The 56240-nt window shown below is 48.5% G+C and carries 61 protein-coding genes and 3 pseudogenes (2 of these 64 only partly in view); 12 read left to right on the forward strand and 52 right to left on the reverse strand.

Annotated features, from left to right (window positions below; all coding sequences use genetic code 11):
• The 3 genes in view from ACOZB4_RS11615 to ACOZB4_RS11625 are tightly spaced (at most 32 nt apart) and all read left to right on the forward strand, a layout consistent with a single transcriptional unit that may run on beyond the window.
• Positions 1-63 carry the 3' portion of a spore germination protein gene (locus ACOZB4_RS11615; protein ID WP_379414927.1) on the forward strand. The gene continues 1470 nt to the left of window position 1, outside the view, so only the last 63 of its 1533 coding nucleotides appear in the window; the start codon falls outside the window, past its left edge; it ends in the stop codon at positions 61-63.
• A 32-nt stretch (positions 64-95) separates the two neighbouring features.
• The gene (locus ACOZB4_RS11620) at positions 96-1187 is read left to right on the forward strand and encodes a spore germination protein (RefSeq protein ID WP_379414924.1); all 1092 of its coding nucleotides are present in this window, start codon (positions 96-98) and stop codon (positions 1185-1187) included.
• A complete protein-coding gene (locus tag ACOZB4_RS11625) occupies positions 1184-2383 on the forward strand; it encodes a Ger(x)C family spore germination protein (RefSeq protein ID WP_379414922.1) in 1200 nt (399 codons plus the stop codon). Before ACOZB4_RS11620 ends, ACOZB4_RS11625 begins: the two co-directional genes overlap by 4 nt.
• Here ACOZB4_RS11625 and ACOZB4_RS11630 read toward each other — a convergent pair.
• The 3 genes from ACOZB4_RS11630 to ACOZB4_RS11640 form a co-directional block, all read right to left on the reverse strand.
• Positions 2362-2790: a GNAT family N-acetyltransferase gene (locus tag ACOZB4_RS11630; RefSeq protein ID WP_379414919.1), complete on the reverse strand. Its 429-nt coding sequence runs from the start codon at positions 2788-2790 to the stop codon at positions 2362-2364. The genes ACOZB4_RS11625 and ACOZB4_RS11630 overlap by 22 nt on opposite strands.
• Positions 2791-2803: 13 nt before the next feature.
• The gene (locus tag ACOZB4_RS11635) at positions 2804-3178 is read right to left on the reverse strand and encodes a sensory rhodopsin transducer (protein WP_379414916.1); all 375 of its coding nucleotides are present in this window, start codon (positions 3176-3178) and stop codon (positions 2804-2806) included.
• A gap of 100 nt (positions 3179-3278) precedes the next feature.
• Positions 3279-3476: a hypothetical protein gene (locus tag ACOZB4_RS11640; protein ID WP_379414914.1), complete on the reverse strand. Its 198-nt coding sequence runs from the start codon at positions 3474-3476 to the stop codon at positions 3279-3281.
• A gap of 68 nt (positions 3477-3544) precedes the next feature.
• Between ACOZB4_RS11640 and ACOZB4_RS11645 the strand changes: the two are divergent.
• Positions 3545-3752, forward strand: a pseudogene (locus ACOZB4_RS11645) (glycoside hydrolase family 88 protein); the annotation flags it as partial.
• A gap of 104 nt (positions 3753-3856) precedes the next feature.
• Here the strand turns inward: ACOZB4_RS11645 and ACOZB4_RS11650 are convergent.
• Together ACOZB4_RS11650 and ACOZB4_RS11655 are read right to left on the reverse strand one after the other, a co-directional pair.
• Positions 3857-5926 carry a peptidoglycan D,D-transpeptidase FtsI family protein gene (locus ACOZB4_RS11650; RefSeq protein ID WP_379414911.1) on the reverse strand — a complete coding sequence of 690 codons (2070 nt, stop codon included), beginning with the start codon at positions 5924-5926 and terminating at the stop codon, positions 3857-3859.
• A 27-nt stretch (positions 5927-5953) separates the two neighbouring features.
• Positions 5954-6571, reverse strand: coding sequence for an NUDIX hydrolase (locus ACOZB4_RS11655; protein WP_379414909.1), 618 nt, complete (start codon positions 6569-6571; stop codon positions 5954-5956).
• 144 nt (positions 6572-6715) lie between these two features.
• On the opposite strand from ACOZB4_RS11655, the gene ACOZB4_RS11660 reads away from it, so the two are divergent.
• The gene (locus ACOZB4_RS11660; protein WP_379414907.1) at positions 6716-7204 is read left to right on the forward strand and encodes a hypothetical protein; all 489 of its coding nucleotides are present in this window, start codon (positions 6716-6718) and stop codon (positions 7202-7204) included.
• Positions 7205-7369: 165 nt separating this feature from the next.
• Here the strand turns inward: ACOZB4_RS11660 and ACOZB4_RS11665 are convergent, their stop codons facing one another.
• The 7 genes from ACOZB4_RS11665 to ACOZB4_RS11695 all read right to left on the reverse strand — a co-directional run bounded on the left by ACOZB4_RS11665 (position 7370) and on the right by ACOZB4_RS11695 (position 15663).
• Positions 7370-7708: a potassium channel family protein gene (locus ACOZB4_RS11665; protein WP_379414905.1), complete on the reverse strand. Its 339-nt coding sequence runs from the start codon at positions 7706-7708 to the stop codon at positions 7370-7372.
• A 104-nt stretch (positions 7709-7812) separates the two neighbouring features.
• Positions 7813-11148 (reverse strand): SNF2 helicase associated domain-containing protein, encoded by a 3336-nt coding sequence (locus ACOZB4_RS11670; RefSeq protein ID WP_379414903.1) that lies wholly within the window; start codon positions 11146-11148, stop codon positions 7813-7815.
• A 210-nt stretch (positions 11149-11358) separates the two neighbouring features.
• The gene (locus ACOZB4_RS11675) at positions 11359-11664 is read right to left on the reverse strand and encodes a hypothetical protein (RefSeq protein ID WP_339266395.1); all 306 of its coding nucleotides are present in this window, start codon (positions 11662-11664) and stop codon (positions 11359-11361) included.
• A 21-nt stretch (positions 11665-11685) separates the two neighbouring features.
• A complete protein-coding gene (locus ACOZB4_RS11680; protein ID WP_076325112.1) occupies positions 11686-12195 on the reverse strand; it encodes a GNAT family N-acetyltransferase in 510 nt (169 codons plus the stop codon).
• A 108-nt stretch (positions 12196-12303) separates the two neighbouring features.
• Positions 12304-13194, reverse strand: coding sequence for a TIGR01777 family oxidoreductase (locus tag ACOZB4_RS11685; RefSeq protein WP_379414897.1), 891 nt, complete (start codon positions 13192-13194; stop codon positions 12304-12306).
• A gap of 269 nt (positions 13195-13463) precedes the next feature.
• A complete protein-coding gene (locus tag ACOZB4_RS11690) occupies positions 13464-14393 on the reverse strand; it encodes an aminoglycoside phosphotransferase family protein (protein ID WP_379414895.1) in 930 nt (309 codons plus the stop codon).
• A gap of 382 nt (positions 14394-14775) precedes the next feature.
• The gene (locus tag ACOZB4_RS11695) at positions 14776-15663 is read right to left on the reverse strand and encodes a PhzF family phenazine biosynthesis isomerase (RefSeq protein WP_379414893.1); all 888 of its coding nucleotides are present in this window, start codon (positions 15661-15663) and stop codon (positions 14776-14778) included.
• Between the two features lie 214 nt (positions 15664-15877).
• On the opposite strand from ACOZB4_RS11695, the gene ACOZB4_RS11700 reads away from it, so the two are divergent.
• Positions 15878-16966, forward strand: a complete 1089-nt coding sequence (locus tag ACOZB4_RS11700; RefSeq protein WP_422759540.1) for a glycosyltransferase — start codon at positions 15878-15880, stop codon at positions 16964-16966.
• A complete protein-coding gene (locus ACOZB4_RS11705) occupies positions 16963-17280 on the forward strand; it encodes a hypothetical protein (RefSeq protein WP_379414889.1) in 318 nt (105 codons plus the stop codon). The genes ACOZB4_RS11700 and ACOZB4_RS11705 overlap by 4 nt, the downstream gene beginning before the upstream one ends.
• On the opposite strand, the gene ACOZB4_RS11710 is transcribed toward ACOZB4_RS11705, so the two are convergent.
• From ACOZB4_RS11710 to fba, 14 genes are all read right to left on the reverse strand, one after another.
• Entirely contained in the window at positions 17273-19408 is a 2136-nt protein-coding gene (locus ACOZB4_RS11710) for an Ig-like domain-containing protein (RefSeq protein WP_379414886.1), read from the reverse strand. The genes ACOZB4_RS11705 and ACOZB4_RS11710 overlap by 8 nt on opposite strands.
• Before the next feature lie 209 nt (positions 19409-19617).
• Positions 19618-20202 (reverse strand): CDP-diacylglycerol--glycerol-3-phosphate 3-phosphatidyltransferase, encoded by a 585-nt coding sequence (gene pgsA, locus ACOZB4_RS11715; protein ID WP_379414884.1) that lies wholly within the window; start codon positions 20200-20202, stop codon positions 19618-19620.
• Between the two features lie 46 nt (positions 20203-20248).
• Entirely contained in the window at positions 20249-20674 is a 426-nt protein-coding gene (gene fosB, locus ACOZB4_RS11720; RefSeq protein WP_379414882.1) for a metallothiol transferase FosB, read from the reverse strand.
• Positions 20671-21369, reverse strand: a complete 699-nt coding sequence (locus ACOZB4_RS11725; protein ID WP_379414879.1) for an HAD family hydrolase — start codon at positions 21367-21369, stop codon at positions 20671-20673. The genes fosB and ACOZB4_RS11725 overlap by 4 nt, the downstream gene beginning before the upstream one ends.
• Positions 21370-21387: 18 nt before the next feature.
• Positions 21388-21867, reverse strand: coding sequence for an 8-oxo-dGTP diphosphatase (locus tag ACOZB4_RS11730; RefSeq protein WP_215163160.1), 480 nt, complete (start codon positions 21865-21867; stop codon positions 21388-21390).
• 305 nt (positions 21868-22172) lie between these two features.
• Complete coding sequence (locus ACOZB4_RS11735) at positions 22173-23717, reverse strand: choice-of-anchor Q domain-containing protein (protein ID WP_379414877.1); 1545 nt, start codon at positions 23715-23717, stop codon at positions 22173-22175.
• Between the two features lie 52 nt (positions 23718-23769).
• Entirely contained in the window at positions 23770-24723 is a 954-nt protein-coding gene (locus ACOZB4_RS11740; protein WP_379414875.1) for a carbohydrate kinase family protein, read from the reverse strand.
• Positions 24720-26021 (reverse strand): alpha-galactosidase, encoded by a 1302-nt coding sequence (gene melA / locus ACOZB4_RS11745; RefSeq protein ID WP_379414872.1) that lies wholly within the window; start codon positions 26019-26021, stop codon positions 24720-24722. The genes ACOZB4_RS11740 and melA overlap by 4 nt, the downstream gene beginning before the upstream one ends.
• A 24-nt stretch (positions 26022-26045) precedes the next feature.
• Positions 26046-26870: a carbohydrate ABC transporter permease gene (locus tag ACOZB4_RS11750; RefSeq protein WP_379414870.1), complete on the reverse strand. Its 825-nt coding sequence runs from the start codon at positions 26868-26870 to the stop codon at positions 26046-26048.
• Positions 26871-26888: 18 nt separating this feature from the next.
• Positions 26889-27824: a carbohydrate ABC transporter permease gene (locus ACOZB4_RS11755; RefSeq protein WP_379414867.1), complete on the reverse strand. Its 936-nt coding sequence runs from the start codon at positions 27822-27824 to the stop codon at positions 26889-26891.
• 15 nt (positions 27825-27839) lie between these two features.
• Complete coding sequence (locus tag ACOZB4_RS11760; protein WP_379414865.1) at positions 27840-29138, reverse strand: ABC transporter substrate-binding protein; 1299 nt, start codon at positions 29136-29138, stop codon at positions 27840-27842.
• A 68-nt stretch (positions 29139-29206) separates the two neighbouring features.
• Positions 29207-30007: a DeoR/GlpR family DNA-binding transcription regulator gene (locus tag ACOZB4_RS11765; protein ID WP_379414863.1), complete on the reverse strand. Its 801-nt coding sequence runs from the start codon at positions 30005-30007 to the stop codon at positions 29207-29209.
• 125 nt (positions 30008-30132) lie between these two features.
• Positions 30133-31062, reverse strand: coding sequence for a 1-phosphofructokinase family hexose kinase (locus tag ACOZB4_RS11770; protein ID WP_379414861.1), 930 nt, complete (start codon positions 31060-31062; stop codon positions 30133-30135).
• Entirely contained in the window at positions 31059-31925 is an 867-nt protein-coding gene (gene fba, locus ACOZB4_RS11775) for a class II fructose-1,6-bisphosphate aldolase (protein WP_379414859.1), read from the reverse strand. The genes ACOZB4_RS11770 and fba overlap by 4 nt, the downstream gene beginning before the upstream one ends.
• A 316-nt stretch (positions 31926-32241) precedes the next feature.
• Between fba and ACOZB4_RS11780 the strand changes: the two genes are divergently transcribed.
• Positions 32242-33288, forward strand: coding sequence for an SIS domain-containing protein (locus ACOZB4_RS11780; protein ID WP_379414857.1), 1047 nt, complete (start codon positions 32242-32244; stop codon positions 33286-33288).
• 429 nt (positions 33289-33717) lie between these two features.
• Here the strand turns inward: ACOZB4_RS11780 and ACOZB4_RS11785 are convergent, their stop codons facing one another.
• Entirely contained in the window at positions 33718-34452 is a 735-nt protein-coding gene (locus tag ACOZB4_RS11785) for an RNA polymerase sigma factor (protein ID WP_379414854.1), read from the reverse strand.
• A 161-nt stretch (positions 34453-34613) separates the two neighbouring features.
• Here ACOZB4_RS11785 and clpP point away from each other — a divergent pair, with 161 nt between their 5' ends.
• Together clpP and ACOZB4_RS11795 are read left to right on the forward strand one after the other, a co-directional pair.
• Positions 34614-35210 (forward strand): ATP-dependent Clp endopeptidase proteolytic subunit ClpP, encoded by a 597-nt coding sequence (gene clpP, locus ACOZB4_RS11790; RefSeq protein WP_015736473.1) that lies wholly within the window; start codon positions 34614-34616, stop codon positions 35208-35210.
• Between the two features lie 70 nt (positions 35211-35280).
• A complete protein-coding gene (locus ACOZB4_RS11795; RefSeq protein WP_076325135.1) occupies positions 35281-35493 on the forward strand; it encodes a hypothetical protein in 213 nt (70 codons plus the stop codon).
• A gap of 28 nt (positions 35494-35521) precedes the next feature.
• Here ACOZB4_RS11795 and ACOZB4_RS11800 read toward each other — a convergent pair whose 3' ends face one another.
• The 11 genes from ACOZB4_RS11800 to ACOZB4_RS11850 form a co-directional block, all read right to left on the reverse strand.
• Positions 35522-36439 (reverse strand): phosphotransferase family protein, encoded by a 918-nt coding sequence (locus ACOZB4_RS11800; RefSeq protein WP_379414850.1) that lies wholly within the window; start codon positions 36437-36439, stop codon positions 35522-35524.
• 30 nt (positions 36440-36469) lie between these two features.
• On the reverse strand, positions 36470-36757 hold the full coding sequence (locus tag ACOZB4_RS11805; RefSeq protein ID WP_379414848.1) for an antibiotic biosynthesis monooxygenase family protein: 288 nt from the start codon (positions 36755-36757) through the stop codon (positions 36470-36472).
• A 39-nt stretch (positions 36758-36796) separates the two neighbouring features.
• Entirely contained in the window at positions 36797-37150 is a 354-nt protein-coding gene (locus tag ACOZB4_RS11810) for a DUF952 domain-containing protein (RefSeq protein WP_379414845.1), read from the reverse strand.
• 558 nt (positions 37151-37708) lie between these two features.
• Positions 37709-38407, reverse strand: coding sequence for a cyanophycinase (locus ACOZB4_RS11815; RefSeq protein WP_379414843.1), 699 nt, complete (start codon positions 38405-38407; stop codon positions 37709-37711).
• A gap of 13 nt (positions 38408-38420) precedes the next feature.
• Complete coding sequence (locus ACOZB4_RS11820; protein WP_076325139.1) at positions 38421-38633, reverse strand: hypothetical protein; 213 nt, start codon at positions 38631-38633, stop codon at positions 38421-38423.
• Between the two features lie 83 nt (positions 38634-38716).
• A complete protein-coding gene (locus tag ACOZB4_RS11825) occupies positions 38717-39349 on the reverse strand; it encodes a histidine phosphatase family protein (RefSeq protein WP_379414840.1) in 633 nt (210 codons plus the stop codon).
• A 49-nt stretch (positions 39350-39398) separates the two neighbouring features.
• Positions 39399-39944, reverse strand: a complete 546-nt coding sequence (locus tag ACOZB4_RS11830; protein WP_379414838.1) for an NUDIX hydrolase — start codon at positions 39942-39944, stop codon at positions 39399-39401.
• A 40-nt stretch (positions 39945-39984) separates the two neighbouring features.
• A complete protein-coding gene (locus tag ACOZB4_RS11835) occupies positions 39985-40866 on the reverse strand; it encodes a GNAT family N-acetyltransferase (protein ID WP_379414836.1) in 882 nt (293 codons plus the stop codon).
• A gap of 140 nt (positions 40867-41006) precedes the next feature.
• Entirely contained in the window at positions 41007-42701 is a 1695-nt protein-coding gene (locus tag ACOZB4_RS11840) for a M3 family oligoendopeptidase (RefSeq protein ID WP_379414975.1), read from the reverse strand.
• Between the two features lie 140 nt (positions 42702-42841).
• Positions 42842-43156, reverse strand: a complete 315-nt coding sequence (locus ACOZB4_RS11845; RefSeq protein WP_379414834.1) for a DMT family transporter — start codon at positions 43154-43156, stop codon at positions 42842-42844.
• On the reverse strand, positions 43156-43503 hold the full coding sequence (locus tag ACOZB4_RS11850; protein ID WP_076325147.1) for a DMT family transporter: 348 nt from the start codon (positions 43501-43503) through the stop codon (positions 43156-43158). Before ACOZB4_RS11850 ends, ACOZB4_RS11845 begins: the two co-directional genes overlap by 1 nt.
• 145 nt (positions 43504-43648) lie before the next feature.
• Here ACOZB4_RS11850 and ACOZB4_RS11855 point away from each other — a divergent pair, with 145 nt between their 5' ends.
• Positions 43649-44515 carry a LysR family transcriptional regulator gene (locus ACOZB4_RS11855; protein WP_379414829.1) on the forward strand — a complete coding sequence of 289 codons (867 nt, stop codon included), beginning with the start codon at positions 43649-43651 and terminating at the stop codon, positions 44513-44515.
• Between the two features lie 17 nt (positions 44516-44532).
• Here the strand turns inward: ACOZB4_RS11855 and ACOZB4_RS11860 are convergent, their stop codons facing one another.
• The 12 genes and pseudogenes from ACOZB4_RS11860 to ACOZB4_RS11915 form a co-directional block, all read right to left on the reverse strand.
• Positions 44533-45414: a Cof-type HAD-IIB family hydrolase gene (locus tag ACOZB4_RS11860; protein ID WP_379414973.1), complete on the reverse strand. Its 882-nt coding sequence runs from the start codon at positions 45412-45414 to the stop codon at positions 44533-44535.
• 193 nt (positions 45415-45607) lie between these two features.
• Complete coding sequence (locus tag ACOZB4_RS11865; protein ID WP_379414971.1) at positions 45608-46273, reverse strand: HAD family hydrolase; 666 nt, start codon at positions 46271-46273, stop codon at positions 45608-45610.
• Positions 46274-46646: 373 nt separating this feature from the next.
• Positions 46647-47050, reverse strand: a pseudogene (locus ACOZB4_RS11870) (RDD family protein).
• Positions 47051-47086: 36 nt separating this feature from the next.
• A complete protein-coding gene (locus ACOZB4_RS11875; RefSeq protein WP_379414825.1) occupies positions 47087-47374 on the reverse strand; it encodes a hypothetical protein in 288 nt (95 codons plus the stop codon).
• A 342-nt stretch (positions 47375-47716) separates the two neighbouring features.
• Positions 47717-48130, reverse strand: a complete 414-nt coding sequence (locus ACOZB4_RS11880) for a VanZ family protein (protein WP_379414823.1) — start codon at positions 48128-48130, stop codon at positions 47717-47719.
• Positions 48131-48153: 23 nt separating this feature from the next.
• Positions 48154-48630, reverse strand: a complete 477-nt coding sequence (locus tag ACOZB4_RS11885) for an NUDIX domain-containing protein (protein WP_339290978.1) — start codon at positions 48628-48630, stop codon at positions 48154-48156.
• A gap of 189 nt (positions 48631-48819) precedes the next feature.
• On the reverse strand, positions 48820-49740 hold the full coding sequence (locus tag ACOZB4_RS11890; protein WP_379414820.1) for a Gfo/Idh/MocA family protein: 921 nt from the start codon (positions 49738-49740) through the stop codon (positions 48820-48822).
• A 250-nt stretch (positions 49741-49990) separates the two neighbouring features.
• Positions 49991-50086: pseudogene (locus ACOZB4_RS11895) on the reverse strand (histidine phosphatase family protein); the annotation flags it as partial.
• Between the two features lie 42 nt (positions 50087-50128).
• Positions 50129-50467 (reverse strand): YrdB family protein, encoded by a 339-nt coding sequence (locus ACOZB4_RS11900; RefSeq protein ID WP_379414817.1) that lies wholly within the window; start codon positions 50465-50467, stop codon positions 50129-50131.
• A 49-nt stretch (positions 50468-50516) separates the two neighbouring features.
• A complete protein-coding gene (locus ACOZB4_RS11905; protein WP_076325159.1) occupies positions 50517-50960 on the reverse strand; it encodes a DinB family protein in 444 nt (147 codons plus the stop codon).
• A 38-nt stretch (positions 50961-50998) separates the two neighbouring features.
• Positions 50999-52036: a winged helix DNA-binding domain-containing protein gene (locus ACOZB4_RS11910; protein ID WP_422759541.1), complete on the reverse strand. Its 1038-nt coding sequence runs from the start codon at positions 52034-52036 to the stop codon at positions 50999-51001.
• Positions 52037-52136: 100 nt separating this feature from the next.
• Entirely contained in the window at positions 52137-52925 is a 789-nt protein-coding gene (locus ACOZB4_RS11915; RefSeq protein ID WP_076325161.1) for an ABC transporter ATP-binding protein, read from the reverse strand.
• A 325-nt stretch (positions 52926-53250) separates the two neighbouring features.
• On the opposite strand from ACOZB4_RS11915, the gene ACOZB4_RS11920 reads away from it, so the two are divergent.
• A complete protein-coding gene (locus ACOZB4_RS11920; protein ID WP_379414811.1) occupies positions 53251-54000 on the forward strand; it encodes an MBL fold metallo-hydrolase in 750 nt (249 codons plus the stop codon).
• 30 nt (positions 54001-54030) lie between these two features.
• Here ACOZB4_RS11920 and ACOZB4_RS11925 read toward each other — a convergent pair whose 3' ends face one another.
• Positions 54031-54987: a hypothetical protein gene (locus ACOZB4_RS11925; protein ID WP_379414968.1), complete on the reverse strand. Its 957-nt coding sequence runs from the start codon at positions 54985-54987 to the stop codon at positions 54031-54033.
• A 100-nt stretch (positions 54988-55087) separates the two neighbouring features.
• A protein-coding gene (locus ACOZB4_RS11930) for a DUF5107 domain-containing protein (protein ID WP_379414808.1) crosses the window boundary here: on the reverse strand, positions 55088-56240 show its 3' portion. 2186 nt of this gene lie beyond the right edge of the window; 1153 of the gene's 3339 nt are visible here — the last part of the coding sequence; its start codon lies beyond the right edge, outside the window; the stop codon is at positions 55088-55090.

Genomic DNA, 56240 nt, shown 5'->3' on the forward strand with positions numbered 1-56240 from the left:
ATGCCACTTCTGAAGATGAAACGCCTTCGGAAGGCGATACATAAGAAAGATTCCATCAGCTAAGGATAGCTTCCTATGAAAGGAAATAAACCAACATGATAGGTAGTTCAAAAGAACAAATTACGACTTCGCAAGCAGCGGTTATCCTCGTCAATTATATTCTTGCTGCCGGGATTCTCACCCTCCCCCGCACATCTGTGGAGAAGGTGAAAACACCCGATGTGTGGATCACCGTTATTTTGGGCGGGATGATCGCAATGCTCGTAGGGGTGATCATCGTGAAATTAAACCAGCGATTTCCTGAAAAAACCTTTTATCAATATAACCAAGAAATTGTAGGAAAATGGGTAGGCGGGTTCCTTAGTTTATTTGTTATCGGCTACTTTTTTACCATTTCTGCATATGAAGTTAGAACTATGGCAGAAGTAACCGGCCTTTTTTTGCTGGAAGGTACCCCCACCTGGGCCATCATCCTGCCGTTTATGTGGATAGGTCTCTATCTGATCATAGGCGGATTAAACACGATCGCTCGTTTGTTTGAAATCATATTCCCTATTACGATCATCATTTTTTTACTGGTTGCCTTTTTGAGTTTAGGCATATTTGAGCTTGATAATCTCCGTCCCGTATTAGGGTTGGGAATTGGCCCCATGCTAAAAGGAATAAAGACAACTGCTCTAGCATTTTTAGGACCCGAAATTATGCTGCTCCTTGTAGCGTTTATGAAACAGCCGGACAAAGCCGTAAAAGTTGTTCTAATCGGACTATCCATCCCTTTGCTCTTTTACGTCATCACCGTTGTCATCGTCATAGGAGCCCTGTCGATCGATGGAGTGGTCACGAGTACATGGCCTACACTCGATCTTATGCGTAGTTTTGAAATCCCCGGTTTGATCTTTGAACGGTTTGAATCTTTGCTGCTTGTGATATGGATTATGCAAATATTCACTACCTTTACCATTACCTATTATGCGGCTGCTTTAGGGCTGGCGCAGCTGTTCAAAAAGAAGATTCATCCATTTATATATGGCTTGATCCCGGTTATTTACATCATTTCCATGACTCCCAAAAATATCAATGACCTCTTTAAGCTTGGGGATTTCATCGGCAATGTCGCGTTATTATTATTTGCTGTACTGCCAATAATCTTACTTCTAGTATCGAAATTGAGAGGTGGAAAAGCTTGAAGCGAATCACGATACGGATCCTCATAAGTACGCTGTTGGTTCTTATACTCCTACCTCTTACAGGATGCTGGAGCAATAAAGAAATCGAAGATTTGGGCCTTATTGTAGGCACTTCATTGGATTTGGAAAAACAGGAGGGGGCGCAGGAAGAGTCAGCGGGACAAGCGGGCTGGCATCCTCAACGGGATCGAATTACGATAACCAATCAATTTGTCACCGCAGAGACCACAGGTAAAGAAACAAAAAGCAGTTCATCACATCAAAAAGCTTATATCAACGTTACTGAAACTGGAGACGCGATCCTGCCGACCTTACGTAATATGATATTAAGAATCGACAAGCGTGCCTTTGCTGAACATTCAAAAGTGATCATCATTGGAGAGGATCTTGCACGTACTTTGGATCTGCAAAGGATTTTGGATTTTTATAATAGGGAGCAGGAAATGAGACCAAGCGCCCTCCTTCTCATCGCTCAAAACGGTGCGAGTAAAACATTAGAATCGAAAAAACCGATGGATATTCCAGCATTCCGGCTCGTTGAAATGACACACGGTCACGGAAGAACCACCAAAATTTTGCCTCCAACTACACTTACCAAAATAGAGGGGAAGCTGCATTCCGGAGCCAGCTTTCTTTTACAAAATGTTGTCTCGCAGAATGGAGAAACAAAATTTAGAGGAGCAGCCGTCATTGAAGGAAAAACAAGAAAACTACGTGGTTTTTTGAATGAAAAAGAAATACAGGGCATAACGTTGATAACCGGAAAAGGGAAAGGCGGTTTAGTTAAAACCTTTGATAAAAAGACAGGTGAGCCACTTATATACGAAGTTTTGTCAATGAAAAGTAAAATTGAACCTCATGTGGACGGGAACAACATCTCGTTTGATTTAAAAATCGAGTCCGAAGGAAGAATTGCCGAGCATTGGGTGGTTTCGGAGAAAACCATTGAAACTAGCTTTTTGAAAAGAGTGGAAAAAACGATTGAAGAAGATGTGGAACGTCTAGTAGAGACCGTACTCGATAAAATTCAACATGAATACCGAACGGACGTTGCCGGCTTCGGAAACAAATTGAGAATTAAGTATCCTCATGTATGGAAAGCAGCCAAAAAAGATTGGGATCAAACCTTTAGTGAGGTTCCGATCAAGTGTGAGGTGAAAATAACGGTCAAAGATTATGGGACAGCCGATGAATGAGTTCGCTGTATATTCTTCTTCATTCCAATAGTGAATCGCTGAAAGCCCAGCTTCTCATAATATGGCTCCAGCCCTTCTTCACACATCAGTTGCGGGAAGACCCTGGACTTCTCGCAATGTTCAACCAATCGATGGAGGATCTCGCTGCCTATCCCTCTGGACTGATAATCCGGATGCACGCCTAATCCGCATATAACGCCAGTAATAACCCCATCGGAAATCAAACGTCCCATACCTACCAGTCTCTGTCCTTCATATGCATAGATGGCATACCAGCTTTGCAAACACATGGTTTTCAATTCGGTAACGGATAGATGAATAGAGTTCCAACCAAGCGAAGCATACAAAACTTCCAGTTGACGAAAATCCTCAGGCGGCTCTGAGGTATATATTACATTCTGTGCCATACAATCACCTTCCTTAGGATCGGGTTACCGGATACGCCATGACACTCATCAAGGCATTCTCGGCCTGAGTCGAATCGAGACGGCTGTACTGAACAAATACAGGTGCACTGCTTGTAACCTCCATGGCATAGGGAATACCTGGAGGAATGCCTTGCCCGCCGTCCGTTTGTAGCGAGCTGGTTCGTATGTGCTTGGTTCTTCTAGCTGGTACGATGGTTTTCATCCCTAGCAATGGATCACGATCCTCGAAGTAAGCATGTATCGTAACCACAATGTCCTGCTCGGATAAGTTCAAGACACAGACGGATTCATGACTGGATAATTCTCCGCTGCTTTCAGGAGGGATATACCCGTCCGGAATAATCCAATGTTTTTCGCCTTTTGACATGCGTTTCGCTCCTAACAACTCATGGTTTAGGGTGCTTAAATAATAATACATTCGCTATGGACTCCGAAAGTTCCTTTAATCCTCGATCCACCCCATCGTGCTAACGCAGAAACAGAGACAACGGCTGGTGACCAAGCGCCTTCAGAGCGCCAACCACCATGTCAGCCAGTCGGACCGCACCGCGCTCTTGAGTCCATGACGCCCTGCGGAAACAGAAGAAACTCCCCTGGCTTCCCCCACATAAACACGGATTTGATTCCTTCAGGACCCAGCTGGTTAAAATTTCGGCTAACTCCATTATGGATTGGGAGCCTCCGAACATAAATTCAAATAACCGTTCTCCTTGTTCAAATAACCGACCACATAAGCAAAGTCACGCAGAAGTCGATTGACGGCATATTGTCCAAGATCACCGAGGATGGCACCGTTACCGGCGTATCTGCGGGAACGGCCGTCATGAAGGATACCGCAGGGTACAGAGGCGTGCCGGATAAGCGGATGACAAGGCTGGGGTCAAGGGCTGGTCTTAACCTTTCTGGCAGAGATGCTGAAGATCAAGGACAATCCTTATTGATTAAATGCGATACAAAAAAAGGCAGGATTGGAGAGGATCAAGTTCGCCTCTGCAGCCTGCCTTTTTGTTATATGCAATTTAACGCGATTCTGCGACTACGGTTCTTATCTATTGTCCTCTGTCTCATCCTCGCCGCTATCCTTCTTCTGCTCTTCAGTCTTCTTCGGATGCGGCGTTCCGTCAAGTCCGTAGACTTCATCATAAGCGTCGAATATTTTCCTCGCAATCGGTGCAGCGCTTTGCGAGCCGAAGCCGCCTTCCGGCACAACGACGGCCACCGCCAGCTTCGGATTATCGCGCGGAGCAAAGGCGATGAAAACGCCGTTATCAAGGTTAACACCTTTATATGATTGCTCGGATGTACCTGTTTTGCGGGCAAAATCATATTTAAAATCTTCGAAACCCGCGATACCTTGTGTATTCATCCCCTGTTTAATGATTTGCCAGTATTGCTTGGGAAAATCAACTTCATTAAGGACCTCCCGCCCGAATTCCTTGACCACTTTTCCATTCTGATCCGTTATTTTGCTGACCAGCTGCGGCTTGATTCGCTTGCCTTCATTCGCCAGCATCACCGTGTATTGAGCAAGCTGTAGAGGGGTGTATTTACCCTGTTGACCGAAGGAAGCGTAGGCTAACGCCGCGAGATTACTTCCCGCTGCTTTTGTATCAGTATAATTTTTCAGTCCTTTATGCTCCTTAGGCAAACCACTCCCCGTTACTACTCCAAGACCAAACTGCTCCATATACTCATCCCACTTTTTGACGCCTTTCTCCCCGCCGTACTTGCCAACTAACTCCTTGCCGATCATATCGATCATAAAGGCATTGGATGATTGCTGAATCGCTTGTTGTGGTTTAATAGGCCCTATTCTATGGCCGCTCGAGTTCCGGATTTTCGTTTCGCTTCCTTCCCGACCGATCGAGGCGTACCCTTGATCGTTATACGTATAGTTAGGGCCAAACAACCCCTCATTTAACCCGATCAACACCGTCAGCGGCTTAATAACGGAACCAAGGAAAATCATGGACTCGAACCCGTGTCCCGATCTGCCTGACCCGTATATCGTGATCGTACCATTACCCGACGAGTCCACGACATCTTGTGTAATTTTGCCTCCGCTTTCCCAAACATTCGGGTCGTAATCCGGCATGCTGGCCATCGCGACAACATGGCCAGTATCAATTTCCATGGCGACGGCGTAGCCGGTGACAGCATCCTTATGAAGCTTACCCGATACAGGGTTGGTATGAAGATATTGAAGCCGATCCATAATGGCCTGCTCTGTCGCAAGCTGAATGTCTTTATGGATCGTGGTGTGGATATTAAGGCCTTTTTCAGGAGGGACCATCGTCGGTACGCCATCCACCATATTCTGCGGATTAATCGGAATGCTGAGGTAACCGCTCTTGCCGCGCAGTTCTTCCTGATACATCCGTTCCAATCCGTCATACCCCACCGACTCTTCTTCCGTGTAGATCAAGCCAGGATTCTTCTGATCCTTGTTGCTTTGATCGATAACCTCATAATCCTTTACGGATTTGGAACCTCCGAACTTCCGCAAGTATCCGATTGTCTGAACCGCAACCGTATCCGGATCATAATGCCTTACATTCTCCTCCACAATCTGGACGCCGGGGAACTTGGCGCGGTTCTCCATGAAATAAGCGATCTCTTCCTTCGTCAGATCCGTCTTGATGCGTCTCGGTTCATAACCATGCTGCTTGTTGTATTCCAAATCCAGGTCGTCAATCACTTTCTTCACCGTGATCGGTTCCGCCTCAGGATCCCCATACTTGTTAAACGCCTGGACGATTTGTCTCGCCATTTCCACGGCTTCCGGCCTGTTCGCTTTTCCCTTGTCCGTCTTCTTGCTGTAATCCTTCATGAGCGTAATATATAAAGAGTTCGAAGCTGTAGAATAAGCAAGCTTCGTGCCGGATGCATCGATGATGGACCCCCGGATCGGCTGCAGCGGGAAGTGCTTCTGCTCTCCGCCGATTTCCTGACTCGCAAGCTCAGGTCCCTCTACGAACTGCAATATGGCCATGCGAATGATAATGACGCAAAAGATAAGAAATGCACTAAAAAAGAAAATATTAATCCGTCCATTATATCTACGTTTCATTTCCGTTTCATCCGGTACGTCCTTATAAATTTTAAAACCCTTCACATTGTCTACGCTCCTTTGTTATATGGTTTAATCCAGCCAAGTTGGCAGATGAGGCTGTTTCTCGAATTCAAAGATTCGCTGCAGTTGTTCCTGGGTATTCCGTTCTTCAGACAGTGGAGGCAGTTCGTCCAGCCGGAAAAAACCGACCGCAGACGTCTCCGTTCCCACGCCTGCAGCTCCGCCTGTAATGTCGCACTGAATGAACATTTTGTACACATGGAAGGCCGAAGGCGGATGGTTATGAAACTTCTTATCCAATACAGCCAGTAATCTCGTTGCGCGTACCTCATACCCCGCTTCTTCCTTCACTTCCTTCACAACAACCTCGGCAGGCGATAGACCGATGTCCGCCCATCCTCCCGGCAATGCCCAAGCCCCGTCGGCCTTTTCCTTCACCAGAAGTAGCTTCCCCTCTTGAAAAATAACGCCGCGGACGTCCACCTTCGGCGTTTGGTATCCGGTTTCACTCGCAAAGAGCGTACGGATCTTCTCGTCGCCTGCTTCGGTATACTCCTGCATGATCTTGATGCTGAGCTCCCTTAGCTGCTCAAACCGTTCCTTGTCATAGACATCCCTCGTATATTCCAGTCCGGCCTGGCTGATCGCCTGTATCTCTTTTGCCCAATCCAACCATTTTAGTGTCATAGATTCATCCCTCTTCGATTTCTTCTCATATATATAACGCCTGCTACCCACGATTGGTTTATAATGGAAGTGTTTGATTTCAAAATTATAACATATTTTCCGCCTGATTATGAGACGAGTGATATATTAAGGGGGCTTTATTACATGAAGAAAACCCGATCGGTTCTATATGTAATCCTGCTAATCGTTGTGTTCGGTACGGGCTATTATGTCGGATCGAGGTCAGAGAATTCAAAACCGATCTCAAAGGAAAATGCCCGCAAAGCCATCCAAACCCTGTGGGTAAAATCTGCCGAACCTCCGCTGCCCAAGGTTACAATCGACGGCACCGAAATCGCGGTGCAGCGAGGCTGGTACCTTTATTCATGGTGCAACGGGGATAAGTGTTCGATGACGGATGCAGTCCGACCGGAGCTGAAGGATATAACACCCGTTGTAGTCCAAGGCGGCGTGGACATTAAAACAACGCCACCCGAAGGAATAGATGGCTTCACCATCCTAAACCTGACGGATCCTGATATCGACGGATATACCGTACCGACAGAACCCGGCTCGTACCTGTACGAAATTCATTGTACATGGCCTCTGGAGCAGGGACGCGCCAGCTTTTATTTTGCGGTAACGGTCCAATAGGGTAAACAGCTCAACTAAAGCGATATCAGTGTTCATAAAAAAAGATGACCTCGACGAATTCGAGGTCATTTGCTTGCTAGTTAAGTCCAGGACGGTTTTCTCTGAACCTTCCCCAATCGGTTCACAGTTCAAACGCCTGGAATGTTTCCTTTTTCCATTAGGAATTCAGTCCTTCTCATCCCTTTGATTCGTTCGGATTAAGGCATACGCCAATTGTCCAGCCATCCCAAGGAATAAACCCGTACCGACGACAATATACACCATCGTGAATGTTTTACCAAGCGGTGTCTGCGGCACGAATTCCGGATGACCTACTGTACTCAACGTCACTACGCAGAAATACAGGGCATCCAGCACGGATAACCCTTCCTGCTTGGTATAAAACATCGTACCCGATATCAGCATAATGACGATCAATACAAACAACGCTACAAAATACCGCTGCTTAAACGCTCGAAATAGACCGCTGAAGAGACGTTTTAACGTTAGTAAAAAAGATATCATCCCAAAAACCGTCCTATTCTATAACTGGAGTATACGTTACATAAATCACATACAGCTATTATATCAGCGTTTTATCCCCTGCACCCATCCACACTCTTAGAGGCTTAACCCTGAAGCGTCAGCAGCTCCCGGATTTCCGCCTCGGTCCAGCTTGGAAGCGACTCTTCTCCCGGTTGAACCAGTTCCTCGATCAGATCCTTCTTCTTCTGCTGCAGAGCGACCATTTTATCCTCGATGGTATCCTGAGCCACCAGCCGTATCACCTGCACAACCTTCTTCTGTCCGATGCGATGTGCCCGGTCCGTCGCCTGCTGCTCTACAGCAGGGTTCCACCACAGATCATACAAGATCACCGTATCGGCCCCGGTCAGGTTTAGCCCCGTTCCGCCTGCCTTCAGTGATATGAGGAACACTTCCCGTTCTCCTTCGTTGAAGCGTTCGCACAGCTTCACTCGCTCCGATGCCGGAGTCTGTCCATCCAAGTAGAAAAACGGTATCCCCCGATATCCGAGCTCCCCGGCAATCAGATTCAGCATCCCCGTAAACTGGGAGAATACCAGCATCCGTCTTCCCGCAAGCCGACATTCCTCAATGGTTTCCAGAAGCTGCTCAAACTTGGCCGAACTACCCTCATAGCCCTCCACGAATAGGGCCGGGTGACAGCAGATCTGGCGCAGACGAGTAATGCCCGCTAAGATGCGAATCCGACTCTTCTGAAAGCCATCCTGCGCCAAATGCTTGAGCGTCTCTTGTCTTAACTTCGCAAGATAGGCGGTATAGAGCTTCTTCTGTTCGACCAGCAGGCCCGATGTCTGAACCGTCTCTATCTTCTCCGGCAGCTCCTTGAGCACATCCGATTTCAGCCTGCGAAGCAGGAAGGGGCGCACTCGCCTCACCACGGTTTCTTTCGGCAATTCCTGAAACGTTTTTCGATCTCCAAAGAGTGCCGGGAAAACGGCATCATATATGGACCATAGTTCCTCAAGTCGGTTCTCGACCGGGGTACCTGTCAGAGCAAACCGATAACGGGCATGCAGCGTTTTGACTACCTGAGCCGTTTGCGTTGTGTAATTTTTGAAGAATTGGGCTTCATCCAGAATTAACGTTAAGAACGGCAGCTTCGCATAGCGCTCAACGTCCCTGCGGAGCAGCGGGTAAGAAGTAATGATGACATCATCGTTCCCCGCATTCTGTATGATTTTAGCCCGTTCGGTCTGCGTACCATCGGCAATGATGGCCTTGATCTCGGGCGCAAACTTCTGGAGCTCATTATGCCAGTTATAGAGCAGAGAGGCCGGCGCCACGATCAGCGCAGGTTCGTTACGTTCTCTGATCTCCGGAAGTACTGACAGAATGAATGCAATGCTCTGAATCGTTTTACCAAGGCCCATATCATCGGCCAAGATGCCACCGAAGCGGTAGTGGGCCATCGTCTTCATCCATTGGAAACCAAACTTCTGATAATCCCGTAGGACCGTTTCAAGGCTCGGCGGCACGGCAAAATCCAAATGATCCGGATTCTTCACATGCTGCAGCATTTGGCGCAAGGATCGGCCAAGCTGGACCGTTGACCCCGAATCTTCCCAATCCAGCAGCTGAAGTCCTTGGACTGCCGGCATTTTGAACTGCGAGCCCTCCCCTTCGTATAACCAAGGCCCTACCCGGTTCATTAAAGCAACCATTGCCTGGAACTCGGCGCTTTCCAGCGGAAGCAGCGCGCCGTTTGGCAACCGGTGATATTTGCGTTTTTCTTCAAGCGATTTGACGATCTCCCGAATTTCGGCTTCCCGAATCCCCTCCATATCAAACTTCAATTCAAGCCAATCCGTCCGTTCGTCGACCTCCACCCGCACCTTGGCACCCATCGGTTCAGTAAGCACCCGTTCCTTCACGGCCGTCGTTGCATAAACAACCAGCAGCTTCTCCAGCTGCGGGATCGTATGATACAGGAAATCGTATTCGGCATCCTCATCGTTCATGAAGAAACCGCCATCGGTCTTGGCAAAGGAGGCGTTCTCCATGAGCTCAAGAATCCGCTGCTCCTGCTCTCCGTCGCGAACGAGGATCGAGCTGCTGCTGCGTATGGCGCGATGCCCCTCCAACGGATTAATGGTGATTTCTCCATATTGAAATTCGAGTCCGGCCAAAAGCCGGCCACGCACCCGGTCCAGATAGAGCTTCGCTTTTAAAGGCGTTTTGACAATGCGGTCAGATACGGTCTGTGCCACATGGACACTTCCAAGCTTCATCAGTCCCGGAACCACCCGCTCCATAATGGACTCCATCATCTCAGGTTGAATCCGGATATGCGGTTTATTCGCATTCTCAAGCAGCTGCTTCATCTCGGAGAGTCTTCTGCAAGCATCCAATTCAAGCTGAATAAGCTTACCGTCCACAATGACGAGTCCGTAACTTTCCAGAACGATCATTCGCTCCAGTCCCTCGATCTTCATCAGGTATTGATCATTCCCGGCTTCATCAAACTCGAATTGAAGGGGGATCGGATCTTGAACGAATTCCAGCTTATCCGTGAGGATCCCGTCCAAAGACAACAGGGAATGGTTCGAATGGGATAATCGTTCCCTTACTTGGGGCCAAAAAGTGGGAGGAATAATCAGCATTCGGTCACCGCTTCCGTGTTTGCCATGCGGAGCATACATGTCCAGTGACTGTTTAAACATGCTTTCATGCTCGTATACACGAATCAGCTCCTGGAGAATATCATCATCCTCCTTTTTAAAACTGTGCAGCTCCGGATCGTACGTGAAATTCTTCGTGAACATGCAGGTTTTGCCGTATTTTACACACGCCAGAAACTCTCGAATCCGCTGCACGATATACAGTCGTTTCTTACCTATTCGCAGCTCTACGCCGAACAAGTATTTACGATTTCCGTAAGGATATAACTTGAAGATGAACTCCATCTCCAGAACTTCTCGGGTGTCAAACCTGGACGCTGCCGTGGCCCTCCGGCCTTCGGAATAAGAGAACAATCCGAGCAGCTGGCTGCTGAGCAGCGCATCCTGTTCCCCTTCATCCGAGCTTCTGTCATGCTCCGGAGAATACCGAGGCGTTAATTGCCCGTCTTCTGTATTTCCGCTACCAGAAGGATGTAATAACGATGGATAAGGGCGTATCGGAGCTTCCACCGTTTGCTCAATATCACGGATGTTCAGGAGCAGCGCCGCAATATGTCTGCACCGCTTCCGGGAGAATCCATAATCGATACAGCTGCATTCGGTGAATACATCCCCGTTCGAGTCAATCTCGGCATAGGCGATACCCAACTCCTGATCCGTCACTTCTGCCTCGTATTTTCGAGTGTCCGGATCTTGTTTCAGCATCGTTACATGTCCATCTCTATATAAAACCCCGCCACGATCATAGGAGGTCTTTCCGCATAATAGTTTGATCACCCGTTCGGTCAGTTGGTAACCCATAACCACAATCCCTTCTCTATTTACTGCTAAAAAACAGTATACCATTTTGTGCGGAAAGGCTAGTAATGCCGACGGCCGATATTCAAAAACGTCTATCGACGTACATTCTCAGAAAACTGACCGCATTTACCGGGATATTTTTCGTGCCATATCAGGAAGGCCCATACTTTGAAGTTTATCCTTACTGATATCAAAAAAAAGAACTCGCCGCTACGGCAAGTTCTTCTTCCGCTGTTTCTCATAATAACGGGTCAAATTGTCATAGCGGGTGTTTTGGCCTCTCCATGCTCCGCTAGAAATAATGAAACCGACAATCATATAGATAAGAAAATAATAATAATACCGTGTTATAAAAAAATCAGGATCAAACTTGTCCTTGTCAAGAAACCAGGTGGCTGCAGCCCACACAATATATAATAAAAAGCCATGTAAAAGGCCCCGTGAAAGCACAAACCTGCCTTTTCCCTTTGCCCGAATCGCCGTCCATTTGCGATAGAATCGCTCATCTCGATTCATCCAATCCCTCCGCTTCGTGGCTTAGATACGTTTGTAATACAGCACCGTCCCGTCCAGTTGGCCGTTAGAGGATATGGCATAATCGGGTATGACTCCAGCTTGGATGTAACCCAGAGACTGATACAGCTTGTTGGAGGGGTCCCCCTCCCGGGTATCTAAGACCAGCAAGGTTCTACCCTCTTGCTTGGCTTTCGGCTCCAGATGCAGCATCAACGCTCTGCCGATGCCGCCGCGACGGGATGCAGGATCCACCATCAGTTTCGCTACCTCGGCCCGGTGTCTACCATTCGCCTTCATGGCGCACTGCAGCTGAACCGTGCCGATCATCTGCCCATCCTGCACGGCAACCCACAGGGTAACCCCTGGGCCAAGTACATCCTCCCAGTAAGCGAAAGCTTCATCGTAAGACAGCGGAGCTAAGAATCCTACCGATGCCCCATTTTCAACTACCCGAATCAATAATTCCGTTAATTGATGATGCATGTCGGTTTCTAATGGATCGACCTCTATTATGGAAAACGCAGGGTTCATTATAGGATACTCCCTCTCTCTCATCTAATAAAATCATTCTATCCGTTCCGTTGGCATATGCAATCATTTTTTACGATGCGAAAACCACGACGCGCGGTCAGAATCCTCTTATCGCTTCAAGATGTCAGCCAGTGCTTTATTCAGCGTATCGTATGTAAAATGAAACCCTGCCTTACAGAGTCTGTCCGGAATAACCCAGCGGCTCTTCAGCACGAGTTCCGTTTCGGTTTGAATAAGCCGGGCGCCCAGCTCAAGCAGCCATTTAGGTGACGGCAATCCCAATCTGCGATTCAATGAAAGCCGAAGCTGCTCCATCAATTCCTTATTCGTAACCGGATAGGGAGACGCACAATTGAAAACCCCGCTCAGCTCTGCCCTCTCTTGTAAGAACAGAATCATGCGGTACAGATCCTCCACGTGGATCCAGCTGAACTTTTGCTTGCCCGTACCTTGAACGCCACCAAGTCCGTATTTTACCAGGTTAACATAAGGAGTCATGACGCCGCCGCCCGGTCCCAGTACGATGGCAATACGCAAAGCGATTTGTCTTGTTTGAGGCAGCGAGAATGAGAAGAAAGCGCGCTCCCATTCCTTGGCAACCTCGACGGAGAAGCCCCAGCCGATTTCGCCCTGCTCCTCCGTCATCGGCTTATCTTCCGCATGGCGATAAATCGTAGCCGTACTGGAATTAAACCATGTACGCGGAGGAGTATGGCATGCCTCGATGGCACTGCCGAGTATATTCGTTGTATCTACTCTTGATTTGATTATAAGCTCCTTATTTTTCTCATCGTAACGGCAATTGACCGATTTACCTGCTAAATTAATCAGCATATCCGCCCCCTCCAGGGCAGCAACGATAGCTTCTTGATCGTTCCATGCGATATGACCCTTCCGTCGGGATATCATAAGAACTTGTGTTTGCTGTTCATTCGTGAATTTTTTCGTAAGATAAGTTCCAATAAAGCCAGTTCCACCGGCCAACACGATCTTTTTCATAGAATAGAATCAGCTCATTTCTCTTTGTTTTATCCACATAATAAACTTCCATGATATCTATTGTTTCTTACAATATACCATTTCCTCAATAGAGAACAAAAAAGAAAACACCTTCCTCATAGAAGATGTTCCATTCATATATAGAACTCGCGGAATCGTAAGATGATTTCAGAAAAACACCAAACTCTCTCTTCTTCCCGGTTCCTTCGGTATCTGCCAATTTCTCATATCTGTCAAAATGCGTTCCCCTAAGCAAAATCTGTAGGGATCTATTGACTTAATAGAGACATGATTTGGTTTTTCATGAACTGATAGCTGTGGGGATCATCCTTCTTCGCATAAAAACGAAGTCCGTCCAGCGCTTTGAACAACTGATGGCCTAACAATCTCTCTTCAAAATAAGGAATACTGACGCCTTGCTGCTCCAACGCCTGCTGCAGCCTTTTCGGAAACTCAATCATCGGGTACCACGTATGAAGAACAGAGACATCCAGCATGAAGTCGCCGAACATGGCCATCTCCCAATCCACGATCCCCGTTACATTCTCGTTCTCTCCCAGCATATTGCCCAAATGGAAATCTCCATGTACAAGATATCGCTCCGGAGGCGAATAACGAACCAGTTCGATCATCGTTTGGTAAATTTCTTCGAAAAACTCTTTTTCCAGAAAGCTGTTCTCATACAGATTGTGCCATCCATGGTAGAACCCTTCTTGCTCCTCATCGAAAACAGACGTGATGTAGTCCAGCCATGAACGATGGACAGCCTTGCCTTCCGGAGTAATCCAGCCATAACCCTCATGGGAATCCCCGACATGTATCTGACGGATTCGCATGAATTGATGAACGATGTCGGGGATAAGCCCTCGAATTTGTGGCGGCTCAAGAGCACTTATCGGCGTACCGGATACTTTATCCGAAATGGAGAAGTGAATATTCTCCACTTTCCCTATCTTGTGGATACGGGGAATGGGCAAAGATTGCTTGCCGTACATATCGTAGATTTTAAGCGCTTTATGAAGGCTGTCCCCATTATCCTTAAAATGAATGACATAATCGGCTTCGCCCTTGCGGTAACTGAACACCTTACTCAGTTCCCCCATCTCGATGGGGGTGACATTCATTACCGATTCCCCTTCAATAAACTTCAGATGACTTACCGCCATATCCAACGTCATCTCTGGCTTAAATGTTTTCATAACATGATCTCCTCCTTCATCATCTGATCCGGGTTCGACTTGGACGTATTCCATCTTCGATATAACCCGTCATGCCTTTATTTATACTCATGAGCTTCCGCCTCCAGGCAGGGTGCCGGGTCCATTGGAAAAACTTTGTGATGGCAAACACCAGTCCGGCACCAAAAACAACGCGCAGATGATTCCGACAATGGAGATAACCACGTTGTCCGATGTAATCCCACCGTATACTAATCCACTACCTAGCAGTACAAACGCCAGAGAGCCTATTAGCATTTTGGTCACTTTGGGATAAATCTTTATTTCTTCTTATTCCTGCATGAGTCGCACTCCTCGTTTTTATTAACTTATGAAGACGATTCTATCATCCGTTGGTCATCTATCAATAACGAACTTGGAACTCCTTGACGAACACCGCTGTACCGGATATATAGACATCCATGGTCTCTTTCCAGCGATTCACTTGAACATTTACTCTCCCGTCTTTCCCCATTTCCTGGCCTTGTTCAATATTAAATTGAGCGGAGGATACTTCAGGATTCAGATAAGTCAAATAATAAGCTCCCATTACCCCCGATGCAGTTCCAGTTACCGGATCCTCCACGGTCCCAGAGTACGGCGATGAGAAATGTCTCGCGTGCATGAACGAAGACGCATCCATCGTTTCCAGGCAAAAAGGATGCAGTGAGGCTTTAGGATTTTCTATTAAAATGTCCGGAAACACTGCATTATCAGGGACCATCCGCTCAAAATGCTCCAACCCTTTTATCGGCACCAACAATGTCCAGATCCCCGTGCTTCCATACACGATGGGCATACTTAAGTCCAAATCGTCACGTTTCAGACCTATGGATGATGCCAAGCGGTCCACATCTCCCTCATAAGATATGAATTGAGGATGATCCTGCTTCATCTTCATGGTTAACTGGCCCTCGGCATTTTGAAACTCTATGGGCAGAATGCCCACTTTGGTCTCAATCCACACGGTTTCTTTTTCCGACAGCAGTCCCTTGGTTTTCAAGGCATACATGGATGCCATAGTGGCATGGCCGCACAGGTTCATTTCATGACCGGGAGTAAAATATCTCAGTCTAATATCTGCTTGATCTGACTTTAAGATAAAGGTGGTTTCATTGAATCCAACGCTGCGGGCGATGGATTGCATCTCTCCCTCCGTGAGATCATCCGCATTCAAGACCACACCGGCAGGATTTCCCTTGTTAGGCTGCACCGAGAATGCATCATAATGAAGTACGTTTATTGATTTCATGTTTCTCTGATCCTCCTTTTTGCACCGTCCAGGATTTAGCATCGAAATTTAGTGAAAATTTTACCATGGGGGATTTGTTAAATCCAGACCAAATTTGCAAACAGCTTCCTTCATACGGTTCATTTCGTAAGCCCACTTGAATATATATCTGGCATATTCTTATGAATCAAAATCATACATGGGGGTAATTTCATTGAACACTATTAGTCTATGCATGATCGTAAAAAACGAGGAACTCGTCTTAAACCGCTGTTTATCCTGTGTTGCCGACATCGTGGATGAGATCATCATTGTCGATACAGGCTCTACCGATCGTACAAAAGAAATCGCAGAATCCTTTACGGAGTTCATCTATGATTTTGAGTGGATTGACGATTTCTCGGCTGCACGAAATTTTGCTTTTAGTAAGGCTACCCAGGACTATATCCTATGGCTCGATGCTGACGATATACTGCTGGAAGAAGACCAGCTCAAGTTAAAAGCGCTAAAAGAAAATCTTACGTCCGACATTGATTCCGTTACTATGCTCTATCATTTAAGCTCAGACGAATTTGGTAATGTCACCTTCAGTCTCCGGCGAAACCGTCTTGTGAAACGAAACCGAGGCTTCCGATGGATCGGACCCGTCCATGAGTATTTAGAGGTCTACGGCAATATTATCAATAGCGATGTCGCGGTTAACCATCTCAGCTCGAAACATGATCCCGATACTGGCCGAAACCTTAGAATCTACGAGAAGCGAGAGACTGCTGACGAATCGTTCACACCGCGAGATTTATTCTATTATGCGAATGAATTAAAGGATCACGGCCAATTCGAGAAGGCTATTGATTATTACGACCAATTTTTACATACGGAAAAAGGTTGGATTGAGGATATCCTCTCTGCCTGCAGCAGGCTATCCGATTGCCATCACGAGCTCGGAAACGGGCAAGCCTCTTTTGAATCCTCTATTAGATCCCTGCATTATGCGCCACCACGGTCAGAATTCTGCTGCCGCATCGGTTACCATTTTTTCGTAAAAAACAACTATGACACAGCCATATATTGGTATAAACTAGCAACCGAGCTTGAGCTGCCTCCGGGTTACATGGGATTTCATAATCCCTCCTTCTCGACCTGGCTGCCTCATCTGCAATTGGCCGTTTGTTATGACCGGATCGGAGCTCATGCTCTTGCGAATCAGCATAATGAGAAGGCGCTTGTCTATCGTCCAGGCGATGAGACGATGCTGGCTAACCAAGAATATTTCCGAAACAAGCTGCAGGAGCTCGAAAGTGACCAAGAGAGGCCAAGCTTATGAAAGCAAAGGAACGCAGACGTGTTCTACTCGGCAGTCCTATACGGCAGAAGCCTGAAATCCTGGACCATTTTCTGACTTCATTACTCCGGCTGGAACAGGACCATCTGGATGTATGCTACTTCTTTATTGATGACAACAACGATGAGTTATCCAGCGCACAATTGAGCCAATTTATGAGGGAGACAAACCATGTTGTAATCCATAGCGCTCAAAACGACGATTACGATTATATCCGCAACGAGACAACCCATAGCAAAAACAACAGCCCGGCAACTAAAAAGCCGGGCTGCTGCTATTCTATTGGATCTATTTGACAGAGACGGTGATGGATACGGTCTTGGAATTGTACTGCCCTTTAATGCGGGCGGTTCCCTTCGCGATCGCTTCAATACGTCCGTTCGTTACTTTGGCAACGCTGGAGTTGCTGGTTGTCCAAACGGCGGTGTCTCCAACATTTGTTTTCGCGCCGGTATCGAATTCAGCAGTAACCGTTACAGTCTTAACGTCACCGGGCTTCAGATTCAGTTTCTTCTCGCTTACCGTCAATTTCTTCAATTTCGGAACTACGTTTACCTTAACTGTAGCCTCTTTGCCTTGGTAAGAACCCGTAATCGTAGCCGTACCTTCGGCAACCGCTTTAACAGACGTTTTGGAAACCGTCACAATCGCGCTGTCCGACGAGCTCCAATTCATCTTGGAGGAGAGAGAAACCGTCTTGCCATTACTGTAGTAGCCTGTAACTTTAATCGATTTGGATTTCTTGATGTTGAGATCGATTTTCTCGGGCTCTACAACGATTTTTACAACTTCCTGTTCAACCACTACCGGAATCTTGATGTCTTTATTCAAGTAAGTTCCTTTCAGTGTCGTCGAACCTTTGGTTAATCCCTTAAGCGTACCGTCCTTGATGACAGCTGCCGAACCCGTCAGTGACCATTCAACGGAGGAGGTCACATCGCTCTCCTTGCCATCTTCAAATACAGCATTTACTTTCGGCAGTGCAATGCTTCTGCCCATAACCAGCTGATACTCTTCTACATCCGGCAGTAGAACCAGCACTTTTTCGTTGACGGTAACCGGCAACGAAGCTACTTCCCTGGAACCGATCTTACCGGTGATTGTTGCAGTACCCGCGTTGATAGCTTTAATTTTGCCGTCTTCGGTCGTTACCACGTTCTCATCGCTGGAAGTCCATTTAACCGCGCTGCTGAAATCCTCTTTCTCGTCGTCCAGAAGCGTTCCCGTCACTTTAGGAAAGGATTTGGATTCGCCTTTCAGCACTTCCACTTCCGTATCGGCTGCCTCAAACTTGGTCACGGTCGGATATACTTTTACCGTGAATTCTTTGCTGATTCCCAAGTAACTCACCTTGATGTTAGAGGTTCCCGAAGCTCTCGCTGTAATCACGCCGCCGTTAACGGATACAGCCAACGGGTTGGATGAGGTCCATTCCCCGGCCACGTCAATGGATTGGGAAGCCGCGTTACGAACCTTGGCTTGTACCGTAATCGAATCATTCATAAACAGAACCGGATTCTTGACGAAATCCGTTTGATCCAGAATCAAAGCTTCATAAGGATTGCGCACATACACATCCAGTTTGGCCGTTGAACCCAGATAGCTCACGCTGATCGTGGATTTACCCAACGCAACCGGTTTTAGCTTGCCGTCCTCAATCGCAGCTACGGATGAATTGGACGATTTGAACTCTATCTTGTCCGTTACGTCCATACCTGTATCGGTCTCCGACTGCTTGGCGAATACTTTCAGCTCAACAGGCGCATCGCCAACCAAGAGCTCCAGATCTTCGCCCGGAACGAACGCAAGCTTCTGGTAAGGTGCAACGACTTTGACCGTGAAGGAAGCCTTCAGTCCTTTGTATTCCGCAGTCACGGTTGCGCTTCCCAAACCTACAAGGGTCAGTTCACCTTTGCTTACTTTCACTACGCTGTCGTCGGAAGTGGTCCACTTCGCTTCCGTGGTTACGTCGCTCGTTCCGTCAGCCAATGCTTTAACGGTTAGACCTTCCGTTCCAAGCTTATGTTCCACTTTATCCGGCTGATCCAGTTTAAACTCGTCAATGGCAAATTTTACGTCTACGTCAATCGTCTTGATCGCGCCCTTGTACTTGGCCGTGATTCGGGCCGTACCTTTCTCCAGTGGAATGATGAGTCCACCGTCAACCTTTACGATTCTCGTGTTGGACGAAGTCCACGTCGACTCATTGGTTACATCCTTCTTCGTAGAAGAGCCTTCAATGTTAGCCAATACTCGAAGTTGTTCCGATGTTTCTTTAACGGTTAAGTAAATTTTGCTCTCGTTCGTATCAAATTCAATCGACGTTACGTCCCCGGAGGCGGCGAATACGCTGGTTGGAAAAACCATCGCCAACATCATCACAACGACAAGAAACATCTTCGTTGTCTTTCTGTTTAAGCTCATTTATTTCTCTCCTTTGTACCTTCTGTCTCTCAGGCTTATTTTCAGTCTATCTCTATATCGACAGTCCCGGATTAAATCGTTACCTTCTGACGCCAAAATAGGCACAAAGTAGGATAATTTCCCAACACCGAATCCCGAAAAAATCCGGCGTGATAAAGTGGACAGCTGTCCCTGTCAGTCAAGCCGGTTTAAACGGTCATCTTGCTTAATCAGTTCAATTTTATGAGTTTATAATTGTTCAACAGATAATGGATGCCCGAGTATATTGTCAAGGCTACTGCTGCAAGCATAAGAAATTCGTCCACTTGAATCATAGTGACGAGCTGAAACGGATAATTATCCAACAATACCGCCGCAATGGCTACCACCTGAAGCACCATTTTCAATTTGCCGAGACTGTCAGCGGACAATGCGATTCCCTGCTCGGATGCGACCATCCTAAGCCCTGTGATAACAAATTCCCGCGCGATGATGACAACGGCTATCCATGTCGCAACCATCCCTGATTGAACCATCATGATTAAGGCGACCGATATGAGCAGTTTATCCGCGAGCGGGTCCAGTAATTTTCCGAGATTCGTAATTTGATTGTATTTCCTCGCGATATAACCGTCCAGCTTGTCCGTAGCCGAAGCAAGAAGGAATATACCCAGCGCGATGTTGGTTCCATAAACATGAATGAATCCGAAAAAGCCGCTCTTCTCGGTCAACCATAATGGGTATTCTGCAAAAAAAAGAATAAATAATGGAATCAACAGCATTCTGGCTATCGTAATACGGTTGGCAAGGTTCATCGGCTCATCTCCTCGATCTGCAATTGGAATCGTTCGTTTCTGCTAACTATTCGGCATCGTAAAAGATCATATGCTCTTTATCCGCGCGGTAATAATCCAGCCTGTCTTCCAAGCTGCCCGTATGAAACTCGAACATATGCCCATCCGGGTCCAGAAAGTAGATCGACTTCTTGTCCTTCACATCCCTTGACCTACCCGGCAGAATCTCCACCTGTAGCGCTTGCAGACGCAGCATCGTTGTTTCATAATCCTTCTCTTCCAAGGTAAAGGCAATATGCGTATACGTTCTATTCGAGGTGCTTCTATCGAGATCTTCTTCATTTAAAGCAATCCACAGTCCATTCAAATCGAAATAAGCCAGCTTTCTCCCCTTGACCCGAAGCTTGGCCTCAAACACGTCCCTGTAAAAAGCGATGGACCGTTCCAATTCCGAAACGGAAAAACAAAGATGGTTAATGGCTTGCAGTTTCATGGCTCCGGCGACTCCATTTCTGTGGAAGATTCGATAAGATCCAGAACATGCAGCGGTTGATGGATCTTCTCGTACTCGCTCTCAATAAACGTATTGTACCAGTAAGCATGATACGGCCTTAAACCGGCGCTGCGAGCGCCTCTCAGCTCATCCGATCCGCCATCTCCGATAAACAGGGAATCCTGCGGTGTTACGGACAAGCGCTCACAAGCTAATCGATAGATTTCTTCATTCGGCTTGGCTATCCCAACCTGATAAGAGAAGATGACGTCATCGAAGTAGGGTGCCAATTCGCTCTGCCAAAAAGAAATTACCTCTTCTTTCGAGCAATTGCTGATCAAGCCCAGCTTCAGACCCCTTTTACGCAAAAGTTCCAGCATTCTGCATATCTCATTCGATATCCTATTGAAAGGGATTTTCTTCTCGCTGACTCTCGACTGATAAAGGAACTCCACGTGTTCCTGAGGATAGAGCAAACTCCGCGAAACCAGAATGTCACGGATTACCGAATGATAGTCGGGAAAATGCCCATTCATTCTTCGCTCGAAACGGGTTCTCCACTCCTGTTTAAACTCCGCTTCCGATAAACCGAGTCTATACATATAGTCATAGGATCTCTTGGATAACCGCTTGCCGTATGCAAACTCCGTGATTAACGTCTCGTACAAATCGAAAAACACCGCCCTGACCGCCATACCGCACAGCTCCCTTCGTTAATCAACGACACCCGCCGCCTGGGGCAATCCAGTCGGATACCGCTTGACCGTTTCATCCAGAACAATCCCTGCCTTCTCGTCCCAAATCTCGCTTAATTCAAATGTACCCTCTTCAAAAAACAAAGGAAACCGGCGTTTAAACCAATCCTGCATGGGCAGTTTCAATGCCTCTTCCCTGTCCACCCATAATAGCTCCCCTTCAGGTGGATGCTCCAGCAATTCCCCTTCAAAGGAAGTGGCCAAATAATTAAACACCATATACCGCAGCCCTGTATTCGGCTCACACGATTCCTCAAGGCCTTTATAGATGATGTCCTTTACAATCAAGCCGGTTTCTTCCCGCACCTCCCGAATGGCTCCGTTGACAATGCTTTCCGGAAAATCCACTTTGCCACCGGGCGCAATATAACCGGGAAATCCTTTGGCATCCGGTCTATTCATCAGCAGGATTCGGCTTCCGTCTTGGATCATGCACATGGTGTACAACTTCACTTTGGTCTGCAACCTAATCCCTCATTCCTAACGATTCTACTTGGTTATAGTATACAACCGGAAGCGATTCATTGAAATTCTTCATTTATATCTTCCAGCAGGAATCCACATGAAATGGAAATCCAGCACCAAAAAAAACGAGCAGCTTTGCACATCTGCTCGTTCATATGATTTCATGGTAGCCATTACCTAATCATTTACTTTCTCGCTCTTGTCACACTGGATGTGAATTGGAAAAGGGAATGCATAGGGGGCAAACCCCATCCCTATGCATTCCCTTCATCGTACTTCTACTCATATGCGCCGATGTTCACAGCGTTCCCTTGCACTCTTGGCTGCCCGTCAATGTCCTGCGTTCCGATGATGGCCGTATCCGTCGATCCGGCATCGATCGCCGGGGACGAAGACTGGAGATGGAAGTCGCCTCCGGCAGCGTTGACAAATTTAGGATCTATAAACAAAGAATGCACGTCGTTACCGGTTCCCGCTTTATATGCGGAGAAGCCTGTGTAATCTTTATTTTTCCATGTCCAGTATGCGTCAGCACTGCCGCCGGGAGCGAAGTATAGATTATAATCGACGACGTTCCCGGAATTCTTGGTGTATTCGTTGTAGATCAGCACGTCCGTAGAGCTGGCCACAAAGATATTGTTCTTGATCACGTTATTTTGCGTATCGTACTGAACATAGAGCTGGCCGCTTCCATCGCCCAAAGTATCGTTTTTGTACACGGTGTTGTTCACCACCTTGCAATTCACCGTTGAGCCGCGCTGTTTATCGTAACCGCCCATGGCGATACCGGTCAGCCGGTTGCTGTACACCAGGTTGCTGCGAACCGTAATATTGCTGGTAGCTTTGCCGGCATGCTCGGAGGCAATTTCAATGCCGATGTCATTATTGTAGCTGTAGTTCTGCTCAATGATGCTGTCTTTGCCGCCATCAACATAAATACCGCCGGCTGAATTACTGTTATTCGGGAGCGTTTTCCCATAAGAAGGATTGGTGTTGGAAGAAATGTTGTATACCCGGTTGCCCTTCACCAAGCCATTACGGGCCTGATCATAAGCTGCATTCGGCGCTTTCCCCTCGAAACCGATAATATCGATCCCGATGTTGTCGTTATCGTGAATGAGATTGTCCGTCACCGCAAAGGTATCCACATTGCCATTCAGTACCAGTGATTCGCTGGAACCCAGGACAAGATTGTACAACTCATTGCCGTGAATCGTAATGTCGTGAATCGATTCCGGAGCTTTTGTACCGTATACGGCGATACCATGAGCATCCCTGCCAAGCAAATCGCTGCCGGTTGGCGTGGCCGTGCTCTTGATATCATGGATCTTGTTGTTGGTCAGATTAATGAAGCCGCCTGAACCGTGGACATAAATCCCCACAGGCATCACGTTTCTGGAAGTCGTGGTATAGTTGCGAATCTCAAAGCCCTGAATGGTAATGTAATTAACATCGGTCATCTCGATAAGCCCTTCGATCCCATTGACTGAAAGTCCAGTACCATCGATGATTGGTTTCTCCGAACCATAGTTCGAGAAGACAATGGGGCCTTGTGAAGCCGTACCGGAGCGTGTTATCTTCAACTTCTGATTGTATACGCCTTCCCGAACATAGACTGTGCTGCCTGGAACAGCCTCGTCAGCCGCATGCTGAAGCGTTTTCCATGGCGCACTGCTCGTCCCCGGATTGGAGTCGCTGCCGCCCGTCGCCACATAATATTCGGTGCCTGCCGCCGAAACGGCGGGGGGTTGCACATTCCAAACTGTTAAACCCAGTACAGCCATGCTTAATCCCGCCAGCAAAATTTTGCCAATTTTCAACACAATCTCTCATCTCCCATTTTTAATTTGATTACGTAAGCCAAAAGTTCACTAATCAAGCATGCCCTGCCTGCAAACGGAATACGGTTTCCGTGGTCGGTAGATTCCCGGTGCCGCCGATCCCAAGGGTCGATAGCGCCCCACATGCGTTAGCAAATTGCAGCAGTTCCACACCGCCGAGACCTTGCAAATAACCGTAAATGATCCCCGCGTTGAAGCAGTCGCCCGCCCCTGTCGTATCCACCGGAGTTACAACGTACGGCTCGGCTGATATCGCGGTTCCGTCATGCTGGCGCAGCGACGCCCCTCTAGAGCCTTGCTTGACCGCAGCCATTCCCGCCACCGGAGGGAGCATAGTCTCAAGCACACTTGTGACACGGTCCGCCGGGAAAATATGCAGCAGTTCATCCTCGCTCGGAATAAATAAATCCGTTTCCGCGAGCAGCGCGCTGATTCCCTCGCGATCCCACTGATTGCCTACATCCCAGCCCGTATCAAATGAAGTGCTGACGCCGCCCGAACGCAGCCGCTTGAATAGCTCCAGCCAATGGGGTCTCATCCCGTCCTGCAAATAATAGGAGCCGAAGTGCAGATGAGTTGCCTTCCTTAGCAACGACTCCGGAATATAGTCCGGCGTCAATAGCGGAATGCTTCCGGCATAGGTTAACAATCCCCGGTCAGCGGGTGTGGAGAAGGATAGCGTGACGCCTGTCTTGATTCCCGGCAACGCAGCGACATGCTCCGTATTGACACCCATACGCTCCAGTTCGCTCGTACAGAACTTGCCGAAATCATCATCCCCTACCACGCTGACAAACCTTACATCTGCTCCCAGGCTTGCCAAGGCGCAGGCCGTGATCGCCGAAGAGGAGCCGAGCACAACTTCGAATCCGTCGACCATCTTCTCCCGGTTCCATTCCGGTATGACATCCTCGCTGGAAACAATGATATCCACGTTCAGTTCACCGGCAACGACAACAACAGGTGTTGCAGCCTTGGACTCCATCATTTCAATACCGGAACAAAGCCCCGTTCCGCCTCGTACAGCTCTTCGAACATACGGCTGATTTCATCCAGCGAGCAGACCGCTGCGGACAGCGGGTCCACCATTAGCGCATGGCGGGCCATTTCCTTATCACCTGTCAGCACAGCTCCCACCGCCAGATCAAAGAATGCCATGTTCGAGCGGCACAATGCGGCAAGATGCTCAGGAAGTCTCCCGAAACGGCAAGGATTGACGCCATTACGATCAACCATGCACGCCACCTCAACTACGCCGTCGGACGGTAAATTTTCGATGAGACCCCGGTTAGGAACATTGCCGTAGATCACTTTCGGCTCATTCTTCAATACAGCCTCAATTATGATGGCTGCGTATTCATTGCTGGATTGCAGCTCCAGCGGAACCTTGCCCTCCAACTGCTGAACGATTTTCTCATCGTTCTCTTTGCGCCAAATGGGCCAATTATCGGCATAAAAACCAGTTGCACCGTTATAGCCCGAATTGCAGTGCAGATCAATTAGCGATTGGCGTTTCCGGTAATACGGAATATACTCCGAGAAATGGCCGCTCGATTCCGAGACGAAGGCGCCCAGGTACTTCATCGCGTCAAACCGGACCGGGTCCTGCCGCAGCAGCTCCGGATCCTTTACTTTGTCAAGCAGGACAGGATACAGGTCTTTTCCGGCATGCGTCAGTTCCACGAACCAGGACATGTGGTTAATTCCGCCGGCTCTCCATTTCATTTCTTCATAAGGAATTCCGGTATATTCCGCCAGTTGGCTGGACGTGTTCTGAATGGAGTGGCACAGTCCGACCACCGGAATGTCCGTGATCCGGGAAGTCAGGAGCGTAACCGCAGACATAGGATTGGTATAGTTAAGTATCATACAATCCGGACACAGCTCTTCGATATCCCGAACGATCTCCATCCAGCTTGGAAGAGTGCGCAGGGTTTTAAACAGGCCGCCCGGTCCCAACGTATCGCCGATGCACTGATTGACCCCATATTTCAGCGGAATTTCATATTCATAACGGACCGTCTCCAACCCGCCGACCTCAATCTGGTTAATCACAAACTGGGAACCGCCGATTACTTCCCTGCGGTCCGTGGAGGCAATGACCTCCCAGCGTTTCCCCGTCATTTCTATAATTTTAAGCACCAGCTTGCGCGCGATCTCGAGCCGCTGCTCATCGATATCGACCAAAGCGATCGTGCCGCCCTCCAGTCCTTCAATCAAGAGGATATCCATGGTGATTTCCTGAGTAAACGCACTGCCTGCACCGATAATTGAAATTTTGGTCATAGCTCTTCTCCCCGCCTTTTCTCTTTATTTCATGCCTGTCATCGTCAGGCCTTTGATGAATTGCTTCTGGAAGATCAGGAATACAATAATAACCGGTATCGTAATCAAGACAGCCGCAGACATGACGACGTTGTAATTGACCATATGTGTCCCGTTAAAATACACCAGCGCCAGCGGAACGGTCATTTTACTCGTATCATTCAACACAATCAGCGGCCACAGGTAATTGTTCCATGAGTTCATGAACGTGAATATCCCCAGCGCCGACAGCATCGGCAGGATGAGCGGCGTAATAATGCGAAGCATGACCTTGAACTCGCCCGCTCCGTCCATTCTTGCGGCATCCAACAGCTCCTGCGGAATATCCTCGATGAATTGCTTGGCCAGAAACACACCGTATGAGCTGACCAGATTAGGCAAAACAATCGCCATCAGATTGTTAACCAATCCAAGCTTTGCCGTAATAAGATAGGTCGGAATCATAATGACCTGGAACGGAATCATCATCGTGGCCAGGACCAGAATGAACAGCAGTTTCTTCCCCTTGAATTGATGCTTGGCGAAAATATACCCCGTAAGTGAACTGGTAAATAAAGTGGTGATTGTAATGACCACGGAGGTCACCAAACTGTTGAACAGCCACTGTCCAAATGGCGCATCGCGGAAGACCGTCCGATAACCGTCCAGGCTGACCTCCCGGGGGAGAAACCCGCTGTTCGCCGATACGATCTCCAGATTGCTTTTCAGTGAGGACAGCACCATCCATGCATAAGGCAGCAGCATAATACAGGCGGCTACCGCCAGCACCGCGATGAGAACCCCGTCCCAAACACTACGTCTGTAAGGCATAGGCTAGATATCCTCCTCTCAATATTCCCACTGGGTACGTCCCCATCTCAGTTGCAGCAAAGTGACCAGTAAAATGATCACCAGGAACACGGTCGCCATAGCCGAGGCGTATCCCATATTCGAGTTGGAGAACGCCTGGTCATAAATATGCAGCGCCAGCACCCGCGTCTCATTGAAGGGCTCCCCCTTGGTCATGATCTGGAACTGAGGGAATGCCTGGAAATAAGAGACGACCGTAGTCACGGAGACGAACAGCATCGTTCTGCGCAGCAGCGGCAGCGTGATCCGGCGGAAAATATGCCAGCGGCTCGCGCCTTCCAGGATCGCCGCTTCGTAGTACATGTCCGGAATAGAATCAAGACCGGCTATGAAGAGGACGATGTTATAGCCAATGTCGGCCCACAGGGTCATCATAATGACGGAATACAGCGCATAGTGCGGATCGCTGAGCCACTCGATCGGGGCGACATTCACCTTGGACAACAGCATATTGAACAGGCCGTTGTTATAATTGAACATGGTGTTCCATACGATGGCCGTCCCTGCAAGCGGCGCAATCGTCGGGAGAAAAAATACGGTTCGGAACAAATTTTTAAGCCAGCGAATTCTGACCCGCTGGATGGCCGAAGCAATCAGTAGCGTGATGATGATATTGACCAGCACGGTAATCGCCACGAATTTGAAGGTAACCCACAGCGACTTCAGAAAGACGGCATCCTCAAACATGCGGATATAATTTTCCGCTCCTACGAACAATGCATTCGAACTGAGCGGATCATACTTAAACACGGACAATCCCAGGCTCCATGCAATGGGAAGGAAAGCAAACACAGCGAACAGCAGCAAAATCGGTGCCAGCGAAATGACGATAAATTTCCGCTTCCCCCTGGATCCCACCATCTCGCCTGCCGCCCTAACATTTCCGGCCCTGTTGGTGGGTATGCCATTACTCATACCAGAACACCCCTATCACTTATGTTGATCTTGACTATCGTTTATGGCCTTTTCGATGTTCGCCAGTCCGTCCTCCACACTTCGTTGCCCGCTTACCATCATCTGAAAGTTGTCATTCACTTGCTTGAAGAAGTAATCCCGGTCCGCTACAGGGCCAATCCATTGGCCTAGCTGCAATATTTCCAACGAAGTTTTCATGAAAGGGTTATTTTTCGAAAATTCAGGGCTTTCCGCTATTTCTTTTTTGGCTGGAACCGTAAAGGTGTCTGTATTCCAAGCAGCAAGGTTGTCATTCTCCGAGACGTACCGGATGAACTCAAGCGCAGCTTCCTGCTGTTTGCTATTCTGTGCCACCGTAAGCCCCCAGCCGGATTCAGCCGCGAAGACAGGCGGGTTGTCCGTAAAGGACGGCACAGGCACATATTCAAAATCGTTTACGTTATAGCTGCCCAGCCCCACGGCGATAGCCCAGGGACCACGATAAGTCATAGCTGAATTCCCTTGGTAGAAATAGTCGGACGTATCCAACTCCCCGCCGAATGCGGTAAAATCCGCCACTTTATCATCGGCAACCAGCGATACTAATGCGGACATTGCCTGCTTCGCTTCCGGAGTACCGAAATTGACATGTCCATCCTCGCCCCAATAGGTTCCGCCCTGTTGCAGAATCAAAGACAGGAAAGTGAAGGTGATATTGTCCTTTGACACGAAGTCAAAGCCTTTAACTTTGATCGCGTCGCCTTCCCGGACGGTCAACTTTTTCGCGTAATCCACAAGCTCAGCCCAAGTGGACGGCGGGCTCTTAAGGCTTTGTTCCTCCAGCATTTTCGGATGGATAAGCATTCCGCCGTTTTCAATGTTGTATTCAAGCGGCAACCCATAAAGCTTATTGTCTCGCAGATACCCGCCGAGCGGGGCGTCATAATACTCTTTCTTTACATTTTCACTATCGGGGATTTCGACTAGCATATTGTTCTTTGAATATTCAGGAACCCATGTGCCGAACATTTCGGCAATATCGGGTGGATTTTTAGCGGAGAACGAAGCTTTGAGCTTCTGATTGTATACGTCATACGGAAAGGTCTGAATTTCAATCTCCACATCAGGGTGTGAAGTTTGATAGTTTGCGATCAACTTCTTGTAAGCTTTGACAATCGAATCTTCCTGATGGCTCCAAAACACCAGCTTCACCTTGCCCTTGTCTTGCGAATCTGCGAGCGTGTTGCTGCCGGAATTGGCCCCGCTTGAACAGCCTGTTGCGGTAAATACAACACAAAACATCGCAATCATCAGCATAAACTTGGAATATCGCATCAATATATCCTCCCATAACCTGTATATTGGCCTGTTCGCGAGGGGGAGGTCATGAGAAGAAAGCGCTATTAGGTAGAAGCAGTATGGTCTATGGTTGTATGTACGGCAATCTGCTGTTCCCTGCACGCTTGCTCAAACCAACCCTCGGGCTGCTTATTCGTAATTACTCCCGTCACCTGTCTCAAGGGAGTAATGGTAAACAAAGCGCTTTTCTCCAGCTTGCTTTGGTCGAATACAGCATATACTTCACTGGAACGTTCGATCATTAATTGGGCAATACGGGCTTCAAGCTCGGAATGCATCGTAAATCCGTGATTCAGCGATACTCCGTCTACCCCGAGAAACATCTTCGTAACATTAATTCTGTCGATCACATTCTCCGCAAGCGGACCGCTTAACTCATAGCTCTTGGCACGCATGACGCCGCCAATCACTACCACCTGGATGTCTTCGGAATCGGCCAGCTCAAAAGCAATGTTCACCGCATTAGTGACAATAGTGATATTACGGCGGCTCTTCAGAGCTTTCGCAATAAAGAACGTCGTTGTACCCCCCGTCAGGCAAATGATGTCTCCTTCTTCCACCAAACTCGCTGCGGCTTCGGCAATTCGTTCCTTGTCCTGCCGCTTGAAATCGCGCTTATCCGCAAACGGCAATTCCGCTGCCGACTGCATCAGCAATCCTTCATAAATAGCTCCTCCGGTGGTGCGGATAATCCCTCCTGATTTCTCAAGCATATCCAAATCGCGTCTTGCGGTGGCTTCCGAGCAGCCAACGACCTCGATAATTTCCTGTAACGATATTTTTCCGTGCTCTTTTATTAGTTCCAGCGTTTTCGCTCTGCGGAGTTCACCTTTTGAATATTGCATAACTCTCTCCTTTGAAATAACTGGGGCCGTAACCCGTTTTAGCTCTATTTTGGAGGATGAAAGGATAGATTGCAATATATGCCGAAATGAACTTGAATCCTGCAAAAAATCAGTTGTAAACGCATTCACAAAACTTGAACATTGACCTGCCGGGCATATTCACGGAAAAGTGTGTAGTCGATGTCTCCCGCTCGATCCGACATCGCATTCGCCGCAGCTGCAGCGGCGGCCACGCGGAGCCTCTTCACGGCCGAATCGCCGCATTCTTCCGCATACGCCATACCGGCAACGAAGGCGTCGCCGCAGCCCACCGTATTCACGCTCTTGATGACCGGAGGCGTGACCAGATACCCTTCTCCTTCCAGGATCGCGATCGCTCCCCGGCTGCCGAGCGTAACGCACACCTGAACAATTCCCTGATCTGCCAGCATCTGCGCGGCCTGAGTCCATTCACTTGTCCCTCGCGGTTCGCGTCCCAGCCAACCGGCTAATTCCTGCTCGTTCGGCTTCACGAAGTACGGCAGTGCGAGCAGCCCTTCGCTTAAAGCCGCCCCGCTGGTGTCCAGGAAGGCTCGCGCGCCTGCGGACCGGATGATACCGACCAGCTCTGCGTACAGACCGTCCCCCGCGCCCGCAGGCAGACTGCCGGACAGTACGACCACGCTGGATTGCAAGGCAAGCCTATGCAGCGTTTCCTTGATCCCGGAAGCTTCGATTTCCGTAATGCTCGGCCCTTGTCCGAGCAGTTCGGTCGAGCTTCCGCTGGATTCATCCAGAATGTTGAGACAGACCCGCGACTCTCCAGCCGCCTGGACAAATGCGGTCTGTATACCTCGTTCTGCAAGGCTGCTCTCAATAAATGTGCCGCTCGCGCCGGCGATGATGCCGGTAGCTGTCACTTGCCCGCCGAGCTGCCGGATCACCTTGGCGACATTGTTGCCTTTGCCCCCCGGCTCGTCGACCTGACGGGCCACCCGATGCACTTCGCCTGCGCGAAATTGGCTGACATAATAAGTTCTGTCAATGGCTGCGTTGAGCGTAACCGTAGTGATCATCTGGCAACGCCGGCTTTGCCGATGCTTCCGCAGAGCTGCATTTTTTCCATAGCCAGACGTTTGACCGCTTCCTTAGCCGGAACCATGTATTTACGAGGATCATTCTCTTCAGGATGGGCCGAAAATACTCCTTTGATCGCATCAGAGAACGCAATACGCAGCTCGGTTGCAATGTTCACCTTGGACATCCCCAGCGATACCGCCTGATGAATTTGCTCGGCCGGAATGCCTGACCCGCCGTGCAGCACCAATGGAACCTCTACACGATCCGCTATACGCGCAATCCGCTCAAAATCAATATTCGGCTTGCCTTTGTAAATGCCATGGGCCGTTCCGATGGCGGGCGCCAATGTCGTTACACCCGTACGCTCAACGAACAGGCTGCATTCTGCGGGGTCGGCCAATGAAGCATGCTGCTCATCCACGACGATATCATCCTCAACGCCGCCGACCTTACCGAGTTCCGCCTCCACATTCACGCCGGAAGCCAGGGCTACCTCCATCACTTTGCAGGTCTGTCTAACATTCTCCTCAAAAGAGTGCATAGAGGCATCAATCATGACTGAGGTGTAGCCGGCCTGTATACATTTGATAATCGTCGAGAAATCAGTGCAATGATCCAGATGCAGAGCAATCGGAAGATTGGTCCGGTCCGCAGCGGTCTTAACCGCATGGGCAATGTAATCCGGACCCAGATGTTTGACCGTCCCGACCGTGGATTGAATAATTAGCGGAGAGTCCGTTTCGACCGCCGCTTCAACCACAGCTTGAAGCATTTCCAGGGTGTGCACATTAAACGCGGCGACGGCATATTTGTCCCTCCGTGCAATTTGCAGCATTTCAGTAGATGAGATGAGTGGCATGCATATCCCCCTTATTAATTTTTCGCTGCAGCACCGAGCTTGCAAATCATAAGGTCGCATTCTGCAGCTGTCTGAACAGTAGCGCCTCCCTTCCACTAGGAAATTGCATTAGCAGAAGCAAGTAATTAATTTGATGTTTATGATCATAATAATCTCTTATATCGATTAAATCAATCATTTTATAAAAATTTTTGTTCGTTTTTCAATATTTAAGTCTTTTTAATAACTTAATTGATCTTATATATTGCATTTTTGATTGAAATGATTATAAAATTGAAATAAATCGTCATTATTTCATTTCCAGGAGGTTACTTTTATGAGTTTGACGTATAATGAAATCAAAGGCCAATACAAGGCCTTACAGATGACCTACGATTATATGCTAGCCAAGCGCGATGAGATTACCGCCTTTGTCCAAGCGCAATCGATCACCTCCGTTACCTTTGTCGGCTCCGGCTCAAGCTATTGCTTAAGCGAATCAGCCGCTTTCACTTTCCGTATGCGCGCAGGCTTGCCTGCGATTTCGTTGGCCGCCGGCGACCTGATGCTTCATTCATCCCGTTACCGCTCCATGCTGGAGGGCACCTTAGTCATCGCCCCGTCGCGCTCCGGCAGCACAAGCGAAGTGGTCGAAGCGCTGCGCCTGGTCCAGACCGGAGAGAAGCCTACTCCTGTATTGACCATTTCCTGCGTGGAGGGCTCCCCGCTGTCGAAGCAGGCTGATTTCTCGCTGGAACTGCCTTGGGCATTCGACCATAGCGTCTGCCAAACCCGCACCGTAACTAATCTGTATGCGGCCAATCTTCTGATTGGCGCCTTTCTTGGAAACGATGAAGCCCTGATCGCCGATATGCAAAAGGCCATTCATCTAGGCGAAACTTATATGGCTCGTGTGGAGAACAGCATCCGCCGGACCGCTAACTTCGCCTGGACGAATGCCGTCGTACTCGCGGATGGTGAATTGCAGGGTCTGGCCGCCGAAGGCGCGATCGCCTTGACCGAAATTGCCAAGACACAAGCCCACGCTTACCATCTCCTGGATGTACGCCACGGCCCGATGGTCACGGTAGGGTCGGACACGCTCGTCATCGCGGCTTTATCTAGCAGCTGCGTCGACCATCAGCGCAACCTAATGCGCGATATCAAAGAGCGGGGCGCCACCGTCATCGCGTTTGCCGATCATGAGTCCGTGGTACCGCAAGAGATCGTCGATCTCGCCATCATTACAGACAGTCCGCTTGACGTCGCGGTACAGGGCATTCCGTTCATCTTCATCTCGCAAATCGCCGCTTTGGAAAGCGCCGAACGCCACGGCATTAATCCCGATCAGCCCGACGGGCTAGTCGCCTGGGTGAAGCTGTAACCGGTCGCCGCCGCATATAGCGGCAACAAAAATAGCGAGTCTCTCATAACCAGGAGACTCGCTATTTTCTGTATACGGCGCGGGGTTGACCATCTATGACCCGGCTATTTTTCCTCCCCTTGTCTTAGGTATTTGACAAGACTTATATCCTATAATTATATCGCGATTTTCACATCTTCCTAAAGTTATATGTATAGCCCCATAACAGACACACAGAAGCCCAGAAATGCTTCGGCACACAAATGTAAGATAATTCACCTAATTTAAAAAGTGCAACAAAATCTGATCTTCAAGCTTCCATTCTATATTTCAATTTTTTTAATTTTATTTAAACGCAGCAATAACAAACGCATACAATAAGCAAGCCTCTCACGAGTCAATGCATAAGTGAGAGGCTAAGGGTATAATCAACCTGCTCCAATCTTCGCTTTACGCGGCCATTCTCATATCGGACGAATACCCGCCGTACATCATATAACTTGCGCTCGGGGTTTGAACCTGCATCGGAACCATGCAACCGATGGCAGATGCTTCACTGCTGTTCCATTGAATAAGTCTTACGACCGCTTCAACATCTCCGGATTGGTATGCCTCTGCCAATGCCCGAAGATTCAGCGTCATTTCCTCCTCCTCCGGCATGGTCAGGATAAGTTCCTCTTCCTCCGAATCCAACGATTGCAGCACTTTGTGGGCACGATGAAGGGCCGCTTTCACCGCGCCCTCCGTTGTTTTCAGTTTAATCGCGGTTTCCGAAACCGAATATTCATACACTTCACGAAGCAGCAGCACTGTTCGCTGCAGGGGCGACAAGTGTTCCAGCAGCCATTGAAAAGCGAACTCGATGTTCAGTTTGCTGTTCTCGTTCGACGTTTCTTCCATAGGCAAAACATGTTCCAGCTTCTCATCCAGAATTCGTCTATAGGTCTGATCCCGGCGGACCCGATCAATCCATGTATTCTTGGCAATCCGAAGCAGCAGCGCTTCGGGATTGACATGGCTCCGCTGCTTCATATGCTCCAGTGCCTTGATCCAAGTGTCCTGCACCAGATCATCGGAATCCCATGAGGAGTTTGTAAGGGACAGACAATATCTGTGCAGGGTCGCATTCAATTCCTCCAGACTCAGATCAGCCGAAGGGGAGACGCTCGGTCGATATATCGTCATCGGAAGCCAACTCCTTTCCTCATCTCGGTAAGATATCTTATAGGTAAACGAACGAACTCATCATTTCGTTACTTTCGTTTTCGATTTTTATTTCGTGGTTTCTCCGTATCTTTTGCGGCTGCCTCTTCGTTTACTTGCTGAAACCAGAAAACCTAACGAATATGGAGGATGAAACCATGAATATTGTTCCTTATGTTGTTGAACAAACCAACCGGGGCGAACGATCTTACGATATTTATTCCAGATTGCTGAAGGATCGGATCGTGTTTGTGGGTGCAGCCATCGATGACGCCATCGCTAACAGTATTATCGCACAGCTGTTGTTTCTGGCAGCTGAGGATCCTGAGAAGGACATCCACATGTACATCAATAGTCCGGGTGGCTCTGTTTCTGCGGGCTTTGGGATTTACGATACCATGCAGATTATCAAACCTCAAGTCAACACCATCTGCACGGGCTTCGCCGCTTCTTACGGCGCGATCCTGCTGCTGGCGGGGGCCAAAGGCAAACGTCTTGCGCTGCCGAACAGCGAGATCATGATCCATCAGCCGCTGGGTGGTGTACAGGGGCAGGCCACCGATATTGCCATTACGGCTAAACGCATCTTGAAAACCCGCGAGAAGCTGGCGCACATTATATCCGAGCGGACAGGTCAATCGGTCGAACGTGTCGAAAAAGATATGGAGCGGGATTATTTTATGTCAGCAGAAGAAGCGAAGGAATACGGGATCATTGACGATATCGTCACTAAACTGTAACGCTATTCGAAATCATGTCCAACACCGCTAGCCCCGATACTTTATTTTATTCACAAGGAGTGGACTGTATATGCTGAAAAGTTTGCTGAATCAGGAAGTAAGTATTTATTTTACAGATGGAAGTTATGTGCGGAGCGGCACGCTTGAGGAAGTAGGCGAACAATTCATCCGGTATAAGGATGAATACGAGATGCTGTATGTACCTTTAACCGCCATTCGTTACGTTTCGGTGAATACCAAGGAACGAGACAAACCGAAGGTCGGATTCACGCCGACTGCCTGATCGGATAACAAGAACCGCATGGGCTAACTTAGCTCATGCGGTTCTTGTTTGTATCGCTATTTATTTTGTCTAATATGAATGAGACCATTCGCTGTTTGCAGACATCGTTCTGCTCCCTCTGATGAAAGCCGATAAATTGCAGGGCATGAACAACGGAGTAGAAATCAATCAGCGCCCGCTGCCCTTGGTCCACTCCCCACTGCCTGCATAGCGCCTCCACGTAGGCCATTCCCTGATCTCCAATATCGGAGACCACCGCCGTCTGGGTGAGGGCGATCATGTACAGCGGGTCCCCATAGCAAACCCAGTCGAAATCAACGATACCCTGAAGCTTGCCTTCAGATACAATCACATTCTTGATCGTAAGATCATCAAGGAAACAGATTGGCTCCACTTGGTCGAAATAAGGCATGTAACGCTGCTTCATTTTTTGCAATAGGACAATGGTTTCCGGAGTAACATCATCGATAATGTTATCTATGTGATTGCGGATATCACGATCAATGATCTGTGTCCAGGATGAAAAAGGCCCCTGTTCCCCGATCGGAACCCAACCGAATCCGGTGCCCCTGGAAAGCTCTGACACTCTACGCTGGTATGAAATGATCTGTACGGCAAGTTCAGCCAATTGTTCATGTGTCATTCCCTCAAGCTCATATCGGAGGTCCCGTCCGGGAAAGTGCTCCAGTATCATATAAGCAAAGGGAACCTGTTCCAAGGATACATCCGTTCGGATCACTCTTGGTACCGGCAACCCTAATGAAGAGAGAATCGCAATGTTGTCCGCTGTATGCTTCAGGACGCCGGGATTGCGATTGGTTCGGAGAATGATTTGTTCATCTGATAATGTCACACGATACACCTGATTGGTATGGCCAAACGACATGAGTTCGATCTTTAGCGGCGGACTGCCGTAAACCTCCGTTATAAGATGTTCCAGATTCATCTCCACCACCTGCCTTAACGGCTGCTTTATTTATACATCTTCAAAGTGTTCAACGACGGGGAATGGATCGTAAAAGTGGTGCAGCAATTCTTTCCATTCCTGATATTCGGCCGATCCCCTAAACCCTATCGTGTGATCCTCCAGCGTCTCCCATTTCACCATTAGAACATATTTATGTGGATCCTCCAGGCACCGCTTCAACTCATGATGGATATAACCCTCCATCTTGGAGATGATCCCTGAGGCGACTTGGAAATTCCGTTCAAAATCTGCCGTTAGACCTGGTCTCACCTGCAGCATGGCCACTTCGAGTATCATTGTTTTCCCTCCTTGGTATCAGCTAATATTCATATCACTTTATCCTCTATATTCAAGCTCGGTAGAAGCCTGAAACGTGAATAACCCCACCTCATCCGGCTCAAGATGATACACCTTCTGGACGGCATTCAGGTTCAGCCCTCCATATATATGCGGGTACAACTGGTTCATCTTATATAAGTCCTCATATACAATCTCCGCATCCACCTGATCTTCTTGAATACCCAGCACCAATAGATCCGTCCTACCTGTATAGAACATATTGGCTACTCCGCTGACCTGCTCCTCTGTGGAGCAGTGGATAAATCGGTCCGTCTGTAAGCTCGGCGGCTCGTACAATCTATTCTCTTGTACTGCCTTCCAGTCTTCCTTAGAAATCATATGATAGATCATACCCTACGTCCCCCCAGTCGCTTATTTTTCGTACTATCTTGACACACTTGAGATAAAAAAACCATTCTTATCTTATTGTTTTCATGAAGGCATCCTTCCCGTTAGCGGGATCTGGCGGAATGCCCCTTTTTTCCTGTTAAGAGACGCTCCGTGTACGAATCGTTCCTCCCATCGCTGTTGCCCCCAAATTTCTTGGAATGGTTTGAAGCAAGGAAGAAATTCGGGGACAAAGCATATGCTTCCGAAGCGAGCTTTCCTGTGGAAAACTTTTAGCCGACCGCTCTCGCTTGTCCGGAATCGTTTCGTCCTCTCCGCTACGTTGTGCGAAAACATACGTTAGACATACGAAAAGAAACCATTTCTTGATTTCTGCTTCGAGGACTGACGAAAGTTGAGTCTAGAGGCCGGATGGCTTTCGTTTGCCCAAAATCTGCGTCAAGCAAGCAGCAACGGACCGAAGAGCAAGAAATAGCGGTGCAAGGATAACATCCTGAGCACCGCCATTTCCTCATTTGACACATTTTTTAATCTGACGAATCATCAGCCTAGTGAGTAAACCTACTTATGGGACTGCCTCTTTACAATCGTATATTGATCCGGATCAAAATCCTCGAAGATGACTTCATGGACGGATTCGCCCAAAGCATACGCCAGCTGCCCATTGATAAAAACGGCACAGGCCTGTTCATCGATACCAATCCCGCGCTTCACTTTCTTAGTTCTCATACCCTCCAGCAGGTTGGACTGGTCGCTCCACTCCGTATAGTGAACGCTGATCAATACATTCGAAAGTAACCCTACCCCTTGCTTAAACAGCATTACGCTCTGTTCATTATCCAGCGGCGATATGAGGCAGATCTCCGGAAGAATCAAGGCACCTGCCGAATTCCCCGCAATGGGAACACCGTTCTCATAACAGTTGATCAGCAGATCTTTAAAACGACCGGTCGCGTAATAGTGATGGTATTTCTCCGTGTTGCCCCCGCCAATAAATATCCCCGTGGCCTGTGACAACACCTGTTCGGCCTGTTCCATGTCCAGGATCCCATCCTCATCAGGAACGATCACCTGCACATCCTGGGCACCTGATTCTGTCCACATCTGCTGAAACAGGGGAACATACTCCTCCCAGCCCGGTCTGTTCATTATGCATAAAACGATTCTAGCGTTGGAACCGCCCGCTTGCTCTACAAATTGTCTATTGGTCTCTGTTTGAAAGGAATGTCCTCCAAGCAAATATAGATATCGATCCCTCAAGATAACGCCCCCCTTATTTCTTCTTTTTCGGACCTCGTTTGTAAACATAGAACAGCAGCACGGATATAAAATAAATCGGAAGCAGGATAATGCCAATCACAGCGCTCAGCAGGACGATGGAGAGCTGACCGCGGTCTGCCATAACATCGTAATTCACATACCCGTACACAATCCAAACCAGCCATACCAATGTAACGGCATATCCTATTTTATAAGGTAATCTCACAGCATTGTTCACATCCTAGAAGTTGTTTGCGTTTGCTGGCATCTGTCAGGCTTAACCTCCCACAGCTGCCCATTGAACGATCCTTACACACCCTGTTCTTCCCTATAATGACTGACATCCCCATGCAGGAGGATGGAAGGCACCTCATCCGTCAGTTCAATCTTGCTCAGGCACGTCGGGTGGATATATGGCAGATCCCACAGCCGGTCCATGCTTCTCCCTTCAAAATAAGCCATTAACAGCTTGACCACCACGGTATGCGTGACCAGCAAAATGCTGACGCCTGGATTCGATGCGGCAATATCGACAAGCTTGTTCACCGCTCGTTCTCTGACCTCATGAAAAGTCTCGCTGCCCGGGACGCCGAACAGCTCCGGATGATTCCAGAAATGATCCAACTGCTGAGGATATAATTCGCCGATCCGTTCCTGTATCTGTCCTTCCCATACGCCCAAATTAATTTCTTTGAATTCATCGCAAGCCGTAACCGACACATCTCGGTTCCCTCTAATAATCTCGGCTGTATGGAATGCTCTGTTACTCGTACTCGAGTAAATGAGGTCGATAGGGTCATGCTGCAAGGCTTCGCCGAGCCATTCCGCTTGCTGAATGCCTAGCTTCGTCAGCGGCGAATCCAGATGTCCTTGAAATCGGTGTTGCACATTCCACTCGGTCTGTCCGTGTCTTACGAGGTAGATGGTGGTTGTTTCTTTCATCAATCGTTCCCTCCCTAACCTAGTATGCAACTCATCGTTCATCGTTTAACTAAATCGAACGGTCTGCTTGACGTATGGCATAAGCCAGCTTGTACAGATCAGCAATATCCTGCCTGCCCGTCTCTTCAAATCGCTTAACAGCTTCCTCCAAATCAACCGCCTCTACCGCGATGACCTGCTCGCCATCTTCGGGATTTAGCGGCTCTCCGACGATGCGTACATCTCCGTAACCTACCAATCGGACAAAATGAGGATGGGGAATATGCGGCCGATAGGGAGTCTTGCTGCTGGATTCACAACGAAACTGGCCGAAGACCCGATACGACTCAAGTTCTGCACCCAGCTCCTCCCTCACTTCCCGTCTAAGTCCATCCATATAGGACTCCCCGGGTTCCAGGGTTCCTCCAGGAAGCTCCCAGCTTCCGTCCTCTACCTGAAAAATAATGCAGCGATCCCCGTCAAATGGAAGAATGGTGACATTGCTGACCATCGATTCTTCGAAATCTTCGCCAAGGGCAAATCTGGCTCGCACTACACCCCAATGGATATCATTCGAGAGAGCGGGGAACAGGCTCAAATCCGTGTTTTTTCTCATGAACACAATTCCTTTCGAGCTTTACAAATAATCATTCAACCTATGGAGTGCTGTATTCATGAACCATAAGCACCTGCTCCATCGAGCTCGTAAATCCAAGCTCCTGCAGCACGTTTACCAGTTCCTGATGCGAAGCCCGGATGTTGAATGCGGATCGCTTGCAGGCATAACCGGGTTGTACCATCTCCAGTACCGCCGTCTTCATCACAGCTTCTGCATTGGGGTGTCCTGGAGCGGCCTCACAGCGAAACAGCGTAATTGCTGTCAAACGACCTTTAGCATCGAACACCCGCTTAAACAAACCAAAGCCTACCTGTTCTTCCCCTTCATATACAATAACGCATTCGCCGTCCTTGATACTGGAAGCGTCTGTCTGCCAGACTTCACCGGATCGATAGAAGTCTACGGAGGCAGTCTCCGCGGCTAGGCCTCTGACCAGCGTATACCTTGAAGACGCATCCTGCGCACGCTGCTGCTCCATGGACTGTTCATTCGTCATGATGAGAAGCCGGTCGATGATTTCATACCCAACGCTTTCGTAAAGACGGATCGCCGGCGCATTCGTGCTGATCGCCTCTAAGTAGGCACGATGGACGCCTTGTTCTACGTACAGCTCTTCGTTTTTCTCCATCATGTTCTTGCCGATTCCTTTCCCCCGGAAATCGGGAGCTATCGCCGTCCCGCCGTTACGTGCAATCTTAACATCATCTTCCTCCCGAAAGCTGTTCATGGCGATGCCGGCCGGTACGCCATCCATGTAACAAGCGAGTGATCTCTCCATGCACAGACCATCATTTCCGATACGGGCAATGAAGCGGTCCAGCGGCATCGTGGCGTTAACCATGTACCCTTCAAATGAGTGATTCCAGAGCTCCGATACTTCCCGAATTGGAAGCGCGCTTAGCGGTTTGTATGTAATCATATTCAAATCCTCCTAATCCATGAGCCACGAGTGAGTAAGGCATATTTAGAGATGCTCTCTATTAAAAACATGCAGGAAAAACACCTGAGTATAGTACTCATCGTGTTACCCTGCATGTCTTAGCCATGCTTATTTACGATTTAAAGAGCTGCATCGTCTACGCTGTCCAGCCAAGCTTCGATGCTGCCAATGACGGAAGTGACACAGCCATCCTCGAATGGAGAGATCAAGCCTGCCACCTTCACCAATTCGGTGAACGACTTGCTTCCGCCTTGACGGCACAGGTGCAGATAATCTGCCCATGCAGCGGATTGATCCTCATGCATCTTCTTCCAGAACTGGAATGCACAGATTTGAGCCAGCGTATAGTCGATATAATAGAACGGCGAATTAAAGATATGACCTTGTTTATGCCAGAAACCGCCTTGCTCCAGATACGCATTATCATCATAGTTCCGGTGCGGCAGATATTTCCGCTCAATCTCGCGCCATGCCTGTTTCCGTTCGGCCGGCGTTGCATCCGGATTTTCATAAACAAAATGCTGGAATTCATCAACCGTAACCCCGTAAGGAATGAAGATAAGTCCGCTTGCGAGATGGTCGAAGCGGTATTTATCGGCCTCATCTTCGAAGAAGCGGTCCATCCACGGCCATGTGAAGAATTCCATGCTCATGGAATGAATTTCACACGCCTCATAGGTTGGGAACCCATACTCCGGCACCTCAAAACCTCTGCTCTCATACACTTGAAACGCATGACCGGCTTCGTGCGTCAGCACATCAATATCGCCGGAAGTCCCGTTAAAGTTGGAGAAAATAAACGGTGCCCCGTACTCGCTAATATAGGTACAGTATCCGCCGCTCTGCTTGCCTTTTTTGGCAACCAGATCCATGAGGCCGTTCTCCTGCATGAAGGTAAAGAACTCGTGAGTTTCCGGAGACAATTCTTCATACATCTTTGCACCATGGTTGACGATCCAATCCGGGTCCCCCTTAGGTGTTGCATTCCCCGATTTGAATGAGAAGTTCTCATCGTAGTACAGCAGTTGGTCCACATCGATTCGTTTCTGCTGACGTTCTTTCAGCTTGGTTGCAACGGGAACGATATGCTCCAGCACCTGGTTGCGGAAATTAGCAACCATCTCCGCGTTATAATCCGTACGGGCCATACGGGCATAACCAAGCTCTACATAGTTGTTAAAGCCTAGCTTCTTGGCAATCTTGGTTCTCACCTTAACCAGATCATCATAGATACGGTCGAAGTTTGCTTCGTTCTCAGCCATGAAGCCGCTGGACGCCTCCATAGCACGTTTACGCATATTGCGGTCCGTCGATTGCTGGAAAGGAATCAATTGCGACAGGGTACGCTCTTCACCTTCGAACTGAATTTTGGCGGAAGCGATCAGCTTCGAATATTCAGTCGTCAGTTTGTTCTCCTGCTGCAAGTCCTCGATAATCTCAGGACTGAAGGTTTTGAGGGAGAGCTCTGCCAGCTGGAACAGCTGCCGCCCCCATTTGTTCTCAAGCTCGGCTCTGAATTTCGAATCCACGAGGGCCCGATAATAATCCGTTATGTATTCCTGGATGACGGGTCCATTCTCGTCAAAGAAATCCTGCTCTGCCCTATAGAACTCATCGTTCGTATCAATCGAATGCCGGATATACACCAATTGACTCAGAGTATCCATCTCACTGCGGAGTTTGTTAATTTGGGTCATCGCCTGGTCCTGCTCCTCATACGTACTGGCGGAGGTGAAGGCGTTAAGTTGCTCCTTAAACTTTTGCTCAAAAGCTTTTACGTCGGGGCGTTCATAGCGATACTCGCTGAATTTCATAAGATACACCTGTCCTTTCCCATGTAATAATGCATCCTGGCGTCTGATCTCATGGATTCAGAACACCAAACTATATCTAAATTCTATATGCTGATCAGAATATCCTTCACAGGTCAATGAAATTCTACACGCCCTATGGGTTACGTGATAATCTTAAGACCGATCACTGAAGCGAGGATTAATGCTATGAAGAAAATCCGCCGCGCTTCCTTCGGTTCTCCGAACGCAAACATCCCCAGCAGCGTGCTGCCGGCCGTCCCTATTCCCGTCCAAATCGCATAAGCCGTTCCCATGGAAATAAAGGCCATCGCGTACGTCAGCAGCAGGAAACTCGAACCGAGTGAACAAGCCAAAAAGATATAGGAGCCCAAGCTGCGAGTCAGGCTCACTCTTCTTAATGCGATCACACCCAACACTTCACATAACCCTGCGGCGATCAGAGCGAGCCATTCCATTACGCACCACTCTCCTTCGCCTGGTTATCCGTATCCTTCGTGACCAGTTTGAGTCCCAACACCCCTGCAGCCAACATGCCAATCAGTAGCAGCTTGATGGGATTCGCCTGCTCGCCAAACACGACGATCTCCACCAGCACCGTACCGGCTGTCCCAAGTCCTGTGAAAATCACATAGACCGTACCGATGGGAAGTTTAGCCGCAGAGTCCAGAAAAACTTTAAAGCTGAATATAATCGAAGCGATGGTAATGATCCACTGCCACCAGGTATCGGAATGCTTCAAACCGGATACCCATACAACCTCCAGTGCCCCCGCCAATAATAAGAGCCACCATGCCTTTTTCATCCTCCAACATCCTTCCACTCTATATTTGCATGAAAATATTTATGATGTAGTTGTGATTGTAATCTAAAAATGGCATACCGTATAATGATAAATAATAATGATGTCATCATTTTTAGTGATGCCTGAAGGAGAGAGGAAGGTTTAGATGGAGCTTACCGATCTGAAGGTTTTTCTGAGGATTGCCGATGAAGGGAATATCACCCGCGCCGCGGAGCAACTTGGGTATGTGCAGTCCAATGTTACGGCCCGGGTCAAAAAGCTCGAGAATGAACTGGGGGTTCCCTTATTCAACAGACACTCCAATGGAGTGACTTTGACGGAAAAAGGACGCATGTTCCGGGACTATGCGTGTACCATTCTCAATCTGTCGGAAGAAGCGGTGCGGGCTGTACAGGAAACGCCTTATCCAAGCGGTTCTTTAACCATTGGCGTCGTGGATACGGTGCATTGCGGACATTTCATTAAATCCTTGTCGGACTATCAAACCATGTACCCGGACGTCACGCTATCGCTCTTGACCGGCAGCTCTTCGGAGCTGATTGCACAAGTATTAAACTACCAGTTGGACGGTGCATTTGTGACAGGAAACATTCCGCCGAAGCTGGTTGCCGATTATGTAGAAGAGGACGAGGTCAAGCTGCTGACCAAATCGAAGGAACAGCCCTTTCCCGACCTGGCGGTGACCAAATGGGCCGTTGCTCCAGCAGGATGCCCATTTCGAAGTATTCTCGAAAGATGGCTGTTAAGCGAAGGAATTCCGCTAACCAATATGATCGAAGTCTCATCGTTAGAGACCCAATTAGGCATCGTACAATCAGGTCTTGCCGCTACGCTGCTCCCCACCTCCGTCTTGAGCGGAGAATTTGCGGATATGGGCAGCTTCTCGATCCCGGAAGCCTTCCGGCATACCTCGACAAGCCTGATCCGGCGCAACGACCGGTTCAGGAACAAGGCATTTTCCGCTTTTGCCGAGCTGGTTAAAGTTAATTTCGATAAGACAGAAGGTTTATGAACTGTGATGTCTCAACATCATAATTGTCCTCCCAGAGTGGATATAATGGTATGCTCTCCCGACAGTTCGATCTGTTGCTGGATATAATGGGCGACGCCATCAAGTTCATTCGAGTCGATAATTTGGTCAGCCAGCTGCCGTATCCTTTCATGCGCGTTTCGCACCGCAATCCGGGTGCCTCCGGCTTCAAACAGCCCCACATCATTGATGTGGTCACCGAAAACCACCGTGCTCTCCAGATCAATACCCATATGGGAGGACCATAATTGCAGTCCGTCTCTTTTGTTTGCTTTAGCATGACTGAATTCCAGGAAAAAGTGGTTATGGATATAGTAATCCGGCATCATATGAGCATGGACCACATCACCGAATAATTCCATGACCTCGCACCGTATCGGCTCCAATTCCTCATAAAGTCCAATGTATGTAAGAGCCAGCGTCCGGTAATCCGGCGGGCAGTTCAGTGTCTGCACTTCCATAAATCGCGGATCATGGGGCCGACTATGATAAAAAGCCTTCTCTCCCTCTCTCCGCAGCGACTCATGCAAAACACGCTCACGTTGATCCGCATCCAATGAAAAATAGTACGGAGTAATACCAAACTTCTTTCCCACGTCGATGATCTCATTCGAGATGTCCCGCTCAAGCCAATAACCATCGATTACAGTTTGATCCACCCCGTCATATATCAAAGCGCCGTTATATAGAATCAGCGGGTACTTCCAGGAGATATTCGAGACGACGCTTTGAGCGCTAATATAGCCGCGGGCAGTAGCAAACGTGACGACCACGTCCTGCTCCAGCGCATTCGCGATAACATCCCTAGTATAGGGTGAGAGTGTCTGATCTGATCGTAGAAGCGTTCCATCCAAGTCGGTAATATACGCTCTTTTCTTCATCATGAAGCAATGCCTCCTTCGCCGTCCAGTATGTGACAAAACCCAGCCATAGAGTAGCTCTTTCTAAGACTGGGCCTTTATTATGATTTAGACATCTTCCACGATTATACAACTTCTAAGTTGGAGAGGGTAAAGGAATTCTATAGAGTCATCAATATGGCATAACTTGTCTAGGAAATGGCACCTCCAAGATTTATTTAGTGATACACGGCTGAAGATAATCTATAACTTCTTCTATATGCTGAATCTCGGCAAGCGGAAAAACACCCATGCTGTTCATTCTGGCGGTGTCCCCGCGATAGGCGATAAATGGAATTCCGGCGCTACCGGAGGCCTTGCCATCCACCCAGGCATCTCCGACAGACAACCATTCCTTCGGTGATGTATGAGGGAAATGCTTCAGTACCTCCAAATAACCATCGGGTGCCGGCTTTAACAAGCCCATGGCTTCTCTGCCAATAATGAGATCAAAATATTGCGCAATCCGGTTCTCTTCCAATGCGGCCATCGCTGCTTCCACCGAATTATTCGTCACAATGGCCAGATGCATCTGCCCATGCAAGTGCTGAACAAGCTCGCTTGCGCCCGCTTCTAGTTCTGCACCCATCATCCCTCTCATCTCATGTTCCTTGGCAATATTCCACATCGCCTGACGAAGATCTTCCGACAGCAGTCCTGTATTCATGGCTTCAGCAATAATGGTTGAGGTGGTATGGGTGTCCATAGACAGACCTTGGGGCAAGATTCTGTGATGGCATAGAAAGGCGTAGATGTCCCTCTTCATCGCGCCAAAATCAATGCTGGAATGCAGCAGCGTATTATCCATATCAAAGACAATTCCTTTTACTGTAAACCCGATATCTAATCAACTCCAGTCATGGAAACGCCTTGAATTGCGGCTCCATCAGGTAAGCCTGATTTGGGTATTCGGATCAATGATGTGACGCTTGCCTGGCCAGGGTAATCCTCCGTCCCATCATCTGCTTGTGAAGCTAAAGTGATATATAGATGATTCTTTGGATCCCCTATCTGTTCTCGGATCATCTTCATGGATGCGATCCGAAAACCTTTTGCCGACGGAAGCTGTCCTCCGCTAATCAACATATAAATTTCCTGACTCGTTTCCTTGAGCACCCACCCGCCGGGAGCCCTATTTATGCTGTCATCATAAAGCTGTTGAATATCCGGATCAAGATGCTCTACCGAACGGGACTGCCAAGTAAATTCATCTCCTAATCATACACAACTTCCGTACCGGCGATAAAATCGTGAAGGGAACGCTTATCCTCGCGCATCGCAACCATAAAGATACTTACGATGAGACCAATTCCAAACGTTAGCGTATACACAATTCCCGCTACGAGGTTGCGGAGCAGCATCGTTCCTATGCCCGGCGGCTCAAGAAAATCGAATTTGCGTATGCGAATGCCGCATAAACGCTTGCCGATGGTATAACCATTCAATAAACGGGCACTACCATAGCATACAGACCGTAAATCAGATTAGAAATCGGTTCATTCTCAAAATTTCCCGTGATAATCCCTGCAATGATGGATAAAGGAAGAGCAATAATTAGTCCATCCAGAAGATTGGCGCCTAGCCGAATCCAAAAGCCGGCAACTTGGTTTTCGCCCATCAATATTTCTCCTTAAAAAATCAAGATTGCATTCAATTATGGACTCCGATCGGCGCTGTCTGTCTGATCAAACTCCTCCCAGTTATGCTTGATCTTATTCAGGTCATCCTCTAGCCATTTACGAATGATGGGGACGATGAAGCATAAGATACCGAGAATCAAACTAATGATGCTGAATATCCACGGCCCTTTTCCATATTCCGATAACAAATCCTCAAACATCCAGGGATTGTATATCCCCGCAATCGCTGCCGTTAAATACCGGATACCGTACAAAAAAGCCGAAATACAGATGAAAATAATGCCCATCGCTTTATTGTTCATAGGGTGTCTAGTCCTTCCTATTTTCAGTTACTTCATCAACCAAGCAGCGGCAAATGATTATACTCTTTGGCTAATTAGCTCACTTCTGGCTGCGATTATAACGGTTTTCCACACAACATTTTCCAATCCCTCATATCATTGTAAGCTTCGGTTCCTGATCGAACAATAGTTTTCCCCACATTTCCCCATCCCACCGTCATCCAGCTCAAGTAGAGAATGTAACTTTCACACAACTAAATCAGCCACAAATAAAAAAACAGAATGACTTTCCTACATCGTAGTTAAGCCATTCTGCTGCCTGTTATACACTATTTTATGTATGATCGAAATATGCGGTTACGGTTATCTGCTCCTCGATTTCATAATGACCCCAAGCAAACCATAACCAATCGTAACACCTACCGAGTTCAAAATAAAATCGTCCACATCCAGGCTTCCCCGCCGGGAGATCAGCTGTGCCATTTCGAGCACGAATAACCCGACTAAAAAGAAACCCAACATCTTAACGTATCGAATTCGAAATACAACTGGAATCAACACCCCGAAAGGCACAAACACAGCGATATTCCCAACGATATTGATCAATGAAGCCAAGCTGCGAATGGGGAAATAGTTTGCCATCGTCGAAAATGGCACCAGATTATAACTGAATTCCGATTGTGTTGTCCTCCCGAATCCCCAGATCATCCAGTAAGTTAGCAACATGGTGTATCCAATGAGGAGGATCAAGGCGATCATTTTATAATGCGATTTCATTGAGGTCTCCTGTGAAAATGAATTCAAACATATTTATCCAATACGTAATCTTCGATTATTTCAATATTTCTGCGTTCCTGTGCATACTGTTTAATGTGCTTCTTAATATTCGGATACAAAATAATGTCGTCCAGCTGCTCGAGCGGAATCCACTTCACATCGGTTTGATTCGGATCTGGCGCAGCCGGAAGTTTCGGGGATGATCCTTCATGTGGATAACATTCAAACACGATGTATAGCGTGTGAATGTCCGTTATGTTATTTCCTGGCTGCTTATGAGGAGCATTGTCGTACACAAATGCGACAGGTCCAGCCTCTGCTTCCAGCGTGGTTTCCTCGTACAATTCTCTCAAAGCGCCCTCTATAATCGACTCTCCTGGCTCGGCCCCGCCTCCAGGCAAATTGTAATGCATTCCGTTCTCATCTACATACTCGACCAATAACACATGCTCATTTTGAAAAACCAATGCTGTCGGTCTCACCCGAATATGATACGTCATAAAAACCACCTCTCCACACGGCTAATGAATAGCTGCTGAATTTTCTTGATCTGTCTATCATACAATTAACGAAGTCAAAATGGGAATATTATGTATAATTGCAGGTCAAAAAGGCTATCGGGCGAGGCGAGTCACATCGACCTCCCAGATAACCTTATCCCTCAATAAAAGTTCGATTCGATACGTCACTTAACTTCCTGTTAGATCGTTATCATCCAGTCTCACGGTTTCTCCCGTTTCGCGAGAGACATTTGCAGCCTCCAGAAAACGAATGATCTCCAGCGTCTCAGATAAAGGAACATCCGAGACACCTGTCGAGAACATCTTCATGATCTGTTCCAGCAGACTCGCATAATAGGGTTTCGGATGCGCCATAATGTCTACAAAACTGCTAGCCTCCGTGCGATGAATGGTCATCCCAAAGCGATCATTACCTGCACGATTGCCCCGAATCGTCCCGATTCTCCCATCATTCCAAACCGCTGTTAATACCTCATGCAACTCCGTCGTGGCGACATGTACACTTACGCATCCAGGTCCGAAAACGCGGTAAAGCAGCTCCGCCGCGTGGATTCCATACCAGAAAAATCCTGGCTGCGTAGGTTGAAGGGGAAGCGGTCCGGCGCAGTCCACGCCAATGATATCATCTACACCGCCGCAAGCCAGTTCATCCTGAAGTCCTTGCGCATATCGAAGTGACGAGCTGCTCATAACGGTAACCTGAAACTGCTCCGCCAGTTCGGCAATTTCTATTGCGTCCTTACTGCTCACCGCAAACGGCTTATCAATAAATACCATTTGGCAATGAGGAGCAATCGAGCGAAACAAGGACAGATGCGACCTTCCGTCGACCGCTTCGAGCATGACGGCATCGACCTGTTTGGCCACGTCTCCCGGAGAATCCAATATTTCGGTTCCCCACGCAACAAGTTCCTTGGTATACCCGTCCACCCGGCTTATACTAAGCTCGAAGTCCGGTGATCCTCCGGGAAATGCCGCTGTAACTCTTGCGCCTGGAACGTAATAGGGATGTGCCTTGTCATGCAGCATTTTCGAGAAAATGGAGACATGCGATGTATCCAAACCAATCATACCGATCTTCAAAGTCATAAGTTCATTCTCCTTTACCTGCAGGATTTTAGATGATCACACTGGCATTTCCATTCGCTACGTTACTGAGAGATATCAGCAGCCGGAACATAGGCTTTTCTTACAATCATCATATCACCCTGAACGACTAAAGGACTTGACTTTAATTCGTCTTTTAAATTAAACCTGAATCCAATGCAAAAAGACCGCCTCCATCTGATTATCAGACGAAGGCAGCCTTTTTAGAGGATTTATAAATGCTCCGTGCAGCATTAAGAGGAATATCGCTCCGTCCCTGAGCCCTATTCTGAACATTCCAATCCGTTATTCCGTGTCTAATAAGGCCGATGGTAGCCGTATCATCCACCTCCCACTAGGTACATCTCCATGTAAATCTGCACTATACGCTCTACGGCTGCATTCTCCATTTTATGACGATGAGGCGGTTCACCAGAGCCACAAATGCAAACACAATGGCAAACGTTATAAAGCCCGAGGATACCTGGCATGCCACCACCGTTGCAAATATAAGAAATTCGATAAGCAACACCACGGCAAGCGGCAGCTTGATCCTTGCTTTCGGAGAGAGGGTCATGCCCCAGATGACGGCTGCAAGCAGTGGAAGCCCAATACCGAGTGCAACCTGTGCCATGAGCCCGGAGCCATAATGGAAGCCCCAGTAACCTATCGAAAATAATAGAATCAATTCCAGAATAAATCGAATCGCAAGATTCAAAACTTTGAACATATTGGAGCACCTTTCGTTTCCTGTTCTATACCAAATGTCAATGCTGTAATCACAGCTCGATTTGCTCCAGGTGATGGATCATATGATCGACATAATCGTTAAATAACCACTCCAAAGTGACTTCCTTTTTATCGGGCAGCACACATTTTTTCTGGAAATCAGACGAATCGGCTTTTTGCATGACACGCAGAATCATCCGGTTCATCTGCTGCCACAGTGACAACACTTCCGATTGATCATATTGATCCTGGTAATTGTTCACCCGAACCCAATCATTCTGCGCGTACCCCTGAATGGCAATCGGATAATCGGACAGCAAAATTTTTACAAACCGGATATGGTTATTTACCGCTGAATCACAAAGGTGACCCAGGATCTCCTTCTTGGACCATTTATCGGGCGCAAGCTTCAGATTGAACTCCACCTCATTAGTCGCCGTTACAATCTCTGTCATTTCGGTAATCAATGCTTCCAGCTTCATGATTGACTCCATATACTATTCCTCCTAAGAGCTCCTCTCAGCCAATAAGCTTAGAGAGCTTGGTTCCATTCTATTCGTGCATTCGGCATTCCCATGAAATCGCTATACTGCTTGGCAGCTTCCATAAACTCCTCTTCTCGATCATTCCTTGGCAAAAACGGACTAAATGTGATTTCGATGCCGCTGCGCTTGATTTCCCGCTTCCAGACACCGACCACTTCGCCGCCTGCCACCATCATGGGTTGAAATACCCCGTTGCGATGGGGAGAGATCTTCGCATCGTGCTCTGTCTCTATGATCGCGCCCCGGTCCTTGTAACCCAAGTAGTATTCATCAAAACCCGGAAGCAGAACCACCGAATCCGTATCAGTGGACACGGCCGGTGTTGTAACAGAGCTCCAGTATTCCGTGCCGTTGACAAAATCTAAACGAAGGTTTGATTTTACGGCCTCAAAGCCTCGTTTAGCTTCTGTCAGCGTTAATCCGACCCACCACGCAAAATCCTGAATCGTAGCGGGCCCGTGGCCTGTAAAATAACGAAGCGCCAGCTCCGCCAGCGATTCTTCAAGCGTTAGCTCCCTCGAATTCGGGACCCATTCATCCAGCAGCACGAAACTCTGCTGTTTACCTTCATGCGGGCCGAAACAGATCATGCCTGTCCGTCCCAAATATCCGAGAATGAAATAACCGCGGCCATTCTTGGTGCTGATCCCCGCTTCCTCCAGCAGCTCCATCAGTCTGGGACGGGATACGCAGGTACAGCCGCTCAGCGCGTTGCGAATGATCGTGCGGCATCGATGGAGCGTACCTTCGTCAAGCTCAAGTTCGGCCTGCTTCTTCTTATCATGCGTGTGAAAGCGCGATGCCGTCAGCTTCAGCATCCACTTGGCATCCTCCGCAGGCACGAAGAATATCGTCCCTCGCATCGGCCAGGTCAGCACGATCTTGCGATCGATCATGGCCTGCTCCACATCGGACAGCCTGGCAGAATGTGTACGGAGACCGATTCCCCATACCGCTTGATGAAAATCCTGGGCCTGCACAGCGCCGAGCCCTCTTACGACTTGCTCTGGACTCTCAGGCTTCATACCTGTTATTCCTTGATTGAACAGCCTTCGATTCGCTATGATTCGCCTTGGCACAATGGTCACTCTCCTAAGACATGAATATCTCGCGAGCCTTGAGCCTTCATTTTAAATCCGGAATGGACATCCAGGCGCGATCGTTCTGCCAACTCACCTCAACCGGCGTCTCAAAAAACGAGGTCAAATTCCCGCTTGTCAGCATATCCTTGGAGCTCCCCTGTCCGAATACTGTGCCCCGGCGGATGAGCAACGAGTGCGAGAAGATCGGCAGTATTTCTTCGATATGGTGCGTAACGAATAGCAGGGTCGGCGCATCGGGCTTTGAAGCCAGTGCCGTAATGCTGGACAGCAGCGCTTCCCTCGACAGAAAATCCAGTCCGTTACAGGCCTCATCCAGTATCAACAGCCTTGGAGAAGCCATAAGCGCCCTAGCGATCAGCAGCTTCTGCTTCTCCCCTTGCGAACAGGTTTCATATGTACGACCCAGCAGATGAATGCAATTGAAATCCTTCATAAGCTGCTCAGCCTGTTCCCGATCTGCTTCATCCACCTTCTGATACAAGCCAATCGAAGCGTGTTTGCCGCTGATCACGACATCCAGCGTGGACTCATTCGGACGGATTCTTTCCTGCAACGAGGAGCTGACCCAGCCTATCGATTTACGCAATTCTCTTAAATCCACCCTGCCAAAACGATGCCCGAGCACCGAAACCGTACCGCTGGTCGGCCAGATATAACCGTTAATCATATTCAAAATGGTTGTCTTTCCGGAGCCGTTCAGCCCAAGAACCGCCCAATGCTCTCCTTGCTGTACGGTCCAATCCACGCCTGCAAGAACGGTCTTCTGCTCCCGTTGCCAGGTTACGTTATTCAGTTCAATCGTCGTGTTCATTGCTGATCCCTCTCCTTCTCTACTTCGTCTCTCTTTTCCTCTTTTCAAGGATTATACCAGCAATTACATATTCCTCAATAGCGAGATGAGATCCAGCCTTGTGAGCAGTCTACGTCTTGAAGTCAAGCTATGTATACCGAGCCGGACATTTCATATATTAAAGAGGTTTTGATCAATGAATTAAATATTGATAAATAATTATTTTTGTGTTATGATATAATATTTTACCATTTACATGAGTTTGCTGATTTGATAATCTACTTCTACTCATCTCTCCCGGAAAGATAAACACGGGAAGAACCCTTTATACGTGGAGGTATGTAACATGCAAATCGATCAAGGCATTGCCATGCTGGAAATTTCCGCAGCCATGATGGGACGAATCGAAACGATCCATCCAACATTCATATGGGATCATCAGAACCGGGTGCTTATCGATACCGGCTATCCCGGCCAGTTCCCGATTATTCAGGAGCAGCTATCGGACATCGGGGTTTCCGTCCAAGATGTAAGCAAAATTATTATAACACACCAGGATTTGGATCATATCGGCAGTTTGCCGGCCATGATCCAGCACAGCAACCACGCCCCGGAAGTGTTCGCCAGCGAAATTGAAAAGCCTTATATCGAAGGAGATACAAGGCTTGTCAAATTATCGCCCGAGGCCATTACACAAGCGCTGGCTTCGATGCCGGATCACGTTCCGCCGGAGTGGAGGAATGCGTTTAAGCAAACGCTGGAGAATCCTCCCACAGCCCCAGTGAACAGCATTTTGCGCGACGGCGAGGAACTGCCGTTTGGCGGCGGTATCATCGTGATCCATACGCCGGGCCACACCCCGGGCCATACCAGCTTATATCATATGCCGAGCAAAACCCTGATTGCCGCAGATGCCCTGAACGTGATCAATGGACGGTTGGTCGGGCCGGATCCGGCAACTACATATGACATGGAGTCAGCCAAGCTTTCGTTGCAAAAGCTCACCCATTATGACATCCATAAGGTGATCTGTTATCATGGGGGACTATTTACGGACAATCCCAACCAGCGCATTCGTGAATTGGCTTATGCTTAAGCGTTGTCGATCCACTGCCGATCAAGAAGACTACCCTTTGTTCTTCTGTCCGTCGATCCAGCTAATCTCAAGGTACCACGTATACGTGCCGCCGGCCGGCACTTCGGCCGCTACCTGACGATGCATGGCATGCGAGAGATCATCGAGCAGCCCCGTCGCTGGTTCCAGCGCAAGATGATACTGTCCCTGATAGCCGCCGTAATTCGCCCATATCCCTAAATAAGGCACCTGCTCTTTAGGAAACGTCATGCGGAGTCCTTCTCCCGCAACCGGATCGTAAATGGAAGCTTGCCCATCCGGCAGCTCGCCTGCAAAATAAAACTTCTCCGCCGATGCTTCAAGCTTGCTCTCGGTTCGATTCAAGCGGATATGGGGCTTTTCATCCCATGGCTGCGGCCATTTCCGAATATCGCCGAATTCTCCCAATCGACCGTTCGCCGAGTACGATACGATGATCTCCCTCAGCTCGTTGGGAACAATAATCTCTGCGCCTTCATCGATCTGAAACAACGGATGCGCGGCCCACAGGAAACAGAACGGGAACGGACTCGGATTATGAACGGCATAATCGATCCGTAAGGTATCTTCACGGGGGAAAGAATAGGTTTTGCGCAGCTGATAAGGAATTCGGATTCCCTGCACGCTGCAGTGAAGCAGTTCTTCCTCGCTGTGCGCCTTCCATGGAATGGACCATACCTCGCCATGATCCGGCAGCTCCGTTCCTTCCCATGGATACGCAGGATACCGGCAGTCATTGATCGTTGGAAACATTTCGTCCCAGCCGCTGCCGTCCCGCTGTCCAAAGGAGCTTGCATACCCGTTCGTTTCCAGATCTCCAGCAGGCTGCGCCAGCCATTCCCGGCCAGTCTTTCGATTGCGAAGCGAGATGACCCTGCTTCCGAGTTCAGGCACCAGGACCATCTCCATCACCTCCGTGCACCCGGTCCAAACCTCATATCCATCCAGCATCCCTTTGCTCCAGATCATCATCATCGTCATCTCCTCCGTTGTAGTCAACGCAACACACAGAATGCACAAATGCTCAAGGACCGTTCATAACAGCCCTTGAGAATAAAGTGTAAATCTTTTACATCAACGTCTTGCAAAGCGCCAAATGCAACGCAGCTCCTTGATGGTGAGACTCCAGCTGCAGCACTTCGCGGAACAGGTTCTCCGCGGACTGCCGGTCACCGAGGCCAAGATGCCCAAGCCCCATCATATAACGGCAATGAATTTCGTTTCTTCGGTCCAGATCTTCATCAAACACCAGGAAGTCCGGCAGCGAGACGGCAAAGTAATCGATGCTCTGAGGCTCGAATATATGCTTCTCCCCATAATCAATCAGCTTGTTAAACCGGCTGCGGGCTTCATTCTCTCGGCCCAGCCTCCGCAGCGCGGCCCCTTGATAAAAAATCATGTGCGGCGGCTGATCGTTGTAATACATCGCACTGGTCGGCTCATCCAGCCCCTCCGAAGCTTTCAGGAAGTAGGCCTCCGCCTCATCAGACCGGCCGAGCCCTTCGTATGAGCAGCCCAGGTAATAATCGATGTTGTTCTCCTGCGCTCCCGTGAGCTTCCCTTCATTGATGTTGGGCGGATATTGTTTGGCAGCAAGCAGCTGCTCTACGGCATCCTCGCAGCGACGCTCCTGAAGCAGCTGCTTCGCCAGCTCCACACGGGCCAACACATACTGGGCCGGAACCTTGCCCTCGCCGCCTTCCCATGGGTGAAAGTTCCGTTTGAGAATCAATGCCAATGCCTCCTCATAACGATTCAGCGTATTGTGCAGCGTCATATATTCCAGATATAAATCATCTCGCTGCTCGACCAACTCCATGTGCTCCTCCATCGCTTTCAATCGATCAGCCGGAGCATGACCGAGCTTTTTATACAATTGGTCCAGCTCGTAGAAGACCCTGGCGTCCGCCGGATTCAGCGAGAAGGCTTTTTGCAGCGATGCCAATGCTTGGTCGTGATCCTGCCTCTTGTTATAGAAAGCGAGCGCCAGATTCCGGTGCGGCGTAGCGAAGCGGTCGTCCAGAGCAACCGAAGCTTCCCAGCTGCTTATGGCTTCATCGTAGCGCTTCTTGTCGTACAGCAGGTTCCCTAAGTAGTACAACGCCTTCGCATCCTGCGGCTGTACGTCGAGCGCCTGCGTTAACGTCACGTAGTCATGCAGGGAATTCGGGAAACAGTATGACGGATCGGCCTCCGAGGCCAATCGGTAGCAAGCGGATGCC

This window comes from Paenibacillus sp. NPDC058898, assembly GCF_049316025.1.
Taxonomy (GTDB): domain Bacteria; phylum Bacillota; class Bacilli; order Paenibacillales; family Paenibacillaceae; genus Paenibacillus_AQ.

What these genes read in the sequence shown, in the direction of transcription:
- ACOZB4_RS11620 (WP_379414924.1), top strand. Translation starts at nt 96, where the DNA reads ATGATAGGTAGTTCAAAAGAACAAATTACGACTTCGCAAGCAGCGGTT.
- ACOZB4_RS11630 (WP_379414919.1), bottom strand. Translation starts at nt 2,790, where the DNA reads ATGGCACAGAATGTAATATATACCTCAGAGCCGCCTGAGGATTTTCGT.
- ACOZB4_RS11635 (WP_379414916.1), bottom strand. Translation starts at nt 3,178, where the DNA reads ATGTCAAAAGGCGAAAAACATTGGATTATTCCGGACGGGTATATCCCT.
- ACOZB4_RS11640 (WP_379414914.1), bottom strand. Translation starts at nt 3,476, where the DNA reads ATGGAGTTAGCCGAAATTTTAACCAGCTGGGTCCTGAAGGAATCAAAT.
- ACOZB4_RS11655 (WP_379414909.1), bottom strand. Translation starts at nt 6,571, where the DNA reads ATGACACTAAAATGGTTGGATTGGGCAAAAGAGATACAGGCGATCAGC.
- ACOZB4_RS11660 (WP_379414907.1), top strand. Translation starts at nt 6,716, where the DNA reads ATGAAGAAAACCCGATCGGTTCTATATGTAATCCTGCTAATCGTTGTG.
- ACOZB4_RS11665 (WP_379414905.1), bottom strand. Translation starts at nt 7,708, where the DNA reads ATGATATCTTTTTTACTAACGTTAAAACGTCTCTTCAGCGGTCTATTT.
- ACOZB4_RS11670 (WP_379414903.1), bottom strand. Translation starts at nt 11,148, where the DNA reads ATGGGTTACCAACTGACCGAACGGGTGATCAAACTATTATGCGGAAAG.
- ACOZB4_RS11675 (WP_339266395.1), bottom strand. Translation starts at nt 11,664, where the DNA reads ATGAATCGAGATGAGCGATTCTATCGCAAATGGACGGCGATTCGGGCA.
- ACOZB4_RS11680 (WP_076325112.1), bottom strand. Translation starts at nt 12,195, where the DNA reads ATGAACCCTGCGTTTTCCATAATAGAGGTCGATCCATTAGAAACCGAC.
- ACOZB4_RS11685 (WP_379414897.1), bottom strand. Translation starts at nt 13,194, where the DNA reads ATGAAAAAGATCGTGTTGGCCGGTGGAACTGGCTTTATTGGAACTTAT.
- ACOZB4_RS11690 (WP_379414895.1), bottom strand. Translation starts at nt 14,393, where the DNA reads ATGAAAACATTTAAGCCAGAGATGACGTTGGATATGGCGGTAAGTCAT.
- ACOZB4_RS11695 (WP_379414893.1), bottom strand. Translation starts at nt 15,663, where the DNA reads ATGAAATCAATAAACGTACTTCATTATGATGCATTCTCGGTGCAGCCT.
- ACOZB4_RS11700 (WP_422759540.1), top strand. Translation starts at nt 15,878, where the DNA reads ATGATCGTAAAAAACGAGGAACTCGTCTTAAACCGCTGTTTATCCTGT.
- ACOZB4_RS11705 (WP_379414889.1), top strand. Translation starts at nt 16,963, where the DNA reads ATGAAAGCAAAGGAACGCAGACGTGTTCTACTCGGCAGTCCTATACGG.
- ACOZB4_RS11710 (WP_379414886.1), bottom strand. Translation starts at nt 19,408, where the DNA reads ATGAGCTTAAACAGAAAGACAACGAAGATGTTTCTTGTCGTTGTGATG.
- pgsA (WP_379414884.1), bottom strand. Translation starts at nt 20,202, where the DNA reads ATGAACCTTGCCAACCGTATTACGATAGCCAGAATGCTGTTGATTCCA.
- fosB (WP_379414882.1), bottom strand. Translation starts at nt 20,674, where the DNA reads ATGAAACTGCAAGCCATTAACCATCTTTGTTTTTCCGTTTCGGAATTG.
- ACOZB4_RS11725 (WP_379414879.1), bottom strand. Translation starts at nt 21,369, where the DNA reads ATGGCGGTCAGGGCGGTGTTTTTCGATTTGTACGAGACGTTAATCACG.
- ACOZB4_RS11730 (WP_215163160.1), bottom strand. Translation starts at nt 21,867, where the DNA reads ATGTGCATGATCCAAGACGGAAGCCGAATCCTGCTGATGAATAGACCG.
- ACOZB4_RS11740 (WP_379414875.1), bottom strand. Translation starts at nt 24,723, where the DNA reads ATGATGGAGTCCAAGGCTGCAACACCTGTTGTTGTCGTTGCCGGTGAA.
- melA (WP_379414872.1), bottom strand. Translation starts at nt 26,021, where the DNA reads ATGACCAAAATTTCAATTATCGGTGCAGGCAGTGCGTTTACTCAGGAA.
- ACOZB4_RS11750 (WP_379414870.1), bottom strand. Translation starts at nt 26,870, where the DNA reads ATGCCTTACAGACGTAGTGTTTGGGACGGGGTTCTCATCGCGGTGCTG.
- ACOZB4_RS11755 (WP_379414867.1), bottom strand. Translation starts at nt 27,824, where the DNA reads ATGAGTAATGGCATACCCACCAACAGGGCCGGAAATGTTAGGGCGGCA.
- ACOZB4_RS11760 (WP_379414865.1), bottom strand. Translation starts at nt 29,138, where the DNA reads ATGCGATATTCCAAGTTTATGCTGATGATTGCGATGTTTTGTGTTGTA.
- ACOZB4_RS11765 (WP_379414863.1), bottom strand. Translation starts at nt 30,007, where the DNA reads ATGCAATATTCAAAAGGTGAACTCCGCAGAGCGAAAACGCTGGAACTA.
- ACOZB4_RS11770 (WP_379414861.1), bottom strand. Translation starts at nt 31,062, where the DNA reads ATGATCACTACGGTTACGCTCAACGCAGCCATTGACAGAACTTATTAT.
- fba (WP_379414859.1), bottom strand. Translation starts at nt 31,925, where the DNA reads ATGCCACTCATCTCATCTACTGAAATGCTGCAAATTGCACGGAGGGAC.
- ACOZB4_RS11780 (WP_379414857.1), top strand. Translation starts at nt 32,242, where the DNA reads ATGAGTTTGACGTATAATGAAATCAAAGGCCAATACAAGGCCTTACAG.
- ACOZB4_RS11785 (WP_379414854.1), bottom strand. Translation starts at nt 34,452, where the DNA reads ATGACGATATATCGACCGAGCGTCTCCCCTTCGGCTGATCTGAGTCTG.
- clpP (WP_015736473.1), top strand. Translation starts at nt 34,614, where the DNA reads ATGGAGGATGAAACCATGAATATTGTTCCTTATGTTGTTGAACAAACC.
- ACOZB4_RS11795 (WP_076325135.1), top strand. Translation starts at nt 35,281, where the DNA reads ATGCTGAAAAGTTTGCTGAATCAGGAAGTAAGTATTTATTTTACAGAT.
- ACOZB4_RS11800 (WP_379414850.1), bottom strand. Translation starts at nt 36,439, where the DNA reads ATGAATCTGGAACATCTTATAACGGAGGTTTACGGCAGTCCGCCGCTA.
- ACOZB4_RS11805 (WP_379414848.1), bottom strand. Translation starts at nt 36,757, where the DNA reads ATGATACTCGAAGTGGCCATGCTGCAGGTGAGACCAGGTCTAACGGCA.
- ACOZB4_RS11810 (WP_379414845.1), bottom strand. Translation starts at nt 37,150, where the DNA reads ATGATCTATCATATGATTTCTAAGGAAGACTGGAAGGCAGTACAAGAG.
- ACOZB4_RS11825 (WP_379414840.1), bottom strand. Translation starts at nt 39,349, where the DNA reads ATGAAAGAAACAACCACCATCTACCTCGTAAGACACGGACAGACCGAG.
- ACOZB4_RS11830 (WP_379414838.1), bottom strand. Translation starts at nt 39,944, where the DNA reads ATGAGAAAAAACACGGATTTGAGCCTGTTCCCCGCTCTCTCGAATGAT.
- ACOZB4_RS11835 (WP_379414836.1), bottom strand. Translation starts at nt 40,866, where the DNA reads ATGATTACATACAAACCGCTAAGCGCGCTTCCAATTCGGGAAGTATCG.
- ACOZB4_RS11840 (WP_379414975.1), bottom strand. Translation starts at nt 42,701, where the DNA reads ATGAAATTCAGCGAGTATCGCTATGAACGCCCCGACGTAAAAGCTTTT.
- ACOZB4_RS11845 (WP_379414834.1), bottom strand. Translation starts at nt 43,156, where the DNA reads ATGGAATGGCTCGCTCTGATCGCCGCAGGGTTATGTGAAGTGTTGGGT.
- ACOZB4_RS11850 (WP_076325147.1), bottom strand. Translation starts at nt 43,503, where the DNA reads ATGAAAAAGGCATGGTGGCTCTTATTATTGGCGGGGGCACTGGAGGTT.
- ACOZB4_RS11855 (WP_379414829.1), top strand. Translation starts at nt 43,649, where the DNA reads ATGGAGCTTACCGATCTGAAGGTTTTTCTGAGGATTGCCGATGAAGGG.
- ACOZB4_RS11860 (WP_379414973.1), bottom strand. Translation starts at nt 45,414, where the DNA reads ATGAAGAAAAGAGCGTATATTACCGACTTGGATGGAACGCTTCTACGA.
- ACOZB4_RS11875 (WP_379414825.1), bottom strand. Translation starts at nt 47,374, where the DNA reads ATGAACAATAAAGCGATGGGCATTATTTTCATCTGTATTTCGGCTTTT.
- ACOZB4_RS11880 (WP_379414823.1), bottom strand. Translation starts at nt 48,130, where the DNA reads ATGAAATCGCATTATAAAATGATCGCCTTGATCCTCCTCATTGGATAC.
- ACOZB4_RS11885 (WP_339290978.1), bottom strand. Translation starts at nt 48,630, where the DNA reads ATGACGTATCATATTCGGGTGAGACCGACAGCATTGGTTTTTCAAAAT.
- ACOZB4_RS11890 (WP_379414820.1), bottom strand. Translation starts at nt 49,740, where the DNA reads ATGACTTTGAAGATCGGTATGATTGGTTTGGATACATCGCATGTCTCC.
- ACOZB4_RS11900 (WP_379414817.1), bottom strand. Translation starts at nt 50,467, where the DNA reads ATGTTCAAAGTTTTGAATCTTGCGATTCGATTTATTCTGGAATTGATT.
- ACOZB4_RS11905 (WP_076325159.1), bottom strand. Translation starts at nt 50,960, where the DNA reads ATGGAGTCAATCATGAAGCTGGAAGCATTGATTACCGAAATGACAGAG.
- ACOZB4_RS11910 (WP_422759541.1), bottom strand. Translation starts at nt 52,036, where the DNA reads ATGAAGCCTGAGAGTCCAGAGCAAGTCGTAAGAGGGCTCGGCGCTGTG.
- ACOZB4_RS11915 (WP_076325161.1), bottom strand. Translation starts at nt 52,925, where the DNA reads ATGAACACGACGATTGAACTGAATAACGTAACCTGGCAACGGGAGCAG.
- ACOZB4_RS11920 (WP_379414811.1), top strand. Translation starts at nt 53,251, where the DNA reads ATGCAAATCGATCAAGGCATTGCCATGCTGGAAATTTCCGCAGCCATG.
- ACOZB4_RS11925 (WP_379414968.1), bottom strand. Translation starts at nt 54,987, where the DNA reads ATGATCTGGAGCAAAGGGATGCTGGATGGATATGAGGTTTGGACCGGG.